Origin of the sequence: Vibrio sp., assembly GCF_047973365.1 — a bacterium.
Lineage (GTDB): Bacteria > Pseudomonadota > Gammaproteobacteria > Enterobacterales > Vibrionaceae > Vibrio.
In genome coordinates this window covers 57,672-111,043 of record NZ_JBKEBW010000090.1, presented here as the reverse complement: position 1 = coordinate 111,043, position 53,372 = coordinate 57,672, and the positions used below count along the sequence as shown (strand labels likewise).

43 protein-coding genes are annotated in these 53,372 nt (G+C 43.1%); 24 read left to right on the top strand and 19 right to left on the bottom strand.

Features of this window, described 5'->3' with window-relative positions; genetic code table 11:
- The first annotated feature begins 490 nt into the window (after positions 1 to 490).
- On the top strand, positions 491 to 1,231 hold the full coding sequence (locus ACK5MF_RS12340) for a 5-oxoprolinase subunit PxpA (protein WP_416922639.1): 741 nt from the start codon (positions 491 to 493) through the stop codon (positions 1,229 to 1,231).
- A 53-nt stretch (positions 1,232 to 1,284) separates the two neighbouring features.
- Here the strand turns inward: ACK5MF_RS12340 and ACK5MF_RS12335 are convergent, their stop codons facing one another.
- From ACK5MF_RS12335 to ACK5MF_RS12325, 3 genes are all read right to left on the bottom strand, one after another.
- Positions 1,285 to 2,748, bottom strand: coding sequence for an FAD-dependent oxidoreductase (locus ACK5MF_RS12335; RefSeq protein WP_416922637.1), 1,464 nt, complete (start codon positions 2,746 to 2,748; stop codon positions 1,285 to 1,287).
- A gap of 280 nt (positions 2,749 to 3,028) precedes the next feature.
- Positions 3,029 to 5,464 (bottom strand): ABC transporter permease, encoded by a 2,436-nt coding sequence (locus ACK5MF_RS12330; protein WP_416922635.1) that lies wholly within the window; start codon positions 5,462 to 5,464, stop codon positions 3,029 to 3,031.
- Positions 5,461 to 6,138: an ABC transporter ATP-binding protein gene (locus tag ACK5MF_RS12325; protein ID WP_416922633.1), complete on the bottom strand. Its 678-nt coding sequence runs from the start codon at positions 6,136 to 6,138 to the stop codon at positions 5,461 to 5,463. Before ACK5MF_RS12325 ends, ACK5MF_RS12330 begins: the two co-directional genes overlap by 4 nt.
- Here ACK5MF_RS12325 and tesA point away from each other — a divergent pair.
- From tesA to ACK5MF_RS12310, 3 genes are all read left to right on the top strand, one after another.
- The gene (gene tesA / locus ACK5MF_RS12320) at positions 6,137 to 6,736 is read left to right on the top strand and encodes a multifunctional acyl-CoA thioesterase I/protease I/lysophospholipase L1 (protein WP_416922631.1); all 600 of its coding nucleotides are present in this window, start codon (positions 6,137 to 6,139) and stop codon (positions 6,734 to 6,736) included. The genes ACK5MF_RS12325 and tesA overlap by 2 nt on opposite strands.
- 110 nt (positions 6,737 to 6,846) lie before the next feature.
- Positions 6,847 to 8,052 carry an enoyl-ACP reductase FabV gene (gene fabV / locus ACK5MF_RS12315; RefSeq protein ID WP_416922629.1) on the top strand — a complete coding sequence of 402 codons (1,206 nt, stop codon included), beginning with the start codon at positions 6,847 to 6,849 and terminating at the stop codon, positions 8,050 to 8,052.
- A 351-nt stretch (positions 8,053 to 8,403) separates the two neighbouring features.
- Positions 8,404 to 10,056, top strand: a complete 1,653-nt coding sequence (locus tag ACK5MF_RS12310; protein WP_416922627.1) for a P-loop domain-containing protein — start codon at positions 8,404 to 8,406, stop codon at positions 10,054 to 10,056.
- A gap of 59 nt (positions 10,057 to 10,115) precedes the next feature.
- Here ACK5MF_RS12310 and ACK5MF_RS12305 read toward each other — a convergent pair whose 3' ends face one another.
- Complete coding sequence (locus ACK5MF_RS12305) at positions 10,116 to 10,733, bottom strand: DNA-J related domain-containing protein (protein WP_416922625.1); 618 nt, start codon at positions 10,731 to 10,733, stop codon at positions 10,116 to 10,118.
- Between the two features lie 338 nt (positions 10,734 to 11,071).
- On the opposite strand from ACK5MF_RS12305, the gene ACK5MF_RS12300 reads away from it, so the two are divergent.
- Positions 11,072 to 11,680 (top strand): DUF2238 domain-containing protein, encoded by a 609-nt coding sequence (locus ACK5MF_RS12300; RefSeq protein ID WP_416922622.1) that lies wholly within the window; start codon positions 11,072 to 11,074, stop codon positions 11,678 to 11,680.
- 338 nt (positions 11,681 to 12,018) lie between these two features.
- Here ACK5MF_RS12300 and ACK5MF_RS12295 read toward each other — a convergent pair whose 3' ends face one another.
- On the bottom strand, positions 12,019 to 12,675 hold the full coding sequence (locus tag ACK5MF_RS12295) for an HAD family hydrolase (protein ID WP_416922620.1): 657 nt from the start codon (positions 12,673 to 12,675) through the stop codon (positions 12,019 to 12,021).
- Positions 12,676 to 12,832: 157 nt separating this feature from the next.
- Complete coding sequence (locus tag ACK5MF_RS12290; protein ID WP_416922618.1) at positions 12,833 to 13,336, bottom strand: hypothetical protein; 504 nt, start codon at positions 13,334 to 13,336, stop codon at positions 12,833 to 12,835.
- Positions 13,337 to 13,543: 207 nt separating this feature from the next.
- Here ACK5MF_RS12290 and ACK5MF_RS12285 point away from each other — a divergent pair, with 207 nt between their 5' ends.
- Entirely contained in the window at positions 13,544 to 14,023 is a 480-nt protein-coding gene (locus tag ACK5MF_RS12285; RefSeq protein ID WP_416922616.1) for a CreA family protein, read from the top strand.
- Between the two features lie 343 nt (positions 14,024 to 14,366).
- Positions 14,367 to 16,106 (top strand): EAL domain-containing protein, encoded by a 1,740-nt coding sequence (locus ACK5MF_RS12280; protein ID WP_416922614.1) that lies wholly within the window; start codon positions 14,367 to 14,369, stop codon positions 16,104 to 16,106.
- Positions 16,107 to 16,116: 10 nt separating this feature from the next.
- Here ACK5MF_RS12280 and ACK5MF_RS12275 read toward each other — a convergent pair whose 3' ends face one another.
- The 3 genes from ACK5MF_RS12275 to ACK5MF_RS12265 all read right to left on the bottom strand — a co-directional run bounded on the left by ACK5MF_RS12275 (position 16,117) and on the right by ACK5MF_RS12265 (position 20,413).
- A complete protein-coding gene (locus ACK5MF_RS12275) occupies positions 16,117 to 18,081 on the bottom strand; it encodes an LTA synthase family protein (protein ID WP_416922612.1) in 1,965 nt (654 codons plus the stop codon).
- A gap of 296 nt (positions 18,082 to 18,377) precedes the next feature.
- The gene (gcvT, locus tag ACK5MF_RS12270; RefSeq protein ID WP_416922610.1) at positions 18,378 to 19,511 is read right to left on the bottom strand and encodes a glycine cleavage system aminomethyltransferase GcvT; all 1,134 of its coding nucleotides are present in this window, start codon (positions 19,509 to 19,511) and stop codon (positions 18,378 to 18,380) included.
- Positions 19,512 to 19,789: 278 nt separating this feature from the next.
- Positions 19,790 to 20,413 carry a helix-turn-helix domain-containing protein gene (locus ACK5MF_RS12265; RefSeq protein ID WP_416922609.1) on the bottom strand — a complete coding sequence of 208 codons (624 nt, stop codon included), beginning with the start codon at positions 20,411 to 20,413 and terminating at the stop codon, positions 19,790 to 19,792.
- Between the two features lie 416 nt (positions 20,414 to 20,829).
- Here ACK5MF_RS12265 and gcvH point away from each other — a divergent pair, with 416 nt between their 5' ends.
- Together gcvH and gcvP are read left to right on the top strand one after the other, a co-directional pair.
- Complete coding sequence (gcvH, locus tag ACK5MF_RS12260) at positions 20,830 to 21,210, top strand: glycine cleavage system protein GcvH (protein ID WP_416922607.1); 381 nt, start codon at positions 20,830 to 20,832, stop codon at positions 21,208 to 21,210.
- A gap of 91 nt (positions 21,211 to 21,301) precedes the next feature.
- On the top strand, positions 21,302 to 24,163 hold the full coding sequence (gcvP, locus tag ACK5MF_RS12255) for an aminomethyl-transferring glycine dehydrogenase (protein WP_416922605.1): 2,862 nt from the start codon (positions 21,302 to 21,304) through the stop codon (positions 24,161 to 24,163).
- Positions 24,164 to 24,603: 440 nt separating this feature from the next.
- Here gcvP and ACK5MF_RS12250 read toward each other — a convergent pair whose 3' ends face one another.
- Positions 24,604 to 25,236 carry a response regulator gene (locus ACK5MF_RS12250; RefSeq protein ID WP_416922603.1) on the bottom strand — a complete coding sequence of 211 codons (633 nt, stop codon included), beginning with the start codon at positions 25,234 to 25,236 and terminating at the stop codon, positions 24,604 to 24,606.
- Entirely contained in the window at positions 25,223 to 26,956 is a 1,734-nt protein-coding gene (gene narQ, locus ACK5MF_RS12245) for a nitrate/nitrite two-component system sensor histidine kinase NarQ (RefSeq protein ID WP_416922601.1), read from the bottom strand. The genes ACK5MF_RS12250 and narQ overlap by 14 nt, the downstream gene beginning before the upstream one ends.
- Positions 26,957 to 27,281: 325 nt before the next feature.
- Here narQ and napF point away from each other — a divergent pair, with 325 nt between their 5' ends.
- The 8 genes from napF to ACK5MF_RS12205 all read left to right on the top strand — a co-directional run bounded on the left by napF (position 27,282) and on the right by ACK5MF_RS12205 (position 36,446).
- On the top strand, positions 27,282 to 27,764 hold the full coding sequence (gene napF, locus ACK5MF_RS12240; protein ID WP_416922600.1) for a ferredoxin-type protein NapF: 483 nt from the start codon (positions 27,282 to 27,284) through the stop codon (positions 27,762 to 27,764).
- Between the two features lie 15 nt (positions 27,765 to 27,779).
- Positions 27,780 to 28,085 (top strand): chaperone NapD, encoded by a 306-nt coding sequence (locus tag ACK5MF_RS12235; protein ID WP_416922598.1) that lies wholly within the window; start codon positions 27,780 to 27,782, stop codon positions 28,083 to 28,085.
- Positions 28,082 to 30,571, top strand: coding sequence for a periplasmic nitrate reductase subunit alpha (gene napA, locus ACK5MF_RS12230; RefSeq protein ID WP_416922596.1), 2,490 nt, complete (start codon positions 28,082 to 28,084; stop codon positions 30,569 to 30,571). Before ACK5MF_RS12235 ends, napA begins: the two co-directional genes overlap by 4 nt.
- An 84-nt stretch (positions 30,572 to 30,655) precedes the next feature.
- Entirely contained in the window at positions 30,656 to 31,117 is a 462-nt protein-coding gene (locus ACK5MF_RS12225; protein ID WP_416922594.1) for a nitrate reductase cytochrome c-type subunit, read from the top strand.
- 26 nt (positions 31,118 to 31,143) lie between these two features.
- Positions 31,144 to 31,722: a NapC/NirT family cytochrome c gene (locus tag ACK5MF_RS12220; RefSeq protein WP_416922592.1), complete on the top strand. Its 579-nt coding sequence runs from the start codon at positions 31,144 to 31,146 to the stop codon at positions 31,720 to 31,722.
- Positions 31,723 to 31,736: 14 nt separating this feature from the next.
- Positions 31,737 to 31,871 carry a TIGR02808 family protein gene (locus ACK5MF_RS12215; RefSeq protein WP_416922590.1) on the top strand — a complete coding sequence of 45 codons (135 nt, stop codon included), beginning with the start codon at positions 31,737 to 31,739 and terminating at the stop codon, positions 31,869 to 31,871.
- Positions 31,872 to 32,049: 178 nt separating this feature from the next.
- Positions 32,050 to 33,345, top strand: a complete 1,296-nt coding sequence (locus tag ACK5MF_RS12210) for an efflux RND transporter periplasmic adaptor subunit (RefSeq protein WP_416922588.1) — start codon at positions 32,050 to 32,052, stop codon at positions 33,343 to 33,345.
- Positions 33,342 to 36,446: an efflux RND transporter permease subunit gene (locus ACK5MF_RS12205; RefSeq protein WP_416922586.1), complete on the top strand. Its 3,105-nt coding sequence runs from the start codon at positions 33,342 to 33,344 to the stop codon at positions 36,444 to 36,446. Before ACK5MF_RS12210 ends, ACK5MF_RS12205 begins: the two co-directional genes overlap by 4 nt.
- 33 nt (positions 36,447 to 36,479) lie before the next feature.
- Here ACK5MF_RS12205 and ACK5MF_RS12200 read toward each other — a convergent pair whose 3' ends face one another.
- A complete protein-coding gene (locus tag ACK5MF_RS12200) occupies positions 36,480 to 37,427 on the bottom strand; it encodes an AEC family transporter (protein WP_416922584.1) in 948 nt (315 codons plus the stop codon).
- Between the two features lie 132 nt (positions 37,428 to 37,559).
- A complete protein-coding gene (locus tag ACK5MF_RS12195; RefSeq protein ID WP_416922582.1) occupies positions 37,560 to 39,551 on the bottom strand; it encodes a peptidase U32 family protein in 1,992 nt (663 codons plus the stop codon).
- Positions 39,552 to 39,965: 414 nt separating this feature from the next.
- On the opposite strand from ACK5MF_RS12195, the gene ACK5MF_RS12190 reads away from it, so the two are divergent.
- From ACK5MF_RS12190 to ACK5MF_RS12170, 5 genes are all read left to right on the top strand, one after another.
- Positions 39,966 to 41,612, top strand: a complete 1,647-nt coding sequence (locus tag ACK5MF_RS12190; protein ID WP_416922580.1) for a methyl-accepting chemotaxis protein — start codon at positions 39,966 to 39,968, stop codon at positions 41,610 to 41,612.
- Positions 41,613 to 41,849: 237 nt separating this feature from the next.
- Positions 41,850 to 43,496, top strand: a complete 1,647-nt coding sequence (locus ACK5MF_RS12185) for a methyl-accepting chemotaxis protein (RefSeq protein ID WP_416922579.1) — start codon at positions 41,850 to 41,852, stop codon at positions 43,494 to 43,496.
- A 192-nt stretch (positions 43,497 to 43,688) separates the two neighbouring features.
- Positions 43,689 to 44,825 (top strand): chromate efflux transporter, encoded by a 1,137-nt coding sequence (gene chrA, locus ACK5MF_RS12180; RefSeq protein WP_416922577.1) that lies wholly within the window; start codon positions 43,689 to 43,691, stop codon positions 44,823 to 44,825.
- Positions 44,826 to 44,865: 40 nt separating this feature from the next.
- Positions 44,866 to 45,801 (top strand): DMT family transporter, encoded by a 936-nt coding sequence (locus ACK5MF_RS12175; RefSeq protein ID WP_416922575.1) that lies wholly within the window; start codon positions 44,866 to 44,868, stop codon positions 45,799 to 45,801.
- A gap of 192 nt (positions 45,802 to 45,993) precedes the next feature.
- Positions 45,994 to 46,314: a hypothetical protein gene (locus ACK5MF_RS12170; protein ID WP_416922573.1), complete on the top strand. Its 321-nt coding sequence runs from the start codon at positions 45,994 to 45,996 to the stop codon at positions 46,312 to 46,314.
- Positions 46,315 to 46,365: 51 nt separating this feature from the next.
- Here the strand turns inward: ACK5MF_RS12170 and leuE are convergent, their stop codons facing one another.
- Entirely contained in the window at positions 46,366 to 47,007 is a 642-nt protein-coding gene (gene leuE, locus ACK5MF_RS12165; protein ID WP_416922571.1) for a leucine efflux protein LeuE, read from the bottom strand.
- Positions 47,008 to 47,249: 242 nt separating this feature from the next.
- Here leuE and ACK5MF_RS12160 point away from each other — a divergent pair, with 242 nt between their 5' ends.
- A complete protein-coding gene (locus ACK5MF_RS12160; RefSeq protein ID WP_416922569.1) occupies positions 47,250 to 47,504 on the top strand; it encodes a DUF4282 domain-containing protein in 255 nt (84 codons plus the stop codon).
- Positions 47,505 to 47,608: 104 nt separating this feature from the next.
- Here ACK5MF_RS12160 and ACK5MF_RS12155 read toward each other — a convergent pair whose 3' ends face one another.
- Positions 47,609 to 48,652, bottom strand: coding sequence for a GMP reductase (locus ACK5MF_RS12155; protein ID WP_416922567.1), 1,044 nt, complete (start codon positions 48,650 to 48,652; stop codon positions 47,609 to 47,611).
- A gap of 725 nt (positions 48,653 to 49,377) precedes the next feature.
- Here ACK5MF_RS12155 and ACK5MF_RS12150 point away from each other — a divergent pair.
- Positions 49,378 to 49,932, top strand: a complete 555-nt coding sequence (locus ACK5MF_RS12150; RefSeq protein ID WP_416922565.1) for a porin family protein — start codon at positions 49,378 to 49,380, stop codon at positions 49,930 to 49,932.
- Between the two features lie 26 nt (positions 49,933 to 49,958).
- Here ACK5MF_RS12150 and ACK5MF_RS12145 read toward each other — a convergent pair whose 3' ends face one another.
- From ACK5MF_RS12145 to ACK5MF_RS12130, 4 genes are all read right to left on the bottom strand, one after another.
- Positions 49,959 to 51,431 (bottom strand): NAD(P)H-hydrate dehydratase, encoded by a 1,473-nt coding sequence (locus ACK5MF_RS12145; RefSeq protein ID WP_416922563.1) that lies wholly within the window; start codon positions 51,429 to 51,431, stop codon positions 49,959 to 49,961.
- A gap of 61 nt (positions 51,432 to 51,492) precedes the next feature.
- Complete coding sequence (locus tag ACK5MF_RS12140) at positions 51,493 to 51,939, bottom strand: PAS domain-containing protein (protein WP_416922561.1); 447 nt, start codon at positions 51,937 to 51,939, stop codon at positions 51,493 to 51,495.
- On the bottom strand, positions 51,939 to 52,943 hold the full coding sequence (locus ACK5MF_RS12135) for a response regulator (RefSeq protein WP_416922559.1): 1,005 nt from the start codon (positions 52,941 to 52,943) through the stop codon (positions 51,939 to 51,941). The genes ACK5MF_RS12140 and ACK5MF_RS12135 overlap by 1 nt, the downstream gene beginning before the upstream one ends.
- Before the next feature lie 100 nt (positions 52,944 to 53,043).
- Positions 53,044 to 53,277 (bottom strand): hypothetical protein, encoded by a 234-nt coding sequence (locus tag ACK5MF_RS12130; protein WP_416922557.1) that lies wholly within the window; start codon positions 53,275 to 53,277, stop codon positions 53,044 to 53,046.
- Between the last annotated feature and the right edge of the window lie 95 nt (positions 53,278 to 53,372).

Below are 53,372 nucleotides of genomic sequence, written 5' to 3'. Positions count from 1 at the left end.
ATGGTGAACAAGATGCGATTATTGGCTCAGATTGAACCCAGGATGGGTGCCACGTAAAAGTAAGTGATAACTTTAAAGGAAATGTGACATATCACTCAAAACGCTGTGACGTGTCAATTTCAAAACAGATTTAATCTACCTTCAAATCAACTTTAAATACAGCTATAAAAATAAATAAACCCTAGTATTTTGAACAATTGATATGATGTTCATTTTACTAGGGTTTGCGTGTTCACATTTCGCGACGCGCTACATCAAGTATACGCCAATAGTTGCGACAACATTGATACTATATTGTTTATATTGGATATATTGCTTGTATTGAATATATTGTTTGCATTGAATATTTTGCTTAATTATTTTCAAAAATGCTCAGTTTTTAGCCAAACAAGCATCAAAATCATGCAATAAACGATGAGCGTTATCGCTGTTTATTTATAATAAATTCTGTATGTTGTAATAGCTTAAATACTAAGGAACGATGACTCAGGTGAAAAAACGGACTATCACTCTCAACTGCGACATGGGCGAAAGTTATGGTTGTTGGCGTATGGGTAACGACGAATTGGTGATGCCATGGGTTGATATGGCAAATATCGCCTGCGGCTTTCATGCGTCAGATCCACATGTCATGAGCCGCACTATCGATTACGCTATCCAACATGATGTTCAGATAGGTGCTCATCCCGGTTACCCGGATTTACAAGGGTTTGGACGACGTTCGCTCTCTTTTTCGGAAGAAGAGATCTGTGAAATTCTGATTTACCAGATCGGGGCTCTCAAAGCCTTGTGTGAAAGTAAAAATACTGAAGTCAGCTATGTGAAGCCGCACGGTGCTTTGTATAACGATATGATGGCGAATGAAGATGTGTTTAGAGCGGTGGCGGATGCCGTATCCTGTTTCAACATTCCACTGATGATATTGGCTTCAGGTAACAATCAACGTTATTTAGATATCGCAGATAATTATGATGTTCCCTTACTGTTTGAAGCATTCGCGGACCGAACGTATTTATCCAACGGTCAACTAACGCCGCGCTCCATGCCTAACGCGGTCTTAACTTGTGAAGATGCGATTTTAAGTCAAATTAAGCAAATAGCAGAATACGGTAAAGTAACCACTGCTGATGGCACAGTCATCGCAATAGAGGCAGACACCATTTGTGTCCATGGTGACAACGATGCAGCGATTGAACTTATCGCAAAAATTCGCGCTCAGTTAGATGGTTAATCAGATTGAACATCGGTGCCCATTCACGGATTAGAAATTTTTCTAAAACGGTATTACTTCATGCCAACAAATTTGGCTAATGCTTGTGGATAACCACGCTCATCAGCCAATTGCTTCGCTCTAACCTCGATATCGCTTGCACTAAGCGACATACTGATCGGATGTTGCTCTTCAATTGAAGCGCCGGTGTTCTGGCTGTCTAGTTCCCAAGTCGAAACTATCTTTCTTACTGCTTCTAAAGCCGATGAGCCTTTGACAACTTCCAGACGAGCGTAGTGATTATCTTCAAATGATACATCTGCGGCACGCAACGTCGCATCATTGCCGGGAATTTGTTGTGCGCCGTATAAAGGCTTTCCGCCAACTTCTGCCCCCGCAAACTCAGGCATAAATTGACTGACATGAGCGATAGCCATTTGTGTCCGTTCATTAAGAACATCACTCTTCCACCCCTGAAGTATTTTTTGCTCAAGGTACTTTGGCAGAACAGGTTGCGAAGAGTTATCTACTGATGTGACTAACCCATCTTTAAATAACGTAATATCTTCCGTCATGCCATGTAATTGGAAAACACCGTCAGCGTAAGGTGTTAACTGAGCCATACCATTTGGAGTGCCACGCTCTCCATGAAAAACGACTTCTGGCCATTCATGTTGACATAGCGGCCAATGAGTGACATAAGCCGCTTTAAACTCAACCATACGCTTGCGTTGATAGTGAGCCATGTCATCGACTTTACCCGTTTCGTAACCACACGCATTAATGAGATAATCAGCTTCGACTTGATGCTGCATGCCATCAATATCCACGTAAGTAAGTAACCAGTGGTGATCTAAGTACTCAGCATTGACTAAAGTAGCATGAGTCCTCACCTGGCAGTTGTTCATCGCGTTCAACGCCAATTCTGCACTGGCAGCAAGTCGGAAAACGCTCCACCCATATTCTTGCACCACGACCACAGGGTATTTAATAGCATGTAAATTAGTATATTTAGCGAATGGGATTAACCAATCTTCATCACTTAACGGTTCTGTGGGTTGGGACTGATGAAGCAACTGCTCCAACTGATCTCGTTGGTAAAGCGAATAATATTTCGATGGTTCATCCATAATTTGATTTCGAGCGTCTTCATCAACCAGTTGTTGATAACAAGCCTGAATTTTATTCAAACGTGGAATGATATCTTGTGGGTCGCCAGAATCGGTATCAGGAATAGCGATCACTGTTGGTCGTTTGTTTAAAGTGTGCGGAAACAGGCGAATCGTTTCAACTGACTGACGCAATAGCTCAACACATTGCTGTTCTGAAATTTCTCTGTATAAGTTGCCACCAGCATGTAAGTGACAAATGGGTGGACCATTAACCAGACTCGGTCCTTTTTCCAACAACTGTACATTAACACCCAATTCCCCTAAGTGAATCGCAGCAGTGGCACCAGCAACACCACCGCCAATGATGGCAATACGAGGTGACTGAAAATTCTGAGTATTCTGAGACATTTCGCTACCGATAGTCATGCAAACTAAACCCATTCTAAAACGAATAGAGTGTTATTAAAATCACATTTTTTACGCGGCTATAGTCCGACTAAAAGAAAGTTGCAACATAAAAATTTGAAATAAATCGCTTGACTCAAGAACCTAGGGTTGATGAATTTATAGCCTTGTGCATAAAGAATTCTCGACAGCCGAAGGTTCTACAGGGCTAACAGTGAAATCCTCATCAATGGTGATCTGAGTTATCCCAGTATTTATCCACCGTTTTTGTGGATAACTCTTTCACTTACTCAAGGAACACCTAATTAAATGCTTTGTTTATAGGAACTAACAAACGTTTAATCAAACTATTCACGACAGCGGCTAATGTGCAAAAAGTGATGATTGGAAGCACTAACCACATATTCAAATGCAGCGACGGTGACAATTGAAAACCAAATTTCATCACACTGGCAACAACCACGTCAGCGCTGAGAGCGGCAATAATACCAGCGATCAGAGCCATTAAACCAAATTCTGACCAAATCGTCTGTGTGACTCTGCGACGGCTTGCTCCTAACGTTCTATAAAGCCGAATCTCTTGTTGACGCTGGCTCAAACTTAAACGCAATAGCGTAAAAATCAGGAGTATCCCAGCAACTACGCCCATTAAGGCAAGAACCGTTATCGACCAGACGATTTGAGTAAGCAGATCTTGAATTTTCGCCCCCATGGCTCGAATATCCATCAAACTGACCGTTGGATGATTGCGAGACAACTCACTAAGCACACCTTCATGCTGGGATTCGATTCTAAAGCTGACCAACCAAGAACTCGGAATATCTTTCAGTAAATCCGGGGTGAAAATAAAATAAAAGTTAGGTTTCATTGCTCGCCACTCTACATAGCGTATCGTATTTATCGTCGCATCAATAGATTGGCTGTTGATAACAAAAGTTAATTTATCGCCAATTTTCAAACCAAGATCTTCAGCAACACCTTGTTCAACAGAGACGCTCTTAGAGTCCGTCCACTGACCAACAATTAACTCATTGTAAGTGGGTAAAGTGTCACTCCATGTAAAGTTAAGTTCTCGCCTTAATGCATCACTGCTTTCCTCTCCATGAGCATAAGTTTTGGCGTCTATATCGTTTATCTGTGTCAAACGTCCTCGAATGATTGGGTAAGCTTCTGAACGCTCAATATTCGACTTGTCTAACCTGTCTAGATAGGCCTCTTTTTCATATGTTGCGATATTGAATGCGAACGCATTAGCAGCATTGGCAGGCAGCGTTTTCTGCCAGTCTGAAAGTAAATCGGTGCGGACTAACCACATGACAGCTAGCAACATTAATGAAAGAGACAAAGCACCAAACTGAATACCGGTTGCAACTGATGAACGATTAATTCGGCTCAGCGCCAGTTTCATCGAAGTATTGAGTGACAATCTCGCTAATGAACGTGTCACCACAATACTGATAACCGCGAGAATCAGAAACAAAACTGACATACCAGCAAGCACGATCCAAACTAATTTGTTTTGCCAATAAACAATGAGCATTGGCAGCAAAGGCACCAGTATTAACCCGATATTCCAGCGTATTCGGTTCTGCTTTTGACTTGCTTGCATCACACTGGCGGCGTTGACGTTTAACAAATGTCCAAGAGGAATGCCTAAAGCAGGAACTGCGATTAATATGCTTGAAATTAGTGCTACCAGAGCAGGTTTAAATCCATAACTTGGTAAAGGTGTAGGAAGCAGGTCAACTAAAGGAACTCTAAGCAGATATTCCAGGCCAATGCCGATAAAAACGCCACTGACTGCAGCAAAAGCTAACAACAAAGCAACTTGAATAGCCAGCCATCGCCCTACCCATTGCTTGCTGGCGCCCAGGCTTTTAAGCATCGCAATCGTACGCTGGCGAGTTGAAACATAGTGCTGACAAGTCAGGACTAAAGTGGTGGCGGCCATAATAATGACAATAGCAACCGTTAGAGACAAATATTGTTGTGTCCTTTCAAATACCTCATTGGTTCTACTGCCGCTGTCTTGATCTCTCCAACGTTCGCTTGGGGTCAGTGTTACGGCTTTTTTCAATCGTTCTATCGTAGAGTCTTCAGCATTGATAAAAAGTTGATACTGAACTCGACTACCGATTTGAATCGCACCCGTACGCTCTACATCGGATAAATGAATAAACACCGACGGCATTTGTTGAAAAGGATTAAAGCTCAATCCTGGCTCTTGTAATACTCGCCCTGATACCACAAAATCCGCATCGCCAATAGTGACATTGTCACCTATGTTAACATTAAGCTCGTTGAAAACTCGTTCATCAAGCCATAGTTGGTTTGGCTCTACTTGGTGTGTCACGGTTTGACCGTCGGATAGCTCGATGTCGCCACGCAACGGATATTGGCTATCGACCGCTTTAACGGTAACAAGCTTCATGCCGTTGTCGCTAAATGCCATTGTTGAAAAACGAGTCATTGTCGACGTTGACAGCTTTTCTCTTTGCGTCAGTTGGAGCAACATCGGAGGCAACGGGTTCGCCGAAACAAAAACACTGTCTGCGGTTAAAGCATCCTTACCTTGCTTAACAATCACTTGTTCCATTCGATCAGCCAACGCCGTTAATGCGAAGACACAAGCAATAATGAGCGTTAAAGCAATAGAAATTGGCCAAAGTTGCCCATGACGAATTTCACTAATGCTCCAGCGTAATAAACGTTTATTTAATGACGGAGCCACGCTCATACCCGCTCCTCCAACATACCCGCTTTCATATGGAAACGTCTTTGACATCTTGCCGCAAGTACAGGGTCATGTGTCACCAAAACCAATGTTGTTCCATGTTGAGCGTTGAGTTCAAAGAGCAAATCAATGACTTTTGCTGCGGTTTCCTGATCGAGATTCCCCGTTGGTTCGTCAGCAAACAACACTTGTGGGCCAATCATAAAAGCGCGGGCTAACGCTACACGTTGCTGTTCCCCGCCAGAAAGCTGGCTTGGTGAATGGTGAATTCGATGCTCAAGACCAACCGACTTCAAAAGTGCTTCTGCGCGTTGCTTGTCTTCTGGTTCACCTTTTAACAGACACGGTAAAGTGACATTTTCTAATGCAGATAAGCTTGGGATGAGTAAGAAACTTTGAAATACAAAGCCCACGGATTGACTGCGAATGGAAGCTCTGGCTTCGTCATCAAGTTCAGCTAATGGCTTACCCAAAAGATGAACTTCACCGCTAGTTGGTGTGTCCAAACCCGCAAGAAGTGTCATTAACGTGGATTTACCCGCTCCGGATGTTCCTACGATAGCGACGCTTTCGCCTTGGGAAATATCAAGATTCACCTCTTTGAGGATTGTTAATTGCTCCTGATTGGTGGAGACTACTTTTGATAACGATTGAGCTGAAATAACGGATGATTGCATGACTAGACTACTTTCCTTACTTCTTGTTGTATTTTTCTCTGCTAACGCTAGTAGTAACACACTCTTAGTGTTAGGTGATAGTTTGAGCGCTGGCTATAACATGTCCATAGAGCAAGCTTGGCCTAATTTGCTTGGTGATGCTTTAAAAAACAAAGGAAAATCTGTAACAGTAATTAACGGCAGCATTTCGGGGGATACCACGGGTAACGGGCTATCACGCTTACCTTCCTTACTGAAACAGCACAAACCAGACTCCGTGTTAATCGAGCTTGGTGCAAACGATGGTCTGCGCGGATTCCCTCCACAACTGGTTGAAAATAATCTAAAAACAATGATAGACACCATACAAGCACAAAATAGCCAAGTTATACTAATGCAAATTCGCATACCACCAAATTATGGCAAGCGTTATAGCGAAGCGTTTTCGCAGCTTTATCCTACTATTGCCAGCGAAAAATCTGTTCCTCTTCTTCCATTTTTCTTAGAGCAGGTCATCGTTAAACCTGAATGGATGATGCAAGATGGACTACACCCTAAACCCGACGCACAGCCTTGGATTGCAGATTTTATGGCGGAACAATTAAAACTTCTATTGTGAGATATTTCCTACGTTGTAACTAAAAATATGCAACTCAGTTGCCTCAGCTCAATAAACTTTACTTAGCTTTACGATATTGTGACATCCCCTAGTTCCAGAAGGTATCAATAATGCTCATAGAACCCGTAATACAAGGTGTGGTTGCACGTACCGCCCACCCTTTCGGTTGCGAACAAGCCATTTTAAAGCAAATTCAATACGTTAAATCAGCAAATCCCATTAAACACGGTCCTAAACGCGTTCTGATCCTTGGATCATCATCAGGCTTTGGGTTAGCTGCACGTATCGCATTAACATTCGGCGGAGCAAACGCAAACACCATCGGCGTTTCTATGGAAAGAGGTCCATCTGAAAAAGGAGTGGGCGGTGCAGGCTATTACAACAACCACTTTTTTAAAAAGCATGCGGAGAAAAATGGCAATATCGCGGTAAATATTGATGGCGATGTCTTTTCAAAAGACATTCGTGAACAAGTGGTTGAGGCTATCGAAACTTACTTCGAAGGCGAAGTGGATCTTATTATATACAGTATCGCCAGCGGCATGCGGCGCAAAGGTGACAGTAATGAATTCTGGCGCTCAGCCATTAAACCTATTGGTGAAGCCGTTTCCGGTTCAACCATCATTCTCGAGAACGATAGCTGGGTAAACAGTACTCTTGAACCAGCGACAGACGATGAAATCACCAGTACCATCAAGGTAATGGGTGGCGAAGACTGGGAAAACTGGATTGATACCCTGATCAATGCTGATTCTATCGCTGAAGGCTGTAAAACCGTTGCCTTTTCATACATAGGTCCTGAAATTACGCACCCTATCTACCTTGATGGTACCTTGGGGTACGCTAAAGTAGATTTACACCAAACCAGCCACTCGCTTAATCTGAAATTGGCGAATTACAATGGTGGCGCTTACGCTTCGGTATGTAAAGCGCTGGTAACTAAAGCAAGTGTGTTTATTCCGGGTTTAAGCCCATACATCTTAGCGCTCTATCAAGTGATGAAAGAGAAAGGTACTCATGAAGGTTGTATTGAACAGATGCAACGTTTATTTAGTGAGAAGCTCTATCCGGGCGAAAACGTTACAACGCCTGTAGATAATGAACGACTGATCCGCATGGATGATTTGGAGCTCAACCAAGATACACAGGCAAAAGTTACCGCTCTACTCGCGGAGATGCATGAAGGTAATTTCAAACAGCTTGGCGATTACCAGGGGGTTAAACAGGAGTTCCTCAACTTGAATGGCTTCGGTTTCGACGCTATCGACTACGCTAAAGATGTCGATCTCACGCAGTTCGTCATTGAAGACAACTAACGCAGTGCATGATGGCTAAGAAATCATCCATCTATAAGCCACATACAAAAAAACCGTCAATGTTGACAAATACCCTACAGGCACTAAAACTGTACTGCTAGATTGAGTACAGTTTTGCTTCATCCCTCCAATATACTCAAACTACTTGAAGTTGCAGGTAGGCGGCAAGTGAGTGAATCCCCATGACCACAGATAACCATGCGTGATTGGGGTGAACGAACGCAGTCCCCATGCCAAAAATAAAGCGCTGCAGCTTCAAGTAGGAAGAGTATATTAAGCAATACATAACTTTACTCACATGACGGGGCTACCTATAATCGCCCCCTTTTTATCATTTCAAGAGCGGTCGTGATGGACGTATTAACAGCAAAACTGAAAAAACTCGAGAAGCAGAATTATCGCGCCTATCAGCAAATTAAAGGTCAATATGACTTCGGCGATTACAATCTGTATATCGATTATGTTCAGTCCGATCCATTCGCGTCGGCTTCTCGCTTACGCGCAACCAGAGCTTGGTCACTCACTGGATTAGCGTGGTTGAAAGACAAGTCTGCTGCCTATCAAATGGCTGCGCGAGACTTTATCGCACGCTCATTTGCAGAATTTGCCAAACAAGAAAACTCAGTAACAATACATATTACTGGGCAAACAGTGATGGACAGCACTGCGGTACTATTTACCGAACACGGCATTGAATTACGCTTCCGGATGTCACTACCCGCTGAAGGTCGTGATATTTTGGCTAAGAAAGCATTGAATACTTTGACCTTCCATATGCCTAAGTTCATTCGCAAAGCAACAAATGCACGTGAACTTGATTTGCAAGCACTCGCCCATCATTGTGAAGTTGTAGAAGATCAAGAAGCTTTACGTGCACAATTGACAGCAAATAACTTGGTTGCCTTTATTGCCAATGGCAGTGTGTTACCACGGATCGCGGGTAACTGTGATCTGCCGATGAAAGATGCGGTTACGTTTCAGTCCCCAACAGAACTAGAAACTGTCCTGCGCACCCCAAATCAAGGGGACATTCGTGGGCTTGGCATCCCAAAAGGGATTACTTTGATCGTTGGCGGTGGTTTCCACGGCAAATCCACCTTGCTCACAGCAATAGAACGTTCCATTTACAACCATATTCCTGGTGATGGCCGCGAAGGTATCGTTGCTGACTGCAATGCGATGAAAATTCGCGCAGAAGATGGTCGATGTGTGCATAATCTTAATCTCTCAAACTACATTAACCATTTGCCCCTAGGCAAAGATACTCGCGATTTCAATACGCAAGATGCTTCCGGTTCAACCTCTCAGGCTGCGTGGCTGCAAGAATCCATTGAAGCTGGAGCGACAACACTGTTCATTGATGAAGACACGTCGGCAACAAACTTCATGATTCGCGACGAACGTATGCAAGCTTTGGTCAGCAAAGGAGATGAACCGATTACACCGTTAGTTGATCGTATTGGTCAGTTACGAGATGAAATGGGAATATCAAGTTTAGTGGTTATGGGCGGCTCTGGTGACTATCTGGATATCGCAGATACCGTAATTCAAATGCATGACTTCCAGCCAATTGATGTGACAGAGAAAGCTCAGCAAGTTATTGCACTTCATCCGACTGAACGCAAAAACGAGTGCGAAACGCCTCTCGAAAACATCGCTCCTCGCGCGTTAAATTGTATGGCTCTGCAAACAATACTGGCAGAAGGTAAGTTTCGCGTATCCGCAAAAGGCACCGATTCACTGCGTTTCGGTAAAGAGTTCACTGATTTGTCAGCTTTAGAGCAGATTGAGTCATCATCGGAGATCAACGCTATCGGTTGGCTGTGGTTTCAACTGGCGCAAACACCAGGATGGTCAACAAATCCAGCGAAAGATTTCGTCGAAATGCTGAATACTGACTGGCATGAAAGAATGCCAAACCATGGTGACTTAGCAAAACCGCGTATTCTAGATACCATGGCAGCGCTCAATCGTTTTCGTAAAGCTAAGTTTAAAAACGCATAGTTCATTAGAGTTCAAACAGAAACAGCGCGAATAGCGCGCTGTTTCTGTTTTGACGTTTTCTAAGCCTCTTGACGAAGGATATTCCATGCTTCGCACAGAATTCTAAATTTGTCAGCATTGCCGTTATCTCGGTCAGGGTGCCACCTAAGTGCTAGCTTTCGCCATGTTTTACGAATTTCAAAATGCGTAGCATCGTCATTTAACTCAAACAATCTGAGTGCTTGCTGACGATTGAGGTCTTTACTTCCACCAACAAACTTACGATAACGAGTCCAAAACTCATTGAGCAGGCGCTTCACCTCCCCTTCACTCGCTTCATAGTGTTCCCACTGACAATAATACTCACGCAGCGGATCTTCCCTATCAATCGTGTGAGACGCATTACGAAACATCGGCATCAAAATAATGTCCATAGCTTCAACTTGTAGCCATTGCTTTGGATACAACGTCTCTTGCAATTGATATAGCGCATTCATAATAAGAAAATTACGTTTGAACAGATCCTTTTCTGGAGCCTCGTCCAATGTAGGCATCAAATCCAACTCACTTAAATGTGCAGCTAGCTTGTGGACTTTCCACCCCGACGGCTGGCGTTTTAACACTTCCAAAATTGGCCACAATAAAGGATTCTCAACATAGTTTTGAAAGCTTGCGGACAATTGCTGTGCTTCAGTCATAGCGTTTCTCTCATTTTTCCCTTTCATTATTCAAATCTATGTGTGCCTTTTTGTCGAGTAAGAATCGGAGGAAACTATTAACGCTTTGACCTTTATTCAATTTTTTGTCACTAACAGAATGGCAAACTTTAAATGGGATATAATACCGTTCTGGAAAACTTTCTGATCAGTGGATGGGTGTCGATAAACAAACCCTCCGAGCCATGGATGGCTCGGCGGAGCCCCATGGAAGGACATTCTTATAAAAATAAGGGCGTGTTTGTGTTCGATCCCCATTCGCTGTTCCACCAATACCCAATTTGAGTAATGGATCGTTGTTCTATATGTATGTACCCAAAATGAATGTACCCAGAAGCCTATCGCTTTTAAGCGTAGTGTACGCTGCCATTTTTATTTTTTCGGCAATATCGCCTTCATCACGAGCTGTTTGGATAGCTGAAATCATCCCCGCGTTACTCATACTTGGCATTGTATGGTTTGTCTCAATCAAGCAAACCTTGAGCACAACCTCATATATTCTCCTTTTTGTTTGGCTAGCTCTCCATACTATTGGAGCCAAATATACCTTCGCCGAAGTCCCATTTGACTGGTTTAATCATCTTATTGGATCTGAGCGCAATAACTTTGATCGCGTCGCCCACTTTTCGATTGGCTTGTACGCCTATCCCATCGCTGAGCTACTGATTCGAAACAGACTCGCAAAACCATGGTTAGCCATTAGCTATGCCCTGTTTTGTATCATGAGTATCGCTGCGGGCTACGAGATTGTTGAATGGTGGTACGCTGACTTAGCTGGTGGCGACGAAGGAATCGCATTTTTGGGTTCACAGGGAGATATCTGGGATGCTCAAAAAGACATGCTCTGCGATACACTAGGGGCATTAACATCGCTACTGTTATTAACCGTTCAAATCCGTATCAATCCTAAACGCTTGATGAATTTATGAATTGAATCTCAAAAATTGAAAGAATAATGAAATTGCAACATTCACCGACTGTCATTCCGTTTATTCTGGTCAGAAATAAAACAATAGCAACATCAAAATGATAAAAATTTATTCAAAGAGAAGGCATGATGAAAATGATCGAATGCTGCCCGCTTTGTCAAAGCGACGAGTACCTGATATCTGAAAACGGTGAAAAATTTATTTGTGGGAAATGTGGATTTAAAACCCAAGAGCTAAGTAACGTCATTCAGACAATTTTGTCTGAGAGTACAGTATCGACTCCATACATTCATGTATCGGAGAATACCCGTCATTAATCCAACCGATAAAAGGCGAGATTAAACTAAATACAGTGTTAACTGATCTAAACTATCGAGCACGGTTACATTAGGATCAGAGACTCGATTCTGCCAAGTGATAGGAGTAATTTGAAAAGTAGTCACACCGGCATTCAGCCCTGCTTTTATACCTTTATTGGTATCATCTACATAAACACATTCGTCAAGCATAAAGCCCATATTCATCGCACAATAACGAATGAGATCAGGCTCAGGTTTCCAGCTATTGGCTTCGAAAGCAGAAAAAATTTTTCCTGCGAAATAGTGATATAAACCAGCCGATTTTAATACCGATTCAATGCGCTCTTTGGGAGCATTTGATGTGACACAAAATTCTGTATCGCTATCTCGTAACCAATCTAAAAGAGCAATAGCACCACGCATCGGAGTTAACTTCTCCAAAAACAAAGGCTCTAATACTTCACGATATCTCTGCTCCAAGACATCGACATCTGCTGATTTTTCAGCAAGCTGCAAAGTTGAGTGGATAATATCGGCAATCTTACCACCTTCAAAGTTATCAATAATATCTTCAATAGATAACTTTGCCCCAATTTCACCAAACACTTGAACTAAGGCTTCACAACACAAGCGCTCACTATCGACTAGCGTACCTTCGCAATCGAAAATAACGCAGTTCGTTTTTTTGCCAACCATAAATTTTCTCCTTTCCTTGCAGTTTAAATACAAAAAAATCAGGAAAAATGATTCAGTTAACAAATTGAAATGCACTTATGGAGCAAAGTTCATATTTTGTAGCATCGTCACTGTTTAAAACGATGCAGAATATTCCGACCACAGTACCCGCATTATGTTACCGCTCAATATAGAACAAACCCGAGTATTGATTATTGATTAACCACTTCTGGATTACAGCTTGAGCAAATTCGTCAATCGACGCATATGCTGAGTTTTTAACGACAACATCTGAAACCAATAATGTATTATCGTTGTGAGTGACCAGAGCTGCGGCAACAGGCTCGGATTGCTGAAAGCCGACGTATAAAAAACAAGGTTCTGAAAAAATGATTTGAGTAAAAAACTCTAAAAGGTAATTTTGTTCTTGTTCATTTCTCCCACGTGAAGCTTGCAATAGTGAAAACATCACTGTTAAACGATGAAAATCGACCAGATATATCTCATCAACGTTAATTGTAACTTCTGCATGATGTTCAAAACTCATAACTTGGTTGTTTTCACACAGGAATTGATAAACCTCTCTGCCTTTTAAGCTCTCTGGCGTTGGGAATTCAACCTCGACTTGATCAAACAGCCACTGATTTTTCACTTTAACGACGTTTAGATAGTTATCTGTCATGACATCTTCTTCTATTGAAGTGGTTACGTTAATACACATTAAGCCGTATGGAATATGCGAAGGATACTGAGCAATACTCTATGTAACAAGTGTTGATATCTCATCTGTACATCATTCTTGCTTTAATGCCAAACATTTGCTTCTGCATTCGTTTCTAAGTTGGTATATGATGGTTGCCAATACTTGCCAAACGTTATAGGAAAACAAATGAAGAAACTACTGTTGGCAATGGGGCTTTCAGTTCTGTTGATGGGCTGTTCAGACAACGAAGTTGGGGATGTCTCTTTGGGGATCTTTACCTTACAAGATGTAAAAATATCCTCTCTTCATGATGATAAAATTGAAGGTGTAACCTGCCATATAGCTTCTATCGAAGCGAATTTGAGTCTATCAGACCCAAGTGACAGTTCTATTTCTTGTCGACAAACAGGTGAAATTACCCCGGAGATGATCGCATCAATTGACAAAAGTAAATCTGGTGAAGTAGTTTTCAAGCAATCTAAAAGCATCTTCTTTAAGACCATGAAAGTAAGACGAATTTTTGACCCTGAGAATCAAACACTGCTTTATTTGTCATATACAACAAAAGAAACTGATGGTAGCTTCAAGCACAGCTTGTCAACTGTACCACTATGGGGAACTAAAGCCTATAAGACCTTCTCAGAACAAACTTCAGTTCAACAATGATTTAAGATAACGAAAAATAGTTGTAAGAGTCTCTAAAAGAAAATTACCTCATCTTAATGCGGCTTTTTAGCCGCTTTTTTGTCTGTGTTAAGTCAAGTGAGCCTTGACTCTCTTTATACGTGCGCAAGTTATGGACATTCTTGTCATCAAAGTTTGCGCTACTGCACGATTAGCAGTTATGATCATTATCAATATTTGAACCGTGATTCATTTAGCATTAGATTGAAACTTCGTTTAGTTCTATTGCTCTAGTACAAGAGTTTACACAATTTTTGAATCCATCTTTTCTTTCATTCAAGTTGTGCAACATAGTTAAAGCAGTAGTTAGAGTTGGTATGCGGTTATGTCGTTTGTGCAAGATAAGTTGTCCGTGATAGAAAACGTTATTGATGACACGTACTTAAAACGTTTAGTTCATATTTTCGACGTGTTTAAACACGGTGTATTCTATATGGACGAACAATGCTTAATGACGTTTTATAACCCTGAGTTTTATCACCAGTTTGGGTTTGAATCAAAAACCATTGAACTCACTGATTGGTTCGATATAGTGCACCCTCTCGATGCAGCGCTGCTAGATAACCGAATTGATCAGCATATTAGCGAAGGCGGCGATGTCGTGACACAATACCGTCTAAGAAAAGCCAACGGCCAATATATCTGGGTGGAAGGTGTCGCGACAACCAAAACGATATGCGGTCAAAGGTTTATGATTGGTTGCCATCGCGACATTTCAGACCAAAAACTCATGGAGTCTTACCTTCATCAAGCAGCCTTTTTTGATAACGCTACCGGTTTATCAAACCGAACCAAATTGCTGCACGACATTTCAACACTTGCTAAAACGCCACAACTCAATGCAACTTTGCTCTATATTCAAATCGATGATATTAAGACTTACCTAAACCAGTATGGAACCGATATTCTTCAGCAGATCATTGAGCATTTGACTGGGGCACTGCGCGTCCTCCCGGATGATGCTTGCGAACACTATAGAGTTCGTTCAGATGACTTTGCAGTTCTACTCTATGGCAACTATACCACGGGAGAACTTCAGCGCCTTTGCCAAAAAATATTGAAGCAATACGCAGAATCAACTCTTGAGTATGGAAAATTATACGGAGATAAAATCAGTATCGGCGTTTATCCATACATTGATACAGGGTTAGATCCCATTGAATGTTTGAGTATCGCTTCCAGAACATGTCAATTTGCTGGCGAAAATAACCGCTCAAGAATAGAAGTGTACTCAGGCAAAACCCAACACAGTGTTGATAGATTCTTCTTCATAGAAAAAGAACTGAAGAAAGCGCTCCACACTCGTTCTCTCAGTGTTAAGTTCCAACCGATAATCAATGCTACCAATGGTAAAGTGGCAAGCTTCGAAGCGTTAGTTCGGTGGCGTTCCAAAGGTTATGGTGAAATTTATCCTGACGAATTTATTCCAATTGCAGAAAAAAAGGGCTTAATCAATGAACTTGGGTATTTGGTTTTTGGTAAAGCCTGTGAATTTATTAGCCGCTATAACCAATTACATGCCGCAACAATTCGCGTCAATGTCAACGTTTCCGTATTACAGCTATTAGATACCAACTTCCCTTCTAATCTTTACACGTTAGCTGTAAATTCTGCTGTCGAACCTACATCAATCGTCCTGGAACTCACAGAAACTGTCTTGCTGGATGGCAATAAAAATGCACTTAATCAAATTCATATACTCGCCAGTATGGGGTTTGCTCTTTCACTGGATGACTTTGGTTCCGGTTTCAGTTCGATACACAGCTTCTTAGGGTTACCATTAAGCCAAATTAAAGTAGACCGAGTCATGACGACCAAATCTATGACTGATGTAGCTTACGAACAGTATTTGCAGTTTATTACTCAGTTATGCCGATCTAAAAATATTGATATTGTATTTGAAGGCATCGAAAACCAAGCGATGTTCCAGAAATATAAAGATATGGGGGCATCCTACTTTCAAGGGTATTGGTTCTCCAAGCCCTTAACGTTAGCCAGTGCGAGTCGCTATACACTACTTCGAAGTGATGTTATTCCTCAAGCGACTTCAAAGTTAACTGCTTGAGGAACCCCGCTTATTGACCCACAGTGTAGCTTTCCTGAGCAGTATAATAGTTGCTGTCAAATGCTAGGTTGCCCCACATCGCGTTAGCATGCGCTTTTGTAATGATCTCTTCACTAACAGGCGCTGCTACCAATGAATCCTTGCCAGCATCATAAGTATAAGTGGTTATATCCTTCTCAGGCTCAATAACCACCACCTGATTATCCGCCGTCATCCAAGCAAAGTTTTTACCACGCTGCATCATTGCGCGTTGCTTCTCAACAGCTACCTCTTTAGTGAGGTCATGCCCAATCATCGGGTTTTGACTGCTGATCCCTGCTAAAGATAGTAGCGTTGGTAATAAGTCTATTTGGCTTACCAATCGATTATCAAGCTGAGGTTCAATACCGCCACCAAAAATAACCGCTGGAATTTTAAAATGACCAATAGGTACCGGTGATGAGCCTGAACTTCGGGCATCATGATCAGCGATGACAGCAAACACTGTGTTATCCCAATATTTAGATCTCCTGGCTTTTTCTACAAACTCCCCTAACGCAAAGTCAGCATATTTCACTGCATTTTCTACCGTTGCACTCGGTTGGTTATAGGGTTCGATGACATTGTCAGGATAGTCATAAGGGCTATGATTTGAAGAAGAAAATACTAAGCTAAAAAACGGCTGATTCGCTTGTTTCATCATAGTGAACTGTTCGTCCGCTTTGGTATATAAGTCTTGATCAGATGCCCCCCATGAACCGACAAATTTGGGCGCAGCAAAGGTTGGAAAATCTTGCATATCAACAAAACCATTGCCTAAGAAAAAGCTCTTCATATTATCAAAATGACTTTCTCCACCGTATATAAACTGAGTGTGATACTGTTTTGCACGCAATAAATCCGCCACAGTAAAGAAGTTTGTCTGACTTTTGCCTAACTTAACCACTGAACGGGCTGGCGTAGGCGAGAAACCTGTAGTTACGGCTTCTATCCCACGAACAGAACGTGTACCTGTCGCATACATTCTGGTGAATGCCCAACCTTGTTGGATCAGTTTGTCGAGATTTGGCGAAACATCAATACCGCCTAAACTCTTAACATAACGTGCACCATGGCTCTCTAGCAGCAAAATTACAATATTCTTGTTTTGTCCAGTGTAAGAAGCTGTGTGATTAGCAAGCGTTGGTTTCTCAGTATCAACAAATGAGTCGGCAGTAATACTCATTGAACGCCTAATCTGTTCAACAATTTTTTGTTTATCCATTTGGGGATAAAACGCAAATGCACTGGCTTCTGATCCCATTTGCTTGGCTGCAAACATCACTGAATACGATGAGTTGAGCGTCAAGTCGTTGACCAAAGGATCAGCGGCAAATGCCACCATCGCAGGGTTAAGCGGACGATGGTTAAACGTTGACCTAGCTCCCAATACACAAACTGCTACAGCAATTATCGCAACAACTGGTCGCCAGTACCAACGAGGGATTTTTAGTCCACTAACAAGATGTGCAGACCATCTCCAGCCGACAAAAAGAGTAAAAACCGTCACGAACGTGCCGATAAACAGCTCAGGCTTATATCCTGACCAAAGCATACCGAACACCTCTTTTGGATAAATCAGATACTCGATAAAAAGTCGGTTTGGACGTAAATCATACTCAATGATAAAAGCCGGCGTTGCCACTTCCATATAAACAATTAGCCACAAACCGCCCGTAATCCACAACCGAAGTATCCAGCTCCATATACGACCAGCAAGGTGTTCGCCTGACAAAAACGAGGTAAGCAATGCAGGAAGAATAAACAGATAACAAACCGAAGCTATGTCTACACGCAACCCACTTGCAAATACATTCCACCAACCTTGAGCATCAGAGACTCGTTCAAATTGCCAGAGAGATAGACCTAATCGTGAAATACTGAACAATGCGATCATCACTACGGAGGCAGCGGCTAAGGGATAAATAGGTCCCAATATCGACTTATATTGATTCATAATAATTCTCTTTATAATTAGTTATATACGGTCAATCTCATCAATAGAATCTAGCGATCGCGCATGTTAGCACCATGTAAACAAGCCAAATCAAATAAACTATCGAAGCAGATCTCAGTAATAAAAAAGTTAAGGAATTATGTTTGAAGTGATGTGAAAAAAATGTCGTCACGGCTCAGATGACATCTGAACAGTAACGACAGATTAGAATGATGAGGAAATGAGGCTATTAATGAAATTTTCGTCTAAAAATAGCCATAACGAATATGAACAGTGCCCCGCGGTCAGAATTTGACCTAACCACGGTAATACCTTTGCGGTACAAACGGCATTTTCTCGACTAACATTGGCAACATTTTTCCTCGCACTTCTGCAAATACTTCTGTGCCTATAGCAGAGAAATCAGAACGGATGTACGCCATTGACACCGGTTTATCAGCAGTAGGACCGGCAGTACCACTAGTAACGACGCCAATCTGTTGCCCTTCAGCATCGAAAAGTTCCGTTCCTTCGCGTACAGGAGCTTTGGTTTGACCGACTAAACCCACTCGCTTACGAGCAACGTCTTTCGTTGCGAGCTGGTTAAGAATAATGTCTGCACCAGGGAAGCCACCTTCACGAGCGCCACCAGTGCGGCGTACCGGCTGAATTGCCCACAACAAACTTGCTTCTACCGGCGTAGTCGTTGTATCCAAATCGTGACCATATAGACATAAACCGCACTCTAAACGGAGCGAATCACGAGCACCTAGACCGATCCATTCCACTTCTTCAAAGGAAGTTAATTTGCGAGCAAGTGCTTGTGCCTTTTCAGCCGGAACAGAAATTTCGTAGCCATCTTCACCGGTATAACCACTGCGGCTAACAATGCATTCGATATCATCAATACTGACTTGTTGAATATCCATAAACAGCATATCAGCGACAGTAGGTTGCAGACGCGCAAGTACTTCAGCCGCTTTAGGGCCTTGAAGTGCTAATAACGCTCTATCTTCAATGATTTCCAGCTCTACACCGGAAGGTAGGTGTGCATGCAGATGATCAATATCCTGAGATTTACATGCGGCATTAACAACAACGAATAGGTGATCACCCAAATTGGCAACCATCAGATCGTCTAAAATACCGCCCTGATCATTAGTAAAAAATGCATAACGCTGCTTTCCTACTGGTAGATCAACAATATCAACAGGAACTAAGGTTTCTAGCGCTTGTGCTGCACCGTCACCATGCAGGCGAAGCTGCCCCATGTGAGAAACATCAAACAACCCCGCAGCTTGACGGGTATGTAAGTGTTCTTTCTTTACTCCTAGCGAATATTGAACCGGCATATCGTAACCAGCAAAAGGAACCATTTTTGCGCCGACTTCGGTGTGCAAAACGTGTAGAGGTGTTACCAACAGTTCCTGAGTCGCATGTTCTTGAGTCATTTTATTCTCCATTTTGCCAAGCTCTTATCTTCAGAGTTAGCCATCTCAAAAGCAAAAGTTCCATCAAGTGGAAACCAAGTTTCCAATAATAAACAAGAATGCGCCTGTTTTAGCCGTTTAACAAGTTTTAAACAGTGACCAAAGTCTAACTTAACAACTCAATCACATTAGCTATGACCAATAAAAAAGCTGCATTGCGTCTTTAAACATCAATGCGGCGTATTTTTCTTCAAATAAAAGCAAAATGCAAACGTTTGCCTTCACTATAGGAAACTTTTCTATTTTGAAGTAACCCAGAGAATATGAGCATCCTCTTCACTCAGTGACACTAACATATGTCCCATATTGGCATCGTAATAAACGCTATCCCCTTCTTCTAAGCGAACAGGTTCATAAAACTCACTGTAGAACATAACCACACCTTCAAGGATAAGCAGAAACTCTTCACCATCGTGACGAACCCAATCGCCATACTCGTCAAAAGCACGCGCACGGACACGACTTTTAAATGGCATCATTTTTTTATTAGATAGCTGTGTGGCTAACAATTCATGTTCGTAGGTTTGAGTAGGATGTGGTTTTCCGGACGAGTTTTTAGTGATATCTCTTCGCCCTGTAGCAAGAATTTTTTTAGGCGGCTCAAATAGTTGAGGCATATCTATTTGTAGACCATGCGCCAACTTTTGCATTGCCTGAAAAGTCGGAGATATCTGTTCATTTTCTATTTTACTAAGAGTAGAACGAGCTAAACCCGTTCGATTACTTGCCTCTTCTAATGTTATCCCTAACTTAGTGCGAATATCTTTAATGCGTTGCCCAAGCTTCAGTGGTTCGATACTTTGTTCACTTGCTTCTTTGGCAAGTATCATTGATGGGTACTCATCATAAATGTCTTCTGACATGTTTTCCCTCTAATGAATAGCATTCCTGTATTTTGAAAAATCATTGTGGCACAAAGGTGTTGTTTCATTAAAGAGCACACAATTAAATAAAGCGTGCTTTAGGTAACAAAAACCACACCCATGTTTCCTATAGGAAATTTTTCGTTGATTGTTGTCACACCAAAGAGTATGTTACTGGTTTGTTAGTTATGACAGTTATGTTGACTATGCCTATCTTTACTTTTGCTATTTGTTTCAGATATCAAAAGTAAAGCTAGATTTGCAATTTAAGATTTGAAATCGTTGTTGATTAGGTCTATTTAGGAAGTCTGTCGACAACAAAACATTGGATAATGCTTAAACTGATTGAATCGCTTACCTCACAAGCCACATTCAACAGGTAGCAAGAGTTAGAATATTTTTTGGGAGAAATAGCAATGGACAATACACTGAAGTTTACAGAAAGCCATGAATGGGTTCGTGACAACGGCGATGGCACTGTAACTATCGGCATTTCTGAACATGCACAAGAAATGTTGGGTGACGTCGTTTTCGTTGAACTACCAGAAGCAGATACTGAGATTGATGCTGGCGACAGCTTTTCTCTTGTTGAATCAGTTAAAGCAGCTTCTGACATCTACGCACCGGTTTCAGGTGTCGTTATTGAAGTGAACGAAGAACTACAAGACAGCCCAGAACTTATCAACGAAGAACCTTATGAAGGTGGCTGGATTGTTAAAGTAAAAATGTCTGATCCTGCAGAGCTTGAAAATCTTAAAGATGCCGAAGAGTATCTGAGCTCGATCGAAGAAGACTAATTAATACAACAGGAAAGCTGTCCATTTTGGGCAGCTTTTTTTCAAAGCCACGCCAGCGAGTGGGCTCGTGGTTTTAGAAGGTAAAGGGAAAATGACTGAATTACTTCATAGCCTAAGCACACAAAATGAATTTGTTGCTCGACACAATGGTCCTAGTCTCAGCGATCAAGCAAAAATGCTTGAGACCATTAAAGCAGAAAGCTTAAACGCACTTATCGCAGAGACAGTTCCTGCAAGCATTCGTCTCGAATCTCCAATGAATCTTGCTCCGGCAAAAAGTGAAGCAGACATGCTGACTGCAATGCGAGTATTCGCAGAGCAAAACCAGATTAAAAGAACATTCATCGGTCAGGGTTACTACAACACTTTCACACCAAACGTAATCCTACGCAACGTGCTGGAGAATCCAGGCTGGTACACCGCATACACCCCGTATCAACCAGAAATATCGCAAGGTCGCTTAGAGTCATTGTTGAACTACCAGCAAATGGTAATGGACCTCACTGGTATGGATATTGCGAACGCTTCGCTACTTGACGAAGCTACCGCAGCAGCAGAAGCGATGACGCTATGTCAACGCGCGAGTAAAAGTAAAAGCAATGCATTCTTCGTTGCAGATGACGTGCATCCACAAACTATCGAAGTGGTGAAAACTCGCGCTGAGTTCTTTGGTTTTGACGTCATTATTGGCGCAATCGATTGTCTGTCTGAACAGAATGTATTCGGTGCTCTACTTCAATACCCAAGTACAACAGGTGAAGTTCGTGATTTAACCGATATCATCGAAAAAGCGCACGCAAACAAAACATTGGTCACAGTAGCTACTGATCTACTTGCAAGCACATTACTTAAACCTGCTGGTGAAATGGGTGCTGACGTTGTTATCGGCTCAGCTCAACGCTTTGGTGTACCAATGGGTTACGGCGGTCCACACGCGGCATTTATGGCAACTCGCGAAGCTTATAAGCGCACTATGCCTGGCCGTGTCATCGGTGTATCGATTGACAGCAAAGGTAATCAGGCACTTCGCATGGCAATGCAGACTCGTGAACAACATATTCGCCGCGAGAAAGCGACATCGAACATCTGTACTGCTCAGGCTTTGTTAGCAAATATGGCCTCTTTCTACGCGGTATACCATGGAGCAGAAGGCTTATTAAAGATTGCCCGTCGTACTCATCACCTAACGGCAATTTTAGCTGCAGGTTTAACCAAATCGGGTTACGAGTTAGCGCATAACAGCTTCTTCGATACCATTACAATCAACACTGCAAGTAATACCGAAGCGCTCTATCAAAAAGCTCAACAAGCTGACATTAACTTGCGCAAGTTGCCAACACAACTTGGTATCAGCTTAGACGAAACAGCAACGCTAGCCGATATTAACGCTCTGTTCATCATCTTCGACGTAAAAGAAGATATCACTGCAATTTCAAACAGTATCGCTAGCAATGAATTTGCAGCCATTCCAGACAATTGTCGTCGAGCTTCTCAGTATCTGACTCACTCGGTGTTTAACACCTATCACAGTGAAACTCAGATGATGCGTTATTTGAAGAAACTTGAAAATAAAGATTTCTCGCTGACCCATGGCATGATTCCGCTAGGCAGTTGTACCATGAAACTGAATGCTGCGGCTGAGATGATTCCTATCACTTGGCCAGAGTTTGGTGCGCTTCACCCATTCGCACCAAAAGTGCAAGCAGCCGGTTACACAGCTTTAGCTAATGATCTAAAAGAAAAGCTATGTGAAATCACAGGCTACGATGCCTTTTCTCTGCAACCAAACTCAGGCGCTTCTGGTGAATATGCGGGATTACTAGCGATCCAACGTTACCACCAAAGCCGTGGAGATGGTCATCGTAACGTATGTTTGATCCCAAGCTCAGCGCACGGTACTAACCCAGCAAGCGCTGCAATGGTTTCTTTAAAAGTTGTCGTAGTTAAATGTGATGAAAACGGAAACATCGACCTAGTCGATCTTGCAGACAAGATTGAGAAGCATCAAGACAATCTGGCATGCATTATGATCACTTACCCTTCTACACACGGTGTTTATGAAGAGCAAGTGCGTGAAGTTTGCGACATGGTACATGCAGCGGGTGGTCAGGTTTATCTCGATGGTGCAAATATGAACGCTCAAGTGGGTTTAACTTCACCAGGCTTCATTGGGTCTGACGTATCGCACTTGAACCTGCATAAAACATTCTGTATTCCACATGGCGGTGGTGGTCCAGGTATGGGACCGATTGGTGTTAAGTCTCACTTAGCTCCATTCTTGCCAGGTCATATCGAAGGTGGCGTTGACGGTGCAGATTACGCGGTTTCAGCCGCAGATATCGGTAGCGCTTCTATTCTTCCTATCTCATGGGCATACATTGCAATGATGGGTACAGAAGGCTTAACAGAAGCCACCAAGGTAGCGATTCTAAACGCAAACTATGTAATGGAACGTCTGCGCCCTCACTACCCTGTTCTTTACCGAGGTACAAACGGTCGTGTCGCGCATGAATGTATTATCGATATTCGTCCGCTTAAAGAAGAAACAAGTATCAGTGAAGAAGATATCGCGAAGCGTTTAATGGACTACGGTTTCCATGCGCCAACAATGTCATTCCCTGTCGCTGGCACTTTGATGGTTGAGCCAACGGAATCTGAAGATTTAGCCGAGCTAGACCGTTTCTGTGATGCAATGATCGCCATTCGTGAAGAGATCAACCAAGTACACGCTGGTACTTGGCCATTGGCAAATAACCCATTGGTCAATGCTCCACACACCCAAGTCGACCTATCAAGCACCGATTGGGATCACCCATATTCACGTGAGATCGCGTGCTTCCCAAGCAAGCAAACAAAGGACTCGAAATACTGGCCAACAGTAAACCGCGTCGATAACGTGTATGGTGACCGTAATCTGATCTGTTCTTGCCCGAGTATTGACAGCTACGAGTAAATAAATACTCTATCTCATTAGTTGTAATTTGGACTAAATAGCAAAAGCCGCCTATAAGGCGGCTCTTTTTTATCCGTTTTTTATCGCTGAGCTACCAGGCATTTAGCATCCAGGTCACTTTTTTCTGGCTTTGAATATAATCGTTTATCAACGAGACTGAGCCTTTGTTCTTTACCTTTACGCTTTTACTCTGTTGCCCAAGGTGTTGACCAATAAGCGAGCTAATGTTTGCGACTAATAAATTCATACAACCACCCTTTTATCTCTTTTAGTAAGTTTGTCTTTTCGTTACCAAGATAATATGGGCAGATTGGATTAAAAGAAAATCGCAAATAACCATTAATTCAATAGGGATAATCTATTAAATTATGCGGCAAGAAATATGGTTGAAATACATCGTTGTATCGATTCGCCTTCATTTTTATCTTAATTCTCTTTTGCTATCTCAATTCACCATAGCGTTCGAGATAAAGCACTGTCGCAGCAGTACGTGAAGGTACAGCCAGCTTCTTCAGCAGGCTCTTCATGTGCACTTTCACTGTCGCTTCAGAGATAAAAAGGTTATCGGCAATCTGTTTGTTACGATACCCCTTGGCAACTTCCCCAAGTATCTGCGATTCACGTTCGGTTAAAGAATCAAATACATCAGAGTAGTGTTTACGTTCACGAAGATATTTAGCCACCACGCTGCTGTATACCTTTTCACCTAAGGCGGCTTGCTTTAGAAGTTCAACCAATTCATCCGGCTCGGTATCTTTTAACAGATAACCATCTGCTCCAGCTTTCACTAACGCTTCAATATCTGCCGCACTATCTGAGACGGTAAGAATAACGATGGTTGAACTGCATCCATCGGTACGCAAAGCTTGCAGAGTATCTAAACCAGACATGCCTTTCATATTTAAATCGAGCAGAATTAAATCCGGTTCTTCCGCGTGTGCTAAAGCCACAGCTTCAGTACCGTTGCTCGCTTCAGCAATGACATCAAATTCATCTTCTAGGCTTAGTAATTGATTAATGCCTCTACGAATTAGCGGGTGGTCATCGACCAACATTACTTTAATCTTCGTCAACGTTAATGTCCTTAGACTGTTTAAATTTTAAAGTTATTCTGCAACCAGAATTGGCAGCAGAATCCACTGTCAATTCTCCGTGTAAGCGGGCTGCGCGCTCCTGCATTATGCTTAAACCATAGTGGTTGAGTTTTGCATCCTGTTTGTCAAAGCCGACACCATCGTCTTCCACAATAACAATGATATCGTCACTAACTTCTTTACACTCAACACCAATTTTCGCTGCATCGGCATGTTTAATCGCATTGATTACGGCTTCTCGGATCAACTGCATCAAATGTACCTGTTGGTGCGCATCCAAATCCAACGACGAAAGGTTATTCGTAAGCTCAATCGTCGCACTAGTGTGCTCTTTTAACTGGTTGAGCATCTCTAGCAAAGCACGGCCAAAACTGCCTTCTTTGATGGTTAATCGGAACGTGGTCAGTAACTCTCTTAATTGAGTATAGGCACCTGATAATCCATTATCGATATCTTTGATGATTTCTTCTGTCTTGCCACTTTGCGGTGACTGTTCAAGTTTGTTCATCGACCGCTTAAGTAAAGAGACCTGAATCTTTAAGTAAGAAAGCGATTGAGCTAAAGAATCATGCAACTCTCGCGCAATCGTGGCGCGTTCTTCCATTAACAGCAGTTGTTCTGCCTGCTTTTGCGCTTTGTTAAAATACACCGCGCGCGCCAACATCTGCACAAAACTATCAATCAGCGCTTTATCTGGACAAGGTAGCTTCGCACGCCAGTACAATCTACCAAGCGGTTGTCCATCGACCATCAATGGCTGTTCATGGCAGTCGTTATTGCAATCCTTATCGCAATAACCCTCTGTTAACACAATATCTTTACCCGCTTCTTCATCTATTTCCAAGCGAACAGCTTCAATACCTTCAACACTAACGATTTGTTTCAGCAAAGCCTGAAAGTTCTCTTGGCTAATACGTGAAGCCGTGAGCTGTTGAGATGATTCATACAACACCTGCAGTGATTGATTGGCATGCTGAAGCTTATGGGTTTTCTCATTTACTGCATTTTCAAGGCCGTGATACAGCTTTCCTAGCTCATTGGCCATATCGTTGAAGGTGCGAGTCAATATCGCCATCTCACTACGACTGGTGACTTTCAGTTGCACATTAAAAGAGCGGTTTTGCACCTGCTCGCTTGCAATAACCAAGTTTCGCAGCGGGCCAACAACTTCTCTATGGATATAGATGATGACCAATGCCGAAACCAAAAATACACCTCCAAGACCTAAGCCCCCCACCCAAGCAAGCTTAATTAATTTACCTTCTGAAAACTGCTGTAACTTGTAAACAAACACATCGATTTGATGTACGAAACCAGCAACAAGTTCTAAATATTCAGCACGTTGGTCACTTTTCAATAAATCTTTAAGCTGAAGCCAACGGGTGGTGATATCGTGGTAATCTTGCTGAATGTCAGCGGGCACTGTCCATTGTCTTAACGCTTGCATCGACGGTGAAAACAGTGAGCGTTCGAAACTTTCTATATGGCTGGTATAATCCATCGAGGAACTTTGAATATCATGAGCTAAACGGTAACTCTGCATACGCATGGAGCCCGATACGTTAACCGCTTCAGCATCATTGAGAGATGAAGCTAACGTTATGATAGCAAAGCCAATTGTTGCAAAGGACAACATAATAATGCAGAACATTGCTTTGGCGATGGTGCCAATCAGTGATCTTTCAACTTTCTTAGCCAATCTGGTGCATTTCCTTCATTTCGATGCTTGTCATCTTTGTTAAATTCTGAATCACAGCCAAACACATAACAATATGTGATCACTCTCGCTGAAAATAATTGATCTAAAACAACGGATACCCCCAATTACCCCCTTATGGGTATTTAAGAAAATAGCCTGAAAACTACAATTTTCATATGGATAAGTGGAAATTGTGGCTTAACAATAGCCTGTGAGTTAACAACAGTCTGTGGCTTAACAGCGGTCTGTGGTTTAAAAACGGTCTGTGGCTTAAAAGGCATGAGCTACAATTTATCTATCGCTTACGAATAATAAGGTGATTGTAGTGGTCGATTTAGCCAGACGTCGATTGTTCTTACGTAAAACTGTTGAAGACTCAGCAATAATAATGCCTTGGGTTAAATCTGCAGGTACTTTTACCGACGAATGTACACGTTGCGGCAAATGCGTCTCGGTTTGCGAAACCAGCGTCATCATCAACGGTGATGGCGGTTTTCCAACCGTCGATTTTAGCCGAGGCGAATGCACCTTTTGCTATCAATGTGCCGATGTTTGTCCGGAACCGATTTTCCTGCCACAGTCCAGTTCACCTTGGCAAATTAAAGCTGATATCAAAAAAAATTGTTTGGCTTATCAGAATGTTGAATGTCGTAGCTGTGGCGAAATATGCGACACAATGGCGATTCAGTTTAAGTTGCAACTTAATAGAGTTGCACAACCAGTTATCAATATTGATGACTGCAGTGGTTGCGGTGCATGTGTTTCAGTGTGCCCAACAGCATCTATCCATGTGAGCAATACAATATAAGAATGAGAGTAATGTATGTCACTGAATGAAGTGCACATTTCAAGTTTGGTGGTTCATGTGCTCCCGCAGCACGTCGAATCAATAACGGCTCAGATCGAAGAATTCGACAATGCAGAAGTCTTTGGTTCTAGCCCTGAAGGCAAAATTGTGGTGGTTCTCGAAACTGAGAATCAAGGTTTTATTACCGACACGATTGATGCCATCAACAATTTACCTAACGTGCTCAGCGCTGTTTTGGTTTATCACCAAATCGAAACCGGTTTAGAGCAGTTGGGCGAAGACACTGGAATTCAACAATCCCAAACAGAGGATGAAGTATGAAAATGACGAGACGAGCGTTTGTGAAAGCAAACGCGGCAGCATCAGCTGCAGCCATCGCGGGTGTGACATTACCAGCTTCGGCTGCCAATCTGATTGCTAGCACTGATCAAACCAAAATTACCTGGGACAAAGCGCCTTGTCGTTTCTGTGGTACTGGCTGCTCAGTTTTAATCGGTACACAAAATGGTCGTATTGTGGCGACTCAAGGTGACCCTGAAGCACCCGTCAACAAAGGTCTGAACTGCATCAAAGGCTATTTCCTTTCGAAAATCATGTACGGCAAAGACCGTCTTACTCAGCCTCTTCTTCGTATGCGCAATGGCGAATACGCAAAAGATGGCGATTTCACAGCCATTTCTTGGGACCAAGCCTTTGATATTATGGCGGAGAAGTGGAAAGCGTCTCTTGCTAAGAAAGGCCCGACGAGTATCGGTATGTTTGGTTCTGGTCAATGGACCATTATGGAAGGTTACGCTGCATCCAAAATGATGAAAGCTGGCTTCCGCTCAAATAATATCGACCCGAACGCCCGTCACTGTATGGCATCAGCAGTAGTGGGGTTCATGCGTACATTTGGTATTGATGAGCCAATGGGTTGTTATGATGACTTAGAATATGCGGATTCATTCGTGCTTTGGGGTTCGAACATGGCCGAAATGCACCCTATTCTTTGGAGCCGTCTGACTGACCGCCGTTTAAGTCAACAGCACGTTAAAGTAAACGTACTGTCTACTTATTACCACCGTTCATTTGAGCTGGCTGATCACGGTTACATTTTCCACCCACAATCTGACCTAGCAATCGCCAACTTTATCGCTAACTACATCATTCAGAATGATGCAGTAAACTGGGATTTTGTTAACAAACACACCCATTTCAAGCAAGCTGTGACTGATATCGGCTACGGTCTGCGTGATGAGCACCCGCTACAGAAAAAAGCAAAAAATGCCAATGATGGTGCAATGAGCAGCATCTCTTTTGAAGAGTACAAAAAATCAGTCGCGCCATATACGGCAGCGAAAGCGGCTGAACTGTCAGGCGTGAGCGAAGAGAAACTGATCACACTTGCCAAACAGTACGCAGATCCAAATACCAAGGTAATGTCGCTTTGGACTATGGGGATGAACCAACATACCCGCGGTGTATGGATGCAAAGCCTTGTGTATAACTTACACTTGCTCACCGGTAAAATTTCCACTCCGGGCAACAGTCCATTTTCACTAACAGGTCAGCCATCGGCTTGTGGTACTGCACGTGAAGTGGGTACCTTTGCTCACCGTCTGCCTGCAGACATGGTGGTTGCAAACCCTAAACACCGTGAAATTGCCGAGAAAGTTTGGAAACTACCTGAAGGCACCATTCCGCCAAAACCTGGTTTCCACGCAGTTCTTCAAGACCGTATGCTCAATGACGGAGTACTGAACTGCTACTGGGTTCAATGTAACAACAACATGCAAGCCGGTCCAAACATCAACGGTGAACGTTTACCGGGTTACCGTAACCCCGAAAACTTCATCGTAGTTTCTGACCCATACCCAACAGTAACAGCGCAAGCGGCTGACTTGATTCTTCCAACAGCAATGTGGGTAGAGAAAGAAGGTGCTTACGGTAACGCAGAGCGTCGTACTCAATCTTGGTACCAACAAGTAGGTACAGTTGGCGAAGCGAAATCTGACTTATGGCAAGTGATGGAATTTTCTAAACGCTTCAAGATGGAAGAAGTTTGGCCAGAAGAACTACTAGCGAAAATGCCTGAATACCGTGGTAAAACCATGTTTGACGTACTGTTCAAAAATGGTCAAATCGACAAATTCCCAGTAACTGAAGCTCGCGAGTTGAACGACGATGCCCACCACTTTGGCTTCTACGTACAAAAAGGGCTCTTTGAAGAATATGCCACTTTCGGCCGAGGGCACGGGCATGACTTAGCACCATTTGAAATGTACCATCAAACTCGAGGTCTACGTTGGCCGTTTGTGAATGGTAAAGAAACCCAATGGCGCTTTAAAGAAGGTTCAGATCCATATGCGAAGAAAGGCTCTGGCTGGGACTTCTACGGTAAACCAGACGGTAAAGCTTGGATTATCTCAGCTCCATATGAAGCGCCACCGGAAATGCCAGATGCAGAATACGATTTGTGGCTATGTACTGGTCGTGTTCTTGAACATTGGCACACAGGTAGCATGACTCGCCGTGTACCTGAACTCTACAAAGCCTTCCCTGATGCTGTGTGTTTCATGCATCATGAAGATGCTGTCGCACGAGGTCTACGCCGTGGTGATGAGGTGGTTATTGCTAACAAACGCGGTGAAGTTAGAGCGCGTGTAGAAACCCGTGGTCGTAACAAGCCGCCAAAAGGCTTGGTATTCGTGCCATTCTTTGATGCTCGCATTCTGATCAACAAATTGATCCTAGATGCTACCGACCCGCTTTCAAAACAAACGGACTTCAAGAAATGTCCAGTTAAAATCACGAAAGTGGCATAAGTATAAAATGCATGTAAAGGCTGCCCCAATTGATCCCTCGGGCAGCCTCATTAAAGAATTTAGCCATTAGGCGGAGAATGTAATATGAAAAAATTACTGGTTGCACTGTTATCAGTTGGTGCTGTTTTATCGGGAGCCGTCTTTGCGCAAGCTGAGTTGGATCTTCTTGGCGGCACGGGTGGTTTAGAATCATTACGTGGTTCTAGCCTTCTTGAAGAAACGCGAAACGCAGATGAAATGAAGAAAATTCCTCGCGAACAATCTTTAGAGACAGATTACGTTTATCAACCACCTTTGATTCCACACTCAATTCGTAACTACGAAGTCACTAAAGATGCGAATAAGTGTTTGTCTTGTCACAGTTGGAAAAACGCCAAAGACATGGCGGCAACAAAAATTAGCGTAACACACTTCTTAAATCGTGAAGATGCCGTGCTTGCTGATGTATCACCTCGACGTTATTTCTGTTTGCAATGTCACGTTCCTCAAGCGGACGCTCAACCTTTGGTTGAAAATGACTTTAAACGTGTCGAATCACTTCGCTAGGCAAACCACACAATAAGAGGCGATTTATGAAACTACTTAAAGCGTTTTGGAGTAAGTTAACAAGGCCAAGTAAAGCTGCTGCTGGCGTTGTCTTATTCTTGGGGTTTGCCGGTGGCTTGCTATTCTGGGGCGCATTTAACACGGGTATGGAGATGACCAACACAGAAGAGTTCTGTTCTGGTTGTCACGCTCCTATCGTGGCAGAAATCCAAGAAACGGTTCACTACTCTAACCGTTCAGGCGTGCGTGCAATTTGTTCTGACTGTCACGTCCCACACGAATGGACAGATAAAATCGTTCGTAAAGTTCAGGCATCTAAAGAGCTGTTTGCACATTACGTACTGAAAACTATCGATACTCCAGAAAAATTCAAAGAGCGCCGCGCGCACTTAGCAGAGCGTGAATGGGCGAGGATGAAAAAGAACGACTCGCTTGAATGTCGTAACTGTCACCAATTTGAATTTATGGATTTCTCAGAGCAAGGTGAACGTAGTGTTCAACAACACTCTACTGCCCTAGCGTCTGGTGAGAAAACCTGTGTTGACTGCCACAAAGGTATCGCACACAACCTACCAGATATGCACGGCGTAGAAGGCTGGCAATAACAAGGAGCAGAGAAATGAGTACACTTGAATCCATTATCTGGCATGTCCTTGGTTACAGCGCAATGCCAGTCATTATCCTCGGTGGATTTGTTGGCATTGCTGCCATTTCCATTGGCATACTGTCACTGACCAAAGATAAAGAGTCGTAAGCGTAAGTTATTGCTGACGATTGTTTACTTAACTTTACTCAAATCCGGTGCCTAGCGCCGGATTTTTTATTTAAGTTAAAGCTAAATTAACGATATACAATGAATTGGGAGCAATCGCCAATTTATTCCTCCACTTTTAAATTAGCTTTTACTTACATAAGATTTAGGGATAGTGACCATGGCTAACTACAGTTGGATTCAACGATTACTTATTGTTCCGCCACTCGTGTTGGGCGGTATTGTTCTGTTTGTCGCACCCAGTATGAAAGCCGAACCACCAAAAACCGAACAAGCGGGTGGATCTAAAGTTGTACGGGTGATGAAGGTCAAACCGCTCGCCATTCAACCTAGCGCCGTTGGATACGGCTATACCCAACCAGCTCAAGAGTGGCAAGCTCAGGCAGAAGTTGAAGGTCGGGTGATCTGGGTGTCAGATAACTTTAAAAATGGTGCCTTCATTGCCAAGGGAGAATCGTTACTAAAGCTTGACGACTCCGCTTATCAACTCGCCATTACTAAACTCAATGCCGAGTTAGATGTCTCTAAACTCAAGTATCAGACTATAGGCGTAAGCTATTCGATTGCTGAGCAAGATTACAAGCTGCAAAAAGAAGAGTATGAACGTAGCGAACGCTTAGCCAAAACCGGTCATCTTTCTCAGACTGAAAAAGACAAAGCCAAACGGGATCTACTTAGCAAACAACAGTTGCTGCAAAACCTGAAAAATGAACAAGCGATTACGATTGCTGAACAACAAGTATTAAATGCTGAGCTGGAAATTGCTCGGCGTGACCTTAGCCATACTGAAGTTAAAGCGCCTTACGATATTCGCATCACCGCAACCAACATTGATGTCGAAGAATATGTAAACAAAGGACAAGCCCTACTCCAGTCAGATGGAATGGCAGCGGTCGAAGTGCTTGCCCAGTATTCGATTGGTAAGATGAGACCATTACGTCGCGCGACTCAGGTACAGAGCTTCGACAATGCACTTCACAGTGATTTGCAAGCCACCGTCACTCTCACCACTGGTGAAAAGCAGATTCACTGGCAAGGAATGGTAGACCGAAGCGGCGGCACGATAGACCCACAAACACAAAGCCAAACGTTGATTGTTCGTGTAGACGAACCCTATCAACAAGCGCAACCGGGCAAAAAGCCACCTTTGATTCGCGATACTTTTGTCAAAGTCACGCTAAAGGCACCACAACTTGAAAATCAGCTCATCGTTCCTATCAATTCTCTACATAACGGCAATGTTTATGTTGTGAAAGACAACAAACTTGTCATTCAACCAATAGAAGTGGATTTTACTCAAGGTCAAATTGCAATTCTGAAATCCGGTGTCAGTGAAGGAGACACCGTGGTTGTAAGTCAATTGCAGCCTGCTGTAGAAGGAATGACATTGAAACCACAGCCCGATAAAGCCATGGTTCAATGGGTCAGCCAGCAAGCAAAGGGAGATGAATTATGATCGCCTACTTTGCTCAGCACAAAACGGCGGCCAACGTGTTGATGATTGCGATTTTGCTACTGGGGATATATGCCCTGCCTAAAATGCAAAAAGATACGTTTCCTTTAGCGCCAACCACCAATATTGAAGTGAAGGTCAGCTATCCGGGAGCCTCCCCCAAAGAGGTGGCGGATGAGGTTTGTATTCCTCTTCAGGACGCAATGGACAAGCTAGATGGAATTTATGAGTTCACTTGTGATGCACGAGAAAACGTCGCCATTGGCAATGTGGAAATCAACCGCAACGAGAACATTGATGTTCTCACCAGCGAAGTTCAACAACAGGTCAATGCCATTAGTGATTTTCCTGATCGCGCAGAGCGCCCAACCGTGACTAAACTCGACCGTGTAGCCTCCGTCGTTAGCATCGCGATTACCGGCCCTATGTCTGATCAAGATCTCTACTGGTACGCAAACAAGATTAAGCAGAACTTGAAAGCGAACCCAGATATCGCACAAGTGACTATCAGTGGATTTTCGGCGCAGGAAATTGAAGTCTCCATTGCGAGTGAAACCTTACAGCAATACGACTTGAGCATCTCTGATTTGGCAAACCGAATCCAACAAGAGAACATCAGCATTCCAGCAGGCACAATGAGAAGTGATCTGTCTGAATCAAGCATTCGTTTTGACCAGCTTGCTAAACATGTCGACGACATCGGTGCTTTGATGATCAACAGCACCACTCAACTACGTTTAAAAGACATCGCAACCATAGAGCAAAAGTTTGCCCTTGAAGAAGATAAGATTCTGTTTAACGGACAAAGAGCGGCGTTACTGCAAATCTCAAAGAACCAAAATCAGGATACGCTTAAAGTGCGTGAAGTTGTTGAGCGTCTTATCGACAAAGAACGCGCGTTGGCTCCACAAGGTGTTAAACTCACCATTACACAAGATGTGAGCGTCAATATTAAAGAACGTTTGCGTATTCTAGGCAGCAACGGCGTGCAAGGTTTGATCCTTGCATTCTTAGCGTTATGGGCATTCTTCAATATCCGCTTTAGCTTCTGGGTAACAGTCGGTCTTCCCGTCTCTTTTCTCGGCACACTGTTTATCATGCTCATTCTCGGATACACCATTAACATGATGACCATGGTTGGGCTAATTGTCGCTATCGGTATCCTGATGGATGACTCATTGATCATTGCTGAAAACATCGCGGCAAAACGTGAAGCAGGGCTTCCTGCGATTCAAGCTGCAATAGAAGGTACCAAACAAGTGCTGCCGGGGGTAATTGCATCCTTTGCAACCACCATCATGGTCGTTGGCCCGTTGATGTTTTTAACTGGAAACCTGGGTGACATACTCCGTTATATTCCGATTGTGTTAATGATGACGCTCATCGTGAGCCTATTCGAAGCCATGTTTATATTGCCTTCTCATCTGGCGCATCATCCTGATATCTCTAACAGCAATACCATACGCAGTAAAATTACTGCCGGATTTGAGTATGTACGCGACAAAGGCTTTGTGCCCTTATCTGTCATGGCAATGCGGGCGCCATACCTTAGCATTGGTATTTTAATCTTTGTGGTTGCTGCAACCACAGCCACTTTCCCTGCTGGGTTACTTAAATTCAAAGCAATGCCAACCCTTGAAAGCGATACTCTACAAGCTCGAATACTGCTCGACCAAGGCAGTTTGTTGTCACAAACAGAAACTGTAGTGAACAAAGTCGAAAACGCGTTAAAAGAGATAGATGAAGAATATCAAGAGAAGTTTGGTGAGCCATTAGTCAACAGTATTACCGTTATGTATAACACCAATATTGATGCCTTTGATTCTGGTCCGCATATGGCTACTGTAAGTGCTGACTTGCTTCCCGCTCAGTTTCGTCAAGAAAGCATCAAAGGCCTTATTCAAAGTTGGAAAAGCAAAGTTGGTCCAACCGCAGATGTCATCGCACTCAAGTTTACAGACAAAGAACGTGGCGTTGCCGGTATCGGTATTGATATCCGAGTTCAGGGCAACGACCCACAAGAACTCTATGCGGTGAACTTAGCTTTGATGAAATGGCTCAAACAGTTCGACGGTGTTTTCAATCTTTCTTCCGATTTGCGATATGGGCGCGATGACATCCAAGTCGCACTCAAAGACCAAGCGGGAGTACTCGGCGTGACAGCCGCGCAAGTCGCCCAAACATTGAGAAATGCCGTGAAAGGTAACAATGACCTTACGGTGTTCCAAGACGGAGAAATCGTTGATATACGGGTTCGTCAAAGTGATTTTCTTCATCAAGCAACCATAGCAGAACTGAATGATCTGCTTATTACCGCCAATAATGGCAAGCTGATCCCGTTGATGGTTGTCGCTGATTTAACTCAGTCTAAAGCCTTCTCTCGTCTTAACTTAGTTAACGGTATTCCAACGGCCACAATTCAAGGCAATATCAACACCCAAGTCGCCAATGCACGTGAAATCATGCTGCAGTTTTATAAAGACTTTGTACCTAAAATGGCGCAGAAATACCCAGAAGTCAGTTTTGCTTCTCAGGGACAAGATAAAGAGAGTGCAAACACAGGTTCATCACTACTCACTTATTTTGCTCTGGGCATTATTGGTGTCTATTTGATTTTGGCATTTCTATTTAAAAGTTTTGTTCAGCCTTTCGCGGTTTTGCTTGCCATTCCGATGGCTTGGATTGGCGTCGTATGGGGGCACTTAGGATTGGGAATAGATTTGACGATTCCGAGTCTGGTTGGTTTTGCCACCCTTGCGGGTATTGTGGTTAACGACAATATTTTGTTGGTCACTTTTATTAAAGACAAAGTCGCAGAAGGTGAAGAACTTCACCAAGCCTGCAAGTTGGCCATTCACGATCGATTCCGAGCAATATTGATTACGTCACTCACCACGTTTGCAGGTTTACTCCCTTTGCTGACTGAAACCAGCACTCAGGCACAGTTCCTAATTCCGCTAATTGCCAGTATTGCCTTTGGTCTGGTGAGTGCCACATTGCTTGCCGCTGTAGTGGTCTCTTGTGTGCTGCTGATTTTGCATGATATTAACCCCAAATTTTGCGGCAGTGATTTGGCATTAGAAAACCCAGAGCACGCGATATAGCGTGCTCAATCAAACGTTAACGTTGAGTGAAAACTACAAGGTGCTGAGGAAAACGAGCATGATTGGCGTGAGCACCATGGACACGAAGTAACTGGTAATCCAACTGGTATTAGCCACTTCTTTATCCAAATCATAAAGAACGGCAGGTAAGGTGCCCATAAATGCAGTGGGCATCACTGCCAAAACCAAACACACCTTCGCAACCAGTTGTCCTTCAACCTGCCAAAGGTTAAACAGTGAAAGCATGACTAAAACCACCAGCACCGCACAAACAGAACGTGCAATGGTCGCCGTCAATGCCACTTTTTGCCAACGCTTTCCACCTTTTAGGTTAAAGGTTAGCCCTACAGAAGCTATCAGCAAAAATGTACCCACTGGGATTGTCCAGTGACTCACTGAAAGCAAAAATTCAGGACGTTCAATTCCCGCCACATTGAGCAGCAAACCAGCAGAGATCGCGCAAATGGCGATGAGGAAAATCGGGTCTTTCCACACTTGTTTGTTTTGTGTGGACTTGAGCGCTTCATCTTGTGATTTGGATTTTGCGTACGGGAACACTAGCCCGAAATAGGTTAACTCTTCAAACAATTTAAACAGCGCCATCATAGCGACACCGTTTTCACCGAAGGTAATAAAGAGCACAAGGTTACCCAGCGCGCCAATGTTATAAAGCGCAGTCACTGGCACAAGCGCCCCAGTTTGTACCTGAGTTAAGTTATTCTTTCTTGCTACAAGAACACCCACCAAAGCACCCGCAGCAATCACACCTGCACCTATAAAAGGTAAATACAATAACTCGGTGCGAATATTACTTAGCTGCCATAAAGATACAAAAACACTAAATGGAATCAATGCCATCAGCGCTACTTTGGTTAAAACCAAACTAACAAAAGATGAACGCTGTTTAAGATAACGTTGGAAAAACAATCCCAGCACAAAACCGCTAAAAATAATGCTGAAAGTAAAGACGAATGGGTTCACAAAGATAGACCTTACATCTAATGCACAGACGCGTTTAGTTATCTCAGCTTAGCTAGGTCATTACAATGCTTTTTGAAAAATTATTTTTAAAATTGGCACGTTTGCCCTTCTCTCTTAACCGACTACCCAACGTTAGTTCAAACCTTTTAAATACTGCTTGTTTGTTGTGCCTATAATGTTTGATAGCAACGCTTGTTGCGCTGCATCATCACCATTCAACGCTTGCTTAAACAGGTGAATAAGTTCTGATTTGCTCACGGACAACTGGGTATTAGTGGGGATATCACGCAAATCAATCATAATATCGGTGAACACATCCGGTACATCCGTCAGCAAATCTAAGTTTAGGAAGTTCTCATTACCGTACAGACAATTGTGATTACCACGCTGCTTGTGAATAACATGAGATTGACCTTTTAAACTGATGATTGATGCGCTCTTCTCACAGCGTTTCATGCAGCCTTTATTCATTCTCTGCTTCTTACAGCCGATACTTTGAATGATCAGACACTGTCTGCTGGTCATCAAATGAATCGGATGATAAAGGCTGTAAAACAATCTAAAGCCTTTCGGTCTGACTAATCGCTTCATCTGTTTGGCGCTGAGCTCATTGGAGATAAACGCTCCATGACCTTTCAGCTCTTGCTCAATACACTGCAACGACAGCGAGTTAGTGATGTTAAGTTGAGGTCCAGCAACCCAAGGTAACCCCATACTTTGAGCGACTTCAGCCATACCAAGATTATTGGTGACCAACCATTGCGGCTTCATATGTTCAAGAAGACGGCACGCGGCTTGGTAATGTTCACCAACCAAAATAGCAGGGAAATACGGGATAAGATTTGGGTAACGACTCAACGCATCCACCACTTCGTCATATTGAAGAGCCAACGCATCCGGAATACGGTAGAAAAACTCAACGTCATGGTTTGATTCAGTAAGTCCTAGATCATCAACATTATCGATCAATACGGAAAGCTTCGGCACACTGTTTAGCTTTGCATTTGGGTCAAATTTTGCCAGTTCGATATCGACTTTGTAGCCACATCCCTTCAAGCTTCGCCTAGCATTAGAAGTGATAGTCATTGCCTGAGTAACCGCATCCACTTGTCCAATAATCTCGGTATTGCGGTCATAAATAAATTGTTTGGCCTGGGTAAACTCTATGCTTTCAGACTGCATTTCAACGTGTTTAGCCGCAAAATTTCTCGGGTTATCAATATACATACCTCGATGGATGTCACCTTTAAGATAACCATTGGTAAAGTCGCGATTGAACACGGTATAGAGCTCAGACATATCTGTAAGCACTTCATCCGTTTGACAGTAATGGTCAATTTGTTTACGCCAGTTATCGACCACAGTGTACACGTAATGAGATTTTTTAATTCGTCCTTCCACCTTCAACGAATAGACACCCGCCTTAGCCAACGCACCCATATCTTGATAAGCAGAGTTGTCTTTAAGATTCAGCGGATAATGATTCCCCGCTGAAGTTATCTGATATTGGTCACGACAAGGTTGACTGCAACGCCCACGGTTTCCGGATGCGCCATTAAGTTCCGAGCTGAAATAACACAAACCGGAGAAACCGATACAATATGATCCATGAACGAACACTTCCATCGACACATTGTGCACACGACCGTACTGTGCTAAATGCGCTATCTCATCAATATTCAGTTCACGGGATAAGTTAGCTCGGCTAGCACCAAGTTTGCTTAGCAGCTTAATTTGCCCTTCATTGTGGGTGTTCATCTGAGTGGAGGCATGCATATCCAACTGCGGGAAATGGTGCTTGATAAGATATGCCAGACCAAGATCCTGAACTATCACGCCATCGACATCGGTATCGCACAGTTGCTTTAACAATCGAACGAGTGAAGGAATTTCACTCTCCAACATCACGATATTGAGAGTGAGAAAAATTTTACATTGGTTCTGGTGAGCGAGTTCAACTACGCCGTCAAGCACATCAAGCGTAATGTTAGTTGCGCGATTACGTGCGTTAAATCTGTCTAAGCCACAGTAGACTGCATCGGCACCCGCAGCGATAGCTGCCTTAATTGAATCTAAATCGCCACCTGGGGCAAGTAATTCAAACTGATCTGTTGTAAAACCCAAACTGCACTACTCTCTCACATCAAACAGAGCTTGGAATTATAGCGACATTGATCACATAACCCTTGATGTAGCTCAGTTGTCGGTAAAATTTGTTGAACAAGCGCAGTACCCATTCAACAATTTATTCAGCACTCCACCTAATCTACCGTAGTTAAACGCAGCATTACGCTAAGTTCTAGAGCACGAAATACACTGAGCGTTAGCCAACGCCCTAACTTTTCTAATCCGTAACCTTTCAAAATTCATCTTTTTTTTCTGTTTGGATCGCACATATTGCGTTTTAGCCTAAGCTATTAATTATTACACATAAACTTTTTTACTAGTTGAGCCTCTTTAACCAACAAACAGCTTTAGTGACAAAAGACGCAGCCTCATTTAAGCAGTCCAATAACAGACATAGAAGGTATTCACACAATGTTAATAGATAAATTAACGCTTAAGAGCCGATTGATTATTACGGTAGCAATCCCCTGCTTAGCATTGATATTTGTAGGTTTAGCAAGCTTGAATGCCATGTCAGCAATGGCAAATAAAACAGAAGAAATGTACTTAAACACTGCGGCCCCAATGCGAGCCGTTGCAGAAGCCGCGTCGCGAATTCCCAGAATGCGTGTGGGTATTGATATGATGCTGCTACAAGAAACCGCTTTACGTGACACTAAGGGCATTAAAACTCGCGTCAAAGAGACTCGTGAAGAAGACATTCCGCAGATGCGTGATGCGCTGACTTTAGCAGTGAAAACCCAAGTTAACCCAGAATTAAAAGGCAAAGTACAGACCCTACTCAATGATTTTGAAAAAATGGTCAGTAATGAACTAAACCCTTTGCTTCTGGCACTGGATAAAGACGATATGGCAACAGCACAACAAATCTATAAAGACAAATACGCTGTGAGCTACGGAACCATGCGCAAAGACGCGAACACATTATTGGAAACTTTACTTGAGCAAGCCGAGTCACAAAATAAACTGAGTTACGCCAATTATGTCTCTGGCAGAACAACTCAGATCATTATCATCAGTGCAGGGCTCATCATTTCATTCATCATCTCTTCTGCTATTGTCATTAGCTTACGTAATCGTGTTTCTACTCTTAGAGATACGATCACAAGTGCGGCGCAAGACTTATCGCTCAACACACGTATTAAATTGGATGGGAAGGACGAATTAACTGAAATTGGCGATAGTTTTAACCTGTTTATGGAGAAGGTACATAAGGCTATCAATCAAGTTGCAGCGAACTCGCAGCAACTGGCAAACATGGCTCGTGACGTATCAGAGAGAGCCCGTCATACACAAAGTAACTGTACCTCCCAACGAGACAGAACCGTGCAAGTGGCAACTGCCATTCACCAATTGGGCGCGACCGTCAGTGAAATTGCGACCAACGCTGCACAAGCTGCAGATGCGGCGAACGAAGCAACACATCAATCCAGCGATGGGCAAAAAGTCGTTCTTCAGGCAAGAAAACAAATTGGAGAACTCTCTAATGAACTGGATAAAGCAACCGATGTGGTTGAGTCACTGGCTAAACAGGTTAACGATATCAGTTCAACCTTAGATACCATTCGCAACATTTCAGATCAAACCAACTTGCTGGCACTAAATGCGGCTATTGAAGCCGCTCGCGCAGGCGACCAAGGTCGTGGATTTGCTGTCGTAGCCGACGAAGTAAGGACACTCGCCAGTCGTTCTGCTGACTCAACGGAGGAGATTCAAAAAGTGATTAATAGACTGCAAACGGAATCGAAACGCGCAGTAGAAGCTATGCAGCAAGGTCGCCAACAAAGTGATTTAGTCGTCGAGTATGCAGACAATGCAGCCAATGCATTGGAGCAGATCAACAGCCACATTGACCACATCAGTGGACAGAATATTCAGGTCGCGACTGCCACTGAAGAGCAATCAACCGTTGTGGACGACATAAACCGCAATGTTGAAGAAATAAATCATCTCACCACGGAAACCACAGATATAGCAGTACAACTCAATCAATCCAGTAACAGCTTACAACAACTCTCGTCTCAGTTAGACATGCTCGTAGGCAACTTCAAACTATAAGCTTGTTTTTCGTCATTGCCCCTGTGTTTTTTGAATTGAATTCATAGGGGTCAATGATATTTTGATTAAATTCATATAAATTTGCGAATAATCACTACACACTCGCAATCTCTAAATATAGTACAAAAAATCTGTGTACATGCTCACATCTGATTGAAATTCAACCATTTTAATTATTAGCAAGTTGGTAAAGTCCAATGCGATAAATAACCGCAACAAATACGGATAATTACAGCTATGCTTATCAATAATTTCACTTTGAAAACTCGGTTGCTTATAACCGTAACTATCCCTTGCTTAGCTTTGATCGCTGTTGGCTTGCACAGCCTAAGTTCAATGGATTCTATCGATAAAAGAACCAAATCTATGTATCTCAACACTGCCGCACCAATGCGCGCAATGGCAGAAACAGCATCCAGGATCCCTCGCATGCGAGTTGGCATAGACATGATGTTACTTCAAGAAACAGCTCTGCGAGATGCCAAGGGCATTGCGACACGAGTGAAAGAAACAAGGACAGAAGACATACCAGAAATGAGAGCAGCGTTAGATTACGCAGTTGAAGCACAATCAGACGATATTTTAAAACAGCGCGTGCAAACACTCGCCGATGCTTTTGCAATAGTGGTGACGGACGAGATAGAACCAATGTTAAACGCACTGGATAGCAACGACCTTTCCACAGCTCAGCAAATTTATCGCGATAAATATGCAAAAAGTTACGGTGTTATGAGAAAGGAAGCCAATGTTATTTTAGACACGCTACTGCAACAAGCTGAAGTACAAAACTCTATCAGCCATGACACCTACCTCAAAAATCGTAATACGCTGATTGTGATTAGTGTCGTAGGGTTGCTTATCTCTTTTATTATCTCGTCATCTATTGTCTTTAACCTGCGCAGACGAGTAACCTATCTGCGTGAAACTATGAATCATGCAGCGTTGAATATGGCACTGAGCACGCGCCTTGACGCGGAAGGTCGCGATGAACTCACTCATATCGCCAACAGCTTTAACCAGTTTATTGAAAAAGTACATACTGCTATGGTTCAGGTGGCGAAAAACTCACGCGACTTAGCCAACATGGCAGAAAATGTTTCTGAACGAGCGGACCACACACGCAATAACTGCGCTTCACAACGTGACCGCACTGTTCAAGTCGCCACTGCAATTCATCAGTTAGGTGAAACTGTCGATGAAATAGCCACAAATGCTTCGCATGCAGCAGAAGCGGCAAACGAAGCGACACATCAATCCAGTGACGGACGAAGTGTGGTTGGTCAAGCAAGAGATCAAATTGGTGAGCTTTCCAGAGAACTCGAAGAAGCGACCGATATCGTCCAGTCATTGGCCAAACAAGTTGACGACATCAGCTCAACACTCGATACCATTCGCAATATCTCAGACCAAACAAACTTACTTGCACTTAACGCGGCGATTGAAGCTGCGCGTGCCGGAGAACAAGGACGTGGATTTGCCGTAGTGGCCGATGAAGTTCGCACTTTGGCGAGCCGATCTGCTCATTCAACAGAAGAGATCCAAAACATTATCGACAGGCTACAAACCGAATCTCGTCGTGCGGTTGAAGCCATGGACAAGGGACGAAACCAAAGTAACCTTGTTGTCGGATTTGCCAACAATGCCACCACATCCCTAGGGCAAATAAGTAACCATATTGAACAGATCAGCACCCAGAATATTCAAGTTGCAACAGCAACTGAAGAACAATCAACGGTTGTATTGGATATCAACCGTAACCTGGAAGAGATCAACCAACTGACATCAGAAACCACTGAGATTTCAGAGCAGCTCAATCAATCCAGCACTCATCTGCAAAGACTGTCGGCAGATTTGGATAAGTTAGTCGGCAACTTTAAACTTTGATACCAGTTTAACTTTATCGCCTGAACCACCTATCACCTGTAACCATTATCGGATATATCGGAACCCCCGTTTCTGAGACATCCGGTAATGGCTTTTTACATTAAATAATTGTGAACAATTAACTAGATAGGTTGAAAATTGCGTCGACTTTAGCTATTCATGGCTCAATTTCGCAAAAAGAAGCTTTACTGCATGCTTACTATCTTCAAAACCTTTTTCTGGCTAGGTTGGATTAGCTTCGGTGGCCCCGCCGCTCACATTGGCTATTTTCGTCAAACCTTCGTTGAAAAACTGAAGTGGTTAGATGACAGCGAATACGCTCAGATTGTGGCACTCAGCCAATTTTTGCCCGGTCCAGGGTCAAGCCAAGTGGGTTTTTCTATCGGTTACAAACGTGGTGGTTTATTTGGAGCGATCGCCGCTTTCATCGGTTTTACCGCACCATCCATCATACTCATGATCCTGCTTGCTCTCATGAGCAGCCAGATCACGGATACCACCATATTTCACAACATCGTACACGGACTTAAATTGCTCGCCGTAGTGGTAGTTGCTGACGCGACTTGGGGAATGTACAAGAACTTCTGCTCAAGCAAACTCTCAGCAGGCTTAGCTCCGTTAACGGCATGCGCCCTGCTGGTTGTACCGAGCATTACTAGTCAATTATTAGTGCTAATATTGGCCGCTATCATTGGAGCGCGATACCTCAAAGGAAATGCAGCGAAAACACAAAGCACGTTTAAACCCAGTTATACCCCTTTACTGCTATTTGCCTTAATACTTATCGGCACCTCTGTGTTATCAAACCACCAAAATATTCAACTGTTTAGTGATTTCTTTCAGGCAGGAAGCTTAGTTTTCGGTGGTGGACATGTGGTTCTGCCACTATTGCAAAATCTTGTTGGTGACCAACTAAGCCAAGATACCTTTTTGACCGGATACGCAGCAGCTCAGGCTGTTCCTGGGCCTATGTTTACCTTCGCCACATATATTGGTTACGCGCTAATGCCACAAACACCTATTGTTGGCGCACTGTTGGCGACTATTGCAGTATTTCTTCCGGGCTTTCTGCTGTTATTAGCTGTGCTGAAAAACTGGCATTCATTAGCAGATAACCCAACCATTGCTGGTGCACTGAATGGCGTAAACGCATCTGTTGTTGGCTTGCTTGCCGCAGCTTTGTACCAACCGGTATTTACCAGTGCCGTCTTTACCGTTTCAGACATAGCTTTAATATTGGTTGGATTTTATCTGCTCAAGCAACTCAAGCTGCCGATAGTTGCTTGCGTTGCATTCTTCATTGTTGCGGGAGCGGCTTTAGGGATATAGAATTCCAACGTTTTCATAACATTTATGACATGGAGTGGTTATGTTTAGAGGAAAGGCGAATGTTAGCGGAGTCTTTACGGTGGTTCTCGCCAGTGTTTTCTGGGGCACAACAGGAACCGCAGCCAGTTTCGCACCAGATATTAGTCCTTTAGCCATCGGCGCCTCTGCCATGGGTGGCGGTGGCTTATTACTCATGTTCAATGCCCGAAGAAAGCTCACTGGCGATGTAGCGACACTACTTCAGCAATACAAACTTTTGCTTTGTGGTGGCGCAGCGGTCGCTATTTATCCGCTTGCTTTTTACACCTCAATGCGATTTTCTGGCGTCGCGATAGGCACCTTGATCTCCATCGCCAGCGCACCATTTTTTACCGTTTTGCTTGAGCGTCTTATCAGCAAAAAACGGATATCTTTGCAGTGGATAGTCTCTTTCATCGTAGGGGCTATTGGTATCGTGTTACTCACGCTTGGAAAAGAACAAAGTGTTCACTCAGATGTAAGTTCGATGCTTCACCTTTTAGGAATTGCACTGGGGCTTATAGCCGCACTCACTTATGCCACCTACTCATGGGCGGCACGAGGCATGATTGAACAAGGAGTGAACTCTCAATCAGCAATGGCGAGTATGTTTGGTTTAGCGGCTACCTTGTTGCTACCCTCGCTGTACATTACCGGAGACAATCTGTTTGCGGATGCGAAACACACTGCAGTAGTCATCTATATGGCAACCATACCAATGTTCCTTGGCTACCTACTGTTTGGTTATGCGTTAAAGCACTTGGAAGCGAGCACGGCTACGCTGATCACTCTGCTTGAACCCGCCATTGCCACATTGTTTGCCGTCGCGTTGGTAGGTGAACGATTCGCCGTTATAGGCTGGTATGGGTTTGCATTTATTCTTGTCTGCTTAGTGCTGCAAGTACTTCCTGTTCAGGCTTCTCGCCTTAACAAGTCTCAAGCAGCAGACAGCTATTGATGAGTCCAATTAACCTGTCTGTTTGCCTTGTTAAACGATTTATTCAGCATTAGAAAGGCCCAATATCGGCGAATTCCTACGCAATAGCAGCATGGTTTATCTGTATACTTGACGAAGATTTGTCACTAAAGCAGTAACATTTGAAACATGCTGGTGGCTGAAAGACAACAATAGCCAACTGCGGAGAACTCGATGACTGAGCAGAGTGTTGGGCAGATTCTCAAAGCCATCAACAGTATTGAAGCCAAAATAGAACAACAAAACAATGTGTTAAGAGATCTCAACCTAAAAGTAAAAACACTGGAAAGCCAAAACAAACAATTGGCACAAATGATCCACAAACTTCAGACGCCAGCAGTGGCGAAAACCGACACTGAACAAGTCGCGTTGAACAAACAGTTTCAGGCTAGTGTGTCGAAGAGCTTGAACTCAATCGAAGACAATTCCAAGAAAGCAATTGAACTGATTAAAGCTAACGCAGGTTCAGGCGGGAAAAAACGCGCTTGGCCATAAACATTTTTATGCAGCCTTGTTAATGCCTCTACAATCGGCGAGTAATTGTCATTAACTCAAGCTCGCCAAACGTGCCGCAAAACCCATAAAGAACATACCGAGCAAACCATTACCCAAATTCGCCAATAGCTTGTTGTTTTTGAACAGTTGAGTCAACGAAGTACCGAGGAAAATCAACACACTCAAATAGACAATGCTAAACACTTCTAAAATGGTCGCCAAAATCAAGTAAGACGCCCAAGTGTGCTCGTAGGTGTAATCAATAAACTGAATGAAAAACGACACATAAAAAAGAATCGCTTTGGGGTTAGTCAAACTCAAAGTGAGTGACTTGGCAAACACGTTTTCTTTCTTCTTAGGACGTGCTATTTCTGCGTTATCATCGCCTCTATTACTCATCAATTGATGGATAATCTTAACACCTAAATACAGCAGATAAGCCGCACCAAGATAACGAATGATGGTAAACAATACCGGAGAAGTTTGAATGAGAGACGCGACCCCCAGATAAGAGAGCAGGATTAAGACAGCATCGCCGATTAACACACCAGATGCCGCTTGATAGCCAGCTTTCACGCCTAGCGATGAGCTTGATTTCAATACATAAAGAGAGTTTGGACCCGGAGCAAGAATGATCATTGTTAGACCGACTAAATAGGTCCAAATATTTATAACGCCAAACGCCTCTAACATATTGCCCTCTATACACTGCGCTGAATCAAACCAGAAATATACGCCCGAAGAATGTAAATATCCAGTTACAACATGATGAGTGATTAAATTTTTCAGTTAAATAATTTGAGTTAGCATTTGAAAGAGAATTTGCCTACAAACGCACATTGCATATCTAATCAATCAGTTTAATATCTTCACCCGACAATTAATGTCTATTCATTCACCCAGAAAAACAATAAATTAAACAAGGAAATATAACTATGAAATCGATGTTCACCTTCGATTCAATGCTAACACCAAAACTCGTAACCGGTCTTTACTGGCTGCTTATTATAATCGCTGTGATCTCTGGGCTTGGCACCATGTTCAGTGGCTATGCGGGATTAACAGCAAGCTCTTTCTTCTTAGGCTTAATAACTATTATTTTAGGGTCTATTGGTGCGCGGATCTGGTGTGAACTGATGATCGTTGTCTTTAAGATCAATGAAAATCTTCAAATACTAAAAGATAAGTAAGAAGCAGGCTTAGGGTTGAGAAGTCTCAACCCTATTATTGTATAAAGAAAAAGAGCCGCGAAAAGCGGCTCTCAATAACTCGAAATTTCCGAAGTGTTGAAAGTTTACTCTTTACCGTAAACATTGTTCTCTTGCTCTTGTACACGGATGAATGTTGTGCGCTTAGTTAGCTCTTTAAGCGAGGCTGCGCCTACGTATGTACAGGTTGAACGTACGCCACCAAGGACATCTTGAATGGTATTTTCAACAGGGCCACGGAATGGAATTAATACGGTTTTTCCTTCAGCTGCACGGTAACCAGCAACACCGCCAGAGTGCTTGTCCATCGCGCTCTTAGAAGACATTCCGTAGAACTTCATGAAGGTTTCTCCGTTCTTCTCAATTAGCTCGCCACCCGCTTCTTCATGACCAGCTAACATGCCGCCAAGCATGACGAAATCTGCGCCACCACCGAAAGCTTTAGCCACATCACCAGGGCAAGTACAACCACCATCACCGATGATACGACCACCAAGACCGTGGGCTGCATCAGCACACTCAATGATTGCTGAAAGTTGTGGGTAACCAACGCCTGTTTTCACGCGGGTTGTACAAACAGAACCAGGACCAATCCCTACTTTTACGATATCCGCACCAGCTAGGATCAGTTCTTCAACCATGTCGCCAGTCACTACGTTACCAGCAACGATTACTTTGCTGGGAAAAGCTGTGCGTACTTTTTGAACGTAATCGACCAAATGCTCTGAATAACCGTTAGCAATATCGATACAGATGAACATCAGCTCTTCGCTCATCGCCATAATGTCTTTGGTTTTCTGGAAGTCATTATCTGATGTGCCAGTAGAAACCATCACGTTTTGTAGCGTATTAGCATCTGCGTTTTGAACAAACTCAGCCCACTGTTCAACGTTATAGTGTTTGTGAATAGCCGTCATTACGCTATGTTTTGCTAGAGCTTCAGCCATTTTAAAACTACCGACAGAGTCCATGTTTGCAGCAATCACAGGTACGCCAGACCATTGACGACCACTATGCTTAAATGTAAACTCGCGGGTTAAATTTACTTGAGATCGGCTTTTTAGGGTTGAACGTTTCGGGCGAAACAGTACATCTTTAAAACCTAACTTAAGTTCTTGTTCGATACGCATTGTGTAATTCCTTGATTAATTTACAGTTTGTGCCTCTTTTGCAGAGTGCATCGTGAACACGTTGGCAGACGTAGTCACTTTTCGGACACAAAAAAACCGGAGCGTTGGCAGACGCTCCGGTTTTCAGCATTATAGGTTGTGATTTCTTTCCTACAAGTCTGATATTTGCTTTTTTTTGTGTTATCCTAGTGAAGATTTCATATCCCCCAAACTTACAATCTTTCCTCATACCGACCAACCTTAAAAATAATTTAAATATCAATAAATTAGCTTTTAAACGTCAATTTTCTGTTCCTTAGTAAATGTTGCTATAACCGTTTAGCTACGATGCTGCACTGAAATAACGTGAACTGAATCACTTAAAACTGAAATATCAACACTTTCATTTTGTTTATTTTTCGTCCAAACAATCCTAGATCACAGCTTTTTATTTGCTCTGAATATAAAAAATAATAACGGTTCAGTAATTGCTTATATTTATAAGTGCTTCGCCTTTAAATACAGAAGATTATACTCAAACTACTTGAAGTTGCAGGTAGGCGGCAAGTGAGCGAATCCCCATGAGCATAGATAAGCTATGTGATTGGGGTGAGCGAGCGCAGCCAACACCGCTGCAGATTCAAGTAGGAAGAGTATAGAAAAATATAAATTGATATGCACAGATAATAGAGTGTCAAAATCCTGAGAGACACCAGCGCATCAATTGATGGCAGTGGAGAAAAAAGATGAAATATCTAGGACAAACTCCTGTTGGTTTATTCCTTTTATTTTTAGCTTTACCAACTCTGGCAGCAGAAAACCGACACCAATTTTACGCAGATAGTGGCTATAACTATATCGATAACAATAACTCCACAGAGAGCGCTTGGACGACAACGCTTGGATACAGCTATTTTTTGTCTCCCTTTGTTGGCGTTGACTTTGGATACACTGATACCATTTCAGACGGCGCAACATTCTATGATACCAATGGTGACACTCAACAAGTGAAGTACCGTAGTTTTTTTGCGGGCGCGAGAATAGAGCAGCCCATCAATAGTTTTACCAGCGTTTATGCCAAAGGCGGTATTGGGCAAACCAATCTGGAAGAAACGAATACCAGTGTTAGCCCTGAAACCAGCCAAGACCGTTCGGGCATTAATCCGTACATTGGAATTGGTGCCAAAGTGCAGCCAATGTATGTGGAGAAACTGGAACTAAGTGTTGAGCTCAAATATCAAGATCTGCAAGACGAATACTCCGCAACCTCTTTAACTTTGGGGGCTCGGTTCAGCCTGTAACCTGAATTGATATTTAACAAGAGGTTTTAATTTACCAATTCACGTAGATGACAAAGTAAATCGCTGGCTAACATTCCTCGCTCACCTTTTTCTTTTGCATTCACATCTGCTGCTTTACTGTGAATGATTACCCCTAATTTTGCGGCTTCAAAACAACTCAAACCTTGCGCGAGAATAGAAGCGATAACGCCAGTTAACACATCGCCCATACCTCCACTCGCCATGCCTGGATTGCCCGCTAAGCATACAAAAATCTCATTACCATCACTAACTAGCGTGCCCGCACCTTTCAATACCACTACACCACCATATTTGTTTTGCAGATCTTTAATGGCTTTGAATCTGTCTGCTTCAATAGAATTGACATCGACTCCAAGTAATTTTGCAGCTTCGGCAGGGTGTGGAGTGATGATCCGCTTATCATCTGAATTGGGGTTTTGTGCAAGAAAATATAGCGCATCAGCATCAACAACTTTGTTAGTTAGAAGATCCTGAGTGTGACGGAAAAGCATTTCTGCTTTTGCATCTCGGCCTAATCCCGGCCCAATAGCGACTACGTTGCTCCACTCTAACCGACGTTTGATTCTTTGCTCATCGTCCCAAGCAGCACTCATCACTTCTGGGATGGATACTAAAATGGAGGAAACATTGAATGGATGAAGCAGTGATGCTATAAGGCCACAACCAACTCTGGCACACGCTCGGGCAGCGAGAATCATGGCTCCGCCCATACCTTCGTTGCCACCGATCAGAAGCACTTTACCGTACATCCCCTTGTGGGCACATGCTTCTCTCTGAGCAAGCATCAACTTAATGGATTTAGGCAAAATGGATTTCAGGGTCGGTTTATTTTGCTGTTCAAAGCACTCCTCAACACCTAACCCAGCAAAGTGCAATTGCCCTACGTAGTTCCGTGCCTGCCCAGTGACTAAGCCTTGTTTTAAACCTATAAAACTAATGGTGTGATTAGCTTTGACTGCAACACCTAACACCGCTCCGGTATTTGCGCATAACCCTGATGGGATGTCTATTGCCACAACAGGCACATGACTCGCATTAAGCAATTGGATAATGTCTTTAATGGGCTCTCGAACCGTTCCTGATAATCCAGTTCCTAGCAATCCGTCGATAATAAGATCAATGTCATCAGGAATGACATCATCAAAAGGATAAACTTCGCCGTCGTGATCCAGCCAATGATAATAAGCAGATAATGCATCACCTTTAAGATTTTCAGGATCGCCGTGTTGCCAAACCGTCACCTGAACACCCATTGATTTAGCCAAACAAGCGACGATATAACCATCTCCACCATTGTTCCCACTACCGTAGCATACCAACCAATGATGAGTACCCGGATATTGTGCAAACGCAATGGTGAAAGCAGCTTGTCCCGCCCTCTCCATCAGGCTGAACATTTCGAGCCCCATTGATTTGGCAGCTAACACTTCACCTTGCTTAACTTGCTGTGCAGTATAAAAAACGCTGGGTATAGGCATACGAATCCCTCTCAACTAACCCGTTGCTGAAATCTCTCATATTATTTATTTGGTATTTGTTCTATGTATTATTTGCTTTTAAAACCACTAAAGCTTCTGCCGTTGCATCCTGGATAGAAAGAAACAGCGAATTAACAACACCTGTTGGTGTACGCATTGGGTTTAACGTGATGTTCTGATACATAAAATCAGCTTGCTGTGTAATAGGACGAACATTGCGACACTTAAACAAATAAGGCCGTTGCTGCCATGTAATGAAGCTTCGACAGCCTAAGTCATAAACGGGTTTAGTTTTAAGACGGAACCATTCTTGTGGGATCTCAGGAAAAACGTCAAATAGCGATTGCCCAATCACCTCCTGAGCCATTTTCCCACTATGGTGTGTCATAAAACCATTCCACACTTGAACTTTGTAATCGCGGTCAAGTACGATCAACCCCATGTCGACGTTTTGAACCATGTCGACCATCCAATGAAATTGCCCAAATTCTGCTGGAAGAGACAGCATTAGAAATCCTCCATCAAGTAAGCAAGCTTGCTATTGAGTAACGGCAAAGATTCATCCACGAACATGAATAATAGGTCACAACGAATTGAAGTATCTTCAATGCTGTAGCTGACTTCAAAAGTCATCGTTTTACTAAACGAACCCGCAGTAGAGTTGATCACGGAATCGATAGTGATGTGCTGCCCAAGAAGTACAGGAGAACTCTGGAAAAAGCGCACTTCAGCTTGCTCCCCTAAACCATTGAGGAACGACCCCACCAGAATGTTGGAGACATCCATTAATAATTCCAACTCTTCAAGATCTTCACTCTCAGCCGGTATTTTCATTAATTTTTTCAAATCAGAAACACTGGTATCACTGAGAAGCACCAGAGCCTCTCCAGCGATACCTTCACCACTGAAACCTTGGCATACACCTGACACGTGCGCATTATCTGCAAGATCACGAAGCGTCATGTGAAGCTCTGTCACTTCAAAAATGTTTACATTCGGCAATGGTAAACGTACAAACACATCAAAATGTCTTGCAAGTGCATCCGCTGCTCGACCAATGGCGACGTTCGCCACTTCCATATAGATATCGCGACGACGAAGTACTGGTAGTTCAAATGACACAGGTGTGACGACTTTAGGAACCGAAGCAGGTTCAACCAAGGTTCTCAGAACATCTTTGAGGATATTGATATCTATGGGCTTTTGAATAAAGGCTTTAGCACCCAGCGCCATTACACGCTCTTTCGCCTTAGGCTGAATATCGCCTGACACAACAACGACTGGCGTCGCAATTCCTCTGTTTTTCATTTCTTCCAAAGTGCCAAAGCCATCCAACTCAGGCATGGTTAGATCCAAAAACATGAGGTTAAATGTTTGCTGCTGCATAATATGCAACGCATCGAGTCCGTGCTCAGCAAATGTAATATTTGCATTCAGAGTCGCAGGGAGGGAACGCGCCATCTGCTTTCTAGCAAGAGCAGAGTCATCACAGATAAGTACAGGAAACGACATAACACTACCTTCCCTTAGTTTATTAAGACTCTATAAAGTGTATACCTAAATGTGTGATTAGCACTAAAAATAGATGACTACTTATTGATTACTTTAGAGATTAGGGCCAAAGAGTAAGCAATATGATACGTAATAGCACCACGCATACTAATAGGCTAATACCTAACCGATACCATTTATATTCGGAAATTGACATAGGAACACGCTTATAGAACATTGTGGTGACGCCTTTCCAATCGTGACTACGGCGACCATATTGAGTAATACCTGTCAGAACAAAGATAATGCCAATCACTAAAATACTTTTTTCAATCCAAAATAGTGCGATATCCATAACAACTCCCTCGTACATCATTGACAACAAGTATATAAGCAAACGAAGTTGGACACTTTAGGACTATGGTCGTATGTCAGGCAGCAAAAAGGAGC

Bases quoted from the DNA above. Each gene is read 5' to 3' on its own strand.
- ACK5MF_RS12335 (WP_416922637.1), bottom strand. From the start codon at position 2,748: ATGACTATCGGTAGCGAAATGTCTCAGAATACTCAGAATTTTCAGTCA.
- ACK5MF_RS12330 (WP_416922635.1), bottom strand. From the start codon at position 5,464: ATGAGCGTGGCTCCGTCATTAAATAAACGTTTATTACGCTGGAGCATT.
- tesA (WP_416922631.1), top strand. From the start codon at position 6,137: ATGACTAGACTACTTTCCTTACTTCTTGTTGTATTTTTCTCTGCTAAC.
- ACK5MF_RS12325 (WP_416922633.1), bottom strand. From the start codon at position 6,138: ATGCAATCATCCGTTATTTCAGCTCAATCGTTATCAAAAGTAGTCTCC.
- fabV (WP_416922629.1), top strand. From the start codon at position 6,847: ATGCTCATAGAACCCGTAATACAAGGTGTGGTTGCACGTACCGCCCAC.
- ACK5MF_RS12310 (WP_416922627.1), top strand. From the start codon at position 8,404: ATGGACGTATTAACAGCAAAACTGAAAAAACTCGAGAAGCAGAATTAT.
- ACK5MF_RS12305 (WP_416922625.1), bottom strand. From the start codon at position 10,733: ATGACTGAAGCACAGCAATTGTCCGCAAGCTTTCAAAACTATGTTGAG.
- ACK5MF_RS12300 (WP_416922622.1), top strand. From the start codon at position 11,072: ATGAATGTACCCAGAAGCCTATCGCTTTTAAGCGTAGTGTACGCTGCC.
- ACK5MF_RS12295 (WP_416922620.1), bottom strand. From the start codon at position 12,675: ATGGTTGGCAAAAAAACGAACTGCGTTATTTTCGATTGCGAAGGTACG.
- ACK5MF_RS12290 (WP_416922618.1), bottom strand. From the start codon at position 13,336: ATGACAGATAACTATCTAAACGTCGTTAAAGTGAAAAATCAGTGGCTG.
- ACK5MF_RS12285 (WP_416922616.1), top strand. From the start codon at position 13,544: ATGAAGAAACTACTGTTGGCAATGGGGCTTTCAGTTCTGTTGATGGGC.
- ACK5MF_RS12280 (WP_416922614.1), top strand. From the start codon at position 14,367: ATGTCGTTTGTGCAAGATAAGTTGTCCGTGATAGAAAACGTTATTGAT.
- ACK5MF_RS12275 (WP_416922612.1), bottom strand. From the start codon at position 18,081: ATGAATCAATATAAGTCGATATTGGGACCTATTTATCCCTTAGCCGCT.
- gcvT (WP_416922610.1), bottom strand. From the start codon at position 19,511: ATGACTCAAGAACATGCGACTCAGGAACTGTTGGTAACACCTCTACAC.
- ACK5MF_RS12265 (WP_416922609.1), bottom strand. From the start codon at position 20,413: ATGTCAGAAGACATTTATGATGAGTACCCATCAATGATACTTGCCAAA.
- gcvH (WP_416922607.1), top strand. From the start codon at position 20,830: ATGGACAATACACTGAAGTTTACAGAAAGCCATGAATGGGTTCGTGAC.
- gcvP (WP_416922605.1), top strand. From the start codon at position 21,302: ATGACTGAATTACTTCATAGCCTAAGCACACAAAATGAATTTGTTGCT.
- ACK5MF_RS12235 (WP_416922598.1), top strand. From the start codon at position 27,780: ATGTCACTGAATGAAGTGCACATTTCAAGTTTGGTGGTTCATGTGCTC.
- napA (WP_416922596.1), top strand. From the start codon at position 28,082: ATGAAAATGACGAGACGAGCGTTTGTGAAAGCAAACGCGGCAGCATCA.
- ACK5MF_RS12225 (WP_416922594.1), top strand. From the start codon at position 30,656: ATGAAAAAATTACTGGTTGCACTGTTATCAGTTGGTGCTGTTTTATCG.
- ACK5MF_RS12220 (WP_416922592.1), top strand. From the start codon at position 31,144: ATGAAACTACTTAAAGCGTTTTGGAGTAAGTTAACAAGGCCAAGTAAA.
- ACK5MF_RS12215 (WP_416922590.1), top strand. From the start codon at position 31,737: ATGAGTACACTTGAATCCATTATCTGGCATGTCCTTGGTTACAGCGCA.
- ACK5MF_RS12210 (WP_416922588.1), top strand. From the start codon at position 32,050: ATGGCTAACTACAGTTGGATTCAACGATTACTTATTGTTCCGCCACTC.
- ACK5MF_RS12205 (WP_416922586.1), top strand. From the start codon at position 33,342: ATGATCGCCTACTTTGCTCAGCACAAAACGGCGGCCAACGTGTTGATG.
- ACK5MF_RS12190 (WP_416922580.1), top strand. From the start codon at position 39,966: ATGTTAATAGATAAATTAACGCTTAAGAGCCGATTGATTATTACGGTA.
- ACK5MF_RS12185 (WP_416922579.1), top strand. From the start codon at position 41,850: ATGCTTATCAATAATTTCACTTTGAAAACTCGGTTGCTTATAACCGTA.
- chrA (WP_416922577.1), top strand. From the start codon at position 43,689: ATGCTTACTATCTTCAAAACCTTTTTCTGGCTAGGTTGGATTAGCTTC.
- ACK5MF_RS12175 (WP_416922575.1), top strand. From the start codon at position 44,866: ATGTTTAGAGGAAAGGCGAATGTTAGCGGAGTCTTTACGGTGGTTCTC.
- ACK5MF_RS12170 (WP_416922573.1), top strand. From the start codon at position 45,994: ATGACTGAGCAGAGTGTTGGGCAGATTCTCAAAGCCATCAACAGTATT.
- leuE (WP_416922571.1), bottom strand. From the start codon at position 47,007: ATGTTAGAGGCGTTTGGCGTTATAAATATTTGGACCTATTTAGTCGGT.
- ACK5MF_RS12160 (WP_416922569.1), top strand. From the start codon at position 47,250: ATGAAATCGATGTTCACCTTCGATTCAATGCTAACACCAAAACTCGTA.
- ACK5MF_RS12155 (WP_416922567.1), bottom strand. From the start codon at position 48,652: ATGCGTATCGAACAAGAACTTAAGTTAGGTTTTAAAGATGTACTGTTT.
- ACK5MF_RS12150 (WP_416922565.1), top strand. From the start codon at position 49,378: ATGAAATATCTAGGACAAACTCCTGTTGGTTTATTCCTTTTATTTTTA.
- ACK5MF_RS12145 (WP_416922563.1), bottom strand. From the start codon at position 51,431: ATGCCTATACCCAGCGTTTTTTATACTGCACAGCAAGTTAAGCAAGGT.
- ACK5MF_RS12140 (WP_416922561.1), bottom strand. From the start codon at position 51,939: ATGCTGTCTCTTCCAGCAGAATTTGGGCAATTTCATTGGATGGTCGAC.
- ACK5MF_RS12135 (WP_416922559.1), bottom strand. From the start codon at position 52,943: ATGTCGTTTCCTGTACTTATCTGTGATGACTCTGCTCTTGCTAGAAAG.
- ACK5MF_RS12130 (WP_416922557.1), bottom strand. From the start codon at position 53,277: ATGGATATCGCACTATTTTGGATTGAAAAAAGTATTTTAGTGATTGGC.